45 protein-coding genes (1 of these 45 only partly in view) are annotated in these 54,147 nt (G+C 47.5%); 37 read left to right on the plus strand and 8 right to left on the minus strand.

The features are described from left to right. From ligA to HMPREF0240_RS04375, 4 genes are all read left to right on the plus strand, one after another. Positions 1-1,739, plus strand: partial view of an NAD-dependent DNA ligase LigA gene (gene ligA, locus HMPREF0240_RS04365; RefSeq protein ID WP_009002235.1) — the 3' portion only. 217 nt of this gene lie to the left of the window's left edge; the window shows 1,739 of its 1,956 coding nt (coding positions 218-1,956); its start codon lies off the left edge, out of view; its stop codon occupies positions 1,737-1,739. 140 nt (positions 1,740-1,879) lie between these two features. Further along, entirely contained in the window at positions 1,880-3,340 is a 1,461-nt protein-coding gene (gene clpX / locus HMPREF0240_RS04370) for an ATP-dependent Clp protease ATP-binding subunit ClpX (RefSeq protein ID WP_009002236.1), read from the plus strand. Positions 3,341-3,771: 431 nt separating this feature from the next. Next, positions 3,772-3,900 carry a hypothetical protein gene (locus HMPREF0240_RS25170; RefSeq protein WP_278245575.1) on the plus strand — a complete coding sequence of 43 codons (129 nt, stop codon included), beginning with the start codon at positions 3,772-3,774 and terminating at the stop codon, positions 3,898-3,900. Positions 3,901-3,972: 72 nt separating this feature from the next. Further along, complete coding sequence (locus tag HMPREF0240_RS04375; RefSeq protein ID WP_035312371.1) at positions 3,973-5,244, plus strand: cation:proton antiporter; 1,272 nt, start codon at positions 3,973-3,975, stop codon at positions 5,242-5,244. A gap of 68 nt (positions 5,245-5,312) precedes the next feature. Here HMPREF0240_RS04375 and HMPREF0240_RS04380 read toward each other — a convergent pair whose 3' ends face one another. Beyond that, positions 5,313-7,016, minus strand: coding sequence for a S8 family peptidase (locus HMPREF0240_RS04380; RefSeq protein WP_009002238.1), 1,704 nt, complete (start codon positions 7,014-7,016; stop codon positions 5,313-5,315). Between the two features lie 213 nt (positions 7,017-7,229). Here HMPREF0240_RS04380 and HMPREF0240_RS04385 point away from each other — a divergent pair, with 213 nt between their 5' ends. Together HMPREF0240_RS04385 and HMPREF0240_RS04390 are read left to right on the plus strand one after the other, a co-directional pair. Beyond that, complete coding sequence (locus tag HMPREF0240_RS04385; RefSeq protein WP_009002239.1) at positions 7,230-8,081, plus strand: late embryogenesis abundant protein 76 (LEA 76); 852 nt, start codon at positions 7,230-7,232, stop codon at positions 8,079-8,081. Between the two features lie 10 nt (positions 8,082-8,091). Then, positions 8,092-8,571: a signal peptidase II gene (locus tag HMPREF0240_RS04390; RefSeq protein ID WP_009002240.1), complete on the plus strand. Its 480-nt coding sequence runs from the start codon at positions 8,092-8,094 to the stop codon at positions 8,569-8,571. On the opposite strand, the gene HMPREF0240_RS04395 is transcribed toward HMPREF0240_RS04390, so the two are convergent. Then, a complete protein-coding gene (locus tag HMPREF0240_RS04395) occupies positions 8,552-9,484 on the minus strand; it encodes a D-2-hydroxyacid dehydrogenase (RefSeq protein ID WP_009002241.1) in 933 nt (310 codons plus the stop codon). The two genes, HMPREF0240_RS04390 and HMPREF0240_RS04395, sit on opposite strands and share 20 nt — an antisense overlap. A 270-nt stretch (positions 9,485-9,754) precedes the next feature. Here HMPREF0240_RS04395 and nudC point away from each other — a divergent pair, with 270 nt between their 5' ends. From nudC to HMPREF0240_RS04410, 3 genes are all read left to right on the plus strand, one after another. Beyond that, entirely contained in the window at positions 9,755-10,591 is an 837-nt protein-coding gene (nudC, locus tag HMPREF0240_RS04400; RefSeq protein ID WP_009002242.1) for an NAD(+) diphosphatase, read from the plus strand. 12 nt (positions 10,592-10,603) lie between these two features. Next, positions 10,604-11,026 carry a hemerythrin family protein gene (locus HMPREF0240_RS04405; RefSeq protein ID WP_009002243.1) on the plus strand — a complete coding sequence of 141 codons (423 nt, stop codon included), beginning with the start codon at positions 10,604-10,606 and terminating at the stop codon, positions 11,024-11,026. 242 nt (positions 11,027-11,268) lie between these two features. Continuing rightward, positions 11,269-12,123 carry a YitT family protein gene (locus HMPREF0240_RS04410; protein WP_035312372.1) on the plus strand — a complete coding sequence of 285 codons (855 nt, stop codon included), beginning with the start codon at positions 11,269-11,271 and terminating at the stop codon, positions 12,121-12,123. Here HMPREF0240_RS04410 and HMPREF0240_RS04415 read toward each other — a convergent pair whose 3' ends face one another. The 5 genes from HMPREF0240_RS04415 to HMPREF0240_RS04435 form a co-directional block, all read right to left on the minus strand. Next, positions 12,124-13,803, minus strand: a complete 1,680-nt coding sequence (locus HMPREF0240_RS04415) for a diguanylate cyclase (RefSeq protein ID WP_009002245.1) — start codon at positions 13,801-13,803, stop codon at positions 12,124-12,126. A gap of 182 nt (positions 13,804-13,985) precedes the next feature. Next, on the minus strand, positions 13,986-14,777 hold the full coding sequence (locus HMPREF0240_RS04420; RefSeq protein ID WP_009002246.1) for a response regulator: 792 nt from the start codon (positions 14,775-14,777) through the stop codon (positions 13,986-13,988). Positions 14,778-14,842: 65 nt separating this feature from the next. After that, positions 14,843-16,132, minus strand: coding sequence for a histidine kinase (locus HMPREF0240_RS04425; RefSeq protein WP_009002247.1), 1,290 nt, complete (start codon positions 16,130-16,132; stop codon positions 14,843-14,845). A gap of 141 nt (positions 16,133-16,273) precedes the next feature. Next, positions 16,274-17,494 (minus strand): peptidase T, encoded by a 1,221-nt coding sequence (pepT, locus tag HMPREF0240_RS04430; RefSeq protein WP_009002248.1) that lies wholly within the window; start codon positions 17,492-17,494, stop codon positions 16,274-16,276. A 180-nt stretch (positions 17,495-17,674) separates the two neighbouring features. Next, the gene (locus HMPREF0240_RS04435) at positions 17,675-18,571 is read right to left on the minus strand and encodes an AraC family transcriptional regulator (protein ID WP_009002249.1); all 897 of its coding nucleotides are present in this window, start codon (positions 18,569-18,571) and stop codon (positions 17,675-17,677) included. A gap of 392 nt (positions 18,572-18,963) precedes the next feature. Between HMPREF0240_RS04435 and HMPREF0240_RS04445 the strand changes: the two genes are divergently transcribed. The 3 genes from HMPREF0240_RS04445 to HMPREF0240_RS04455 all read left to right on the plus strand — a co-directional run bounded on the left by HMPREF0240_RS04445 (position 18,964) and on the right by HMPREF0240_RS04455 (position 21,059). After that, positions 18,964-19,209 carry a hypothetical protein gene (locus HMPREF0240_RS04445; protein WP_009002250.1) on the plus strand — a complete coding sequence of 82 codons (246 nt, stop codon included), beginning with the start codon at positions 18,964-18,966 and terminating at the stop codon, positions 19,207-19,209. Positions 19,210-19,431: 222 nt separating this feature from the next. Continuing rightward, positions 19,432-20,043, plus strand: a complete 612-nt coding sequence (locus HMPREF0240_RS04450) for a class I SAM-dependent methyltransferase (RefSeq protein ID WP_009002251.1) — start codon at positions 19,432-19,434, stop codon at positions 20,041-20,043. 35 nt (positions 20,044-20,078) lie between these two features. Then, entirely contained in the window at positions 20,079-21,059 is a 981-nt protein-coding gene (locus HMPREF0240_RS04455; protein WP_009002252.1) for a Gfo/Idh/MocA family oxidoreductase, read from the plus strand. A 116-nt stretch (positions 21,060-21,175) separates the two neighbouring features. Here HMPREF0240_RS04455 and HMPREF0240_RS04460 read toward each other — a convergent pair whose 3' ends face one another. Continuing rightward, on the minus strand, positions 21,176-22,201 hold the full coding sequence (locus HMPREF0240_RS04460; protein ID WP_009002253.1) for a zinc-dependent alcohol dehydrogenase family protein: 1,026 nt from the start codon (positions 22,199-22,201) through the stop codon (positions 21,176-21,178). A 273-nt stretch (positions 22,202-22,474) separates the two neighbouring features. Here HMPREF0240_RS04460 and HMPREF0240_RS04465 point away from each other — a divergent pair, with 273 nt between their 5' ends. The 25 genes from HMPREF0240_RS04465 (at position 22,475) to HMPREF0240_RS04585 (ending at position 53,996) form a co-directional block, all read left to right on the plus strand. Next, positions 22,475-23,611: an ROK family transcriptional regulator gene (locus HMPREF0240_RS04465; protein ID WP_009002254.1), complete on the plus strand. Its 1,137-nt coding sequence runs from the start codon at positions 22,475-22,477 to the stop codon at positions 23,609-23,611. A 208-nt stretch (positions 23,612-23,819) separates the two neighbouring features. After that, positions 23,820-26,417 (plus strand): ATP-dependent chaperone ClpB, encoded by a 2,598-nt coding sequence (clpB, locus tag HMPREF0240_RS04470; RefSeq protein ID WP_009002255.1) that lies wholly within the window; start codon positions 23,820-23,822, stop codon positions 26,415-26,417. Further along, positions 26,414-27,649, plus strand: coding sequence for a DNA polymerase IV (locus tag HMPREF0240_RS04475; protein WP_009002256.1), 1,236 nt, complete (start codon positions 26,414-26,416; stop codon positions 27,647-27,649). The genes clpB and HMPREF0240_RS04475 overlap by 4 nt, the downstream gene beginning before the upstream one ends. A gap of 52 nt (positions 27,650-27,701) precedes the next feature. After that, positions 27,702-28,715, plus strand: a complete 1,014-nt coding sequence (locus HMPREF0240_RS04480; protein ID WP_009002257.1) for an acyltransferase family protein — start codon at positions 27,702-27,704, stop codon at positions 28,713-28,715. A gap of 94 nt (positions 28,716-28,809) precedes the next feature. Continuing rightward, a complete protein-coding gene (locus HMPREF0240_RS04485; protein ID WP_009002258.1) occupies positions 28,810-30,270 on the plus strand; it encodes a UDP-N-acetylmuramoyl-L-alanyl-D-glutamate--2,6-diaminopimelate ligase in 1,461 nt (486 codons plus the stop codon). Between the two features lie 13 nt (positions 30,271-30,283). After that, positions 30,284-32,509, plus strand: coding sequence for a primosomal protein N' (gene priA, locus HMPREF0240_RS04490; protein ID WP_009002259.1), 2,226 nt, complete (start codon positions 30,284-30,286; stop codon positions 32,507-32,509). Between the two features lie 62 nt (positions 32,510-32,571). After that, positions 32,572-33,048, plus strand: a complete 477-nt coding sequence (def, locus tag HMPREF0240_RS04495) for a peptide deformylase (protein ID WP_009002260.1) — start codon at positions 32,572-32,574, stop codon at positions 33,046-33,048. A gap of 1 nt (position 33,049) precedes the next feature. Further along, positions 33,050-33,997: a methionyl-tRNA formyltransferase gene (gene fmt, locus HMPREF0240_RS04500; RefSeq protein WP_035312374.1), complete on the plus strand. Its 948-nt coding sequence runs from the start codon at positions 33,050-33,052 to the stop codon at positions 33,995-33,997. A gap of 94 nt (positions 33,998-34,091) precedes the next feature. Beyond that, positions 34,092-34,787 carry a zinc metallopeptidase gene (locus tag HMPREF0240_RS04505; RefSeq protein ID WP_009002262.1) on the plus strand — a complete coding sequence of 232 codons (696 nt, stop codon included), beginning with the start codon at positions 34,092-34,094 and terminating at the stop codon, positions 34,785-34,787. A 14-nt stretch (positions 34,788-34,801) separates the two neighbouring features. Further along, entirely contained in the window at positions 34,802-36,157 is a 1,356-nt protein-coding gene (gene rsmB / locus HMPREF0240_RS04510) for a 16S rRNA (cytosine(967)-C(5))-methyltransferase RsmB (protein ID WP_009002263.1), read from the plus strand. A 3-nt stretch (positions 36,158-36,160) separates the two neighbouring features. Then, positions 36,161-37,198 carry a 23S rRNA (adenine(2503)-C(2))-methyltransferase RlmN gene (rlmN, locus tag HMPREF0240_RS04515; protein WP_009002264.1) on the plus strand — a complete coding sequence of 346 codons (1,038 nt, stop codon included), beginning with the start codon at positions 36,161-36,163 and terminating at the stop codon, positions 37,196-37,198. 15 nt (positions 37,199-37,213) lie between these two features. Further along, complete coding sequence (locus HMPREF0240_RS04520) at positions 37,214-37,957, plus strand: Stp1/IreP family PP2C-type Ser/Thr phosphatase (protein ID WP_009002265.1); 744 nt, start codon at positions 37,214-37,216, stop codon at positions 37,955-37,957. After that, complete coding sequence (gene pknB, locus HMPREF0240_RS04525) at positions 37,951-40,056, plus strand: Stk1 family PASTA domain-containing Ser/Thr kinase (RefSeq protein ID WP_009002266.1); 2,106 nt, start codon at positions 37,951-37,953, stop codon at positions 40,054-40,056. Before HMPREF0240_RS04520 ends, pknB begins: the two co-directional genes overlap by 7 nt. Before the next feature lie 3 nt (positions 40,057-40,059). Then, positions 40,060-40,938, plus strand: a complete 879-nt coding sequence (gene rsgA / locus HMPREF0240_RS04530) for a ribosome small subunit-dependent GTPase A (protein WP_009002267.1) — start codon at positions 40,060-40,062, stop codon at positions 40,936-40,938. 3 nt (positions 40,939-40,941) lie between these two features. Continuing rightward, positions 40,942-41,604, plus strand: a complete 663-nt coding sequence (gene rpe, locus HMPREF0240_RS04535; RefSeq protein WP_009002268.1) for a ribulose-phosphate 3-epimerase — start codon at positions 40,942-40,944, stop codon at positions 41,602-41,604. Continuing rightward, positions 41,597-42,250 carry a thiamine diphosphokinase gene (locus HMPREF0240_RS04540; RefSeq protein ID WP_009002269.1) on the plus strand — a complete coding sequence of 218 codons (654 nt, stop codon included), beginning with the start codon at positions 41,597-41,599 and terminating at the stop codon, positions 42,248-42,250. Before rpe ends, HMPREF0240_RS04540 begins: the two co-directional genes overlap by 8 nt. 134 nt (positions 42,251-42,384) lie before the next feature. Continuing rightward, positions 42,385-43,482: a redox-regulated ATPase YchF gene (ychF, locus tag HMPREF0240_RS04545; RefSeq protein ID WP_009002270.1), complete on the plus strand. Its 1,098-nt coding sequence runs from the start codon at positions 42,385-42,387 to the stop codon at positions 43,480-43,482. Between the two features lie 71 nt (positions 43,483-43,553). Further along, the gene (gene lgt / locus HMPREF0240_RS04550) at positions 43,554-44,501 is read left to right on the plus strand and encodes a prolipoprotein diacylglyceryl transferase (RefSeq protein WP_009002271.1); all 948 of its coding nucleotides are present in this window, start codon (positions 43,554-43,556) and stop codon (positions 44,499-44,501) included. Positions 44,502-44,702: 201 nt separating this feature from the next. Continuing rightward, on the plus strand, positions 44,703-45,662 hold the full coding sequence (locus HMPREF0240_RS04555) for a substrate-binding domain-containing protein (RefSeq protein WP_035312377.1): 960 nt from the start codon (positions 44,703-44,705) through the stop codon (positions 45,660-45,662). 3 nt (positions 45,663-45,665) lie between these two features. Next, positions 45,666-47,501 (plus strand): histidine kinase, encoded by a 1,836-nt coding sequence (locus HMPREF0240_RS23295; RefSeq protein WP_009002273.1) that lies wholly within the window; start codon positions 45,666-45,668, stop codon positions 47,499-47,501. Beyond that, positions 47,479-49,053 (plus strand): response regulator, encoded by a 1,575-nt coding sequence (locus HMPREF0240_RS04565; protein ID WP_009002274.1) that lies wholly within the window; start codon positions 47,479-47,481, stop codon positions 49,051-49,053. Before HMPREF0240_RS23295 ends, HMPREF0240_RS04565 begins: the two co-directional genes overlap by 23 nt. Before the next feature lie 245 nt (positions 49,054-49,298). Beyond that, positions 49,299-50,330 (plus strand): sugar ABC transporter substrate-binding protein, encoded by a 1,032-nt coding sequence (locus HMPREF0240_RS04570; protein WP_009002275.1) that lies wholly within the window; start codon positions 49,299-49,301, stop codon positions 50,328-50,330. A 17-nt stretch (positions 50,331-50,347) separates the two neighbouring features. Next, complete coding sequence (locus HMPREF0240_RS04575) at positions 50,348-51,850, plus strand: sugar ABC transporter ATP-binding protein (RefSeq protein ID WP_009002276.1); 1,503 nt, start codon at positions 50,348-50,350, stop codon at positions 51,848-51,850. After that, complete coding sequence (locus HMPREF0240_RS04580) at positions 51,847-52,818, plus strand: ABC transporter permease (protein ID WP_009002277.1); 972 nt, start codon at positions 51,847-51,849, stop codon at positions 52,816-52,818. Before HMPREF0240_RS04575 ends, HMPREF0240_RS04580 begins: the two co-directional genes overlap by 4 nt. Positions 52,819-52,835: 17 nt before the next feature. Continuing rightward, positions 52,836-53,996 (plus strand): uroporphyrinogen decarboxylase family protein, encoded by a 1,161-nt coding sequence (locus HMPREF0240_RS04585; RefSeq protein WP_009002278.1) that lies wholly within the window; start codon positions 52,836-52,838, stop codon positions 53,994-53,996. The last annotated feature ends 151 nt before the right edge of the window (positions 53,997-54,147 follow it).

The raw sequence follows: 54,147 nt of genomic DNA on the forward strand, positions 1-54,147 counted from the left end.
GGCATGAGCGGCCAATGCTGTCACTGGATAAGACGAAGGATGTGGAGCAGCTGAAGACATTTCTCGGGGATAAGGAAGCCGTGATCTCCTGGAAGCTGGACGGCCTGACAATCGTGCTGACCTATCGGGATAAAACACTGGTCAAAGCGGTTACAAGAGGCAATGGAGAAGTTGGGGAAGTTATTACAAATAATGCGAAGGTTTTCAAGAATCTCCCCATGCATATTCCTTTTGACGGCGAGCTGATCCTCAGAGGGGAGGCGGTGATCGGATATAAAGACTTTGAGAAGATCAATGCAGAGATCGAGGACGTGGATGCAAAATACAAAAATCCCCGAAATCTCTGCAGCGGTTCTGTGCGCCAGCTGAACAATGAGATTACGGCGAAAAGGAATGTCCGCTTTTTTGCATTCAGCCTGGTGAGTGCGGCGGGGGTGGATTTTAAGAACTCCAGAACCGAACAATTTGACTGGCTGGAGAAGCAGGGATTTGAGGTAGTGGAACATCACCTGGTTACTGCGGACACCATTGAAGAGCAGGTCGAGTGGTTCGCAGGAGAGATTGCGGAAAATGATTTTCCATCGGACGGTCTGGTGCTTGTGTACGATGATATTGCCTACGGGCAGTCTCTGGGTTCAACCGCAAAGTTTCCAAGGGACTCTTATGCATTTAAGTGGGCAGACGAGATTCGTGACACCACGCTTCTGGAGATCGAGTGGAGTCCATCCAGGACGGGACTGATCAATCCGGTTGCCATCTTCGAGCCGGTGGAATTGGAAGGAACCACGGTCAGCCGTGCCAGTGTGCATAATCTCAGTATTATGGAAGAACTGGAGCTGGGGGTTGGGGATGAGATCCAGGTGTACAAAGCCAATATGATTATCCCGCAGATTGCAGAGAATCTGACCCGCAGCGGCGTGAAGGACATACCCTCCGCCTGTCCTGTGTGCGGACATGATACCAGGATATCTATGGAAAACGACACGAAGACACTGTACTGCACCAATCCTCAGTGCCAGGCTAAACAGATCAAATCTTTTGCTCTTTTTGTCAGCAGGGACGCCCTGAATATGGAAGGCCTGTCCGAGGCCACACTGGAAAAGTTCATTGCAAGAGGATTTATAAAAGACTATATAGATATTTTTCATCTGGACAGATACGAGGAAGAAATCAAAACAATGGATGGATTTGGTGAAAAATCCTATGTAAATCTGATCAACAGTGTGGAAAACTCCAGGAATACGACGCTGCCAAAACTGGTGTACAGTCTGGGAATTGCCAATATCGGGCTGGCGAACGCAAAAATGATCTGCCGGGCGCTTGGAAATGATCCGCAAAAACTTACGGAGGCTACTGTAGAGGAACTGAGCGAAATCTCGGGAGTGGGAGGCGTCATAGCAAAGACTTTCGTAGATTATTTTGCAGATCCCGGACACAGAGAACTGTTCGCCAGGCTTCTGGAAGAAGTAGAAATCCCCGTAGAAGAAGTACAGGCGGAGGCTCAGATATTTGAAAATATGAATTTTGTAATAACGGGCAGCGTGGAACATTTTGCCAACCGGAATGAGGTGAAAGAGTTAATCGAATCCCGGGGCGGTAAGGTAACCGGATCCGTCACATCAAAAACTAATTATCTGATTAACAATGATGTGCAGTCAGCTTCTTCTAAAAATAAAAAAGCAAGGGATCTGGAAATCCCGATCATATCGGAGGAAGAATTCCTGAAAATGCTTGGATAATGGGGGATGGTTTAGAAAAAGTTCATTTGTATATCATATAGAACTGCGTTATAATCATTTAGTAGGGATGTGGGAAAGCACAATGCTTAGATAAGCATTCCCTACAACTGAGAAATCCGTATGCGAAAGAAGGGAGAGCTATGTCAGATAAAGATTTTATCATTATAGATGAAGAAGAGCACAGAGAAGATAGAACGGACATTGTGGAAGAAAAGAAGGAAACAGCCGTAGCTGCTCAGGAAGAGGACGGAAGCGATGATGAGGAGTACGAAAAGTACTGTCTGATGTGTCACCGTCCGGAGAGCGCTGCAGGGAAGATGATTGAACTTCCGAACCATATCACAGTATGCAAGGACTGTATGCAGAAAAGTTTTGATGCCATGACCAATGGCGCTATTGACTACAGCAGGCTGATGAATATGCCGGGCGTACAGTTTATGAAGATGTCCGACCTGGAAGATAAGATTCCAAAGAACCAGAAGATAAAAAAGAAAAAAGATAAGCCGAAGGAACCACAAAAGCTTGATATTAAGGACATTCCGGCGCCGCACAAGATCAAAGCTCAGCTGGACGAGTATGTGGTTGGCCAGGAATATGCTAAAAAAGCAATGTCAGTGGCTGTATATAATCATTACAAAAGAGTTGCTACAGACAGCATGGACGAGATCGAGATCGAAAAATCCAATATGCTGATGATCGGGCCAACCGGAAGCGGAAAGACGTATCTGGTAAAGACGCTTGCAAGGCTCCTGGATGTGCCGCTGGCGATCACAGACGCCACCTCTCTTACAGAGGCCGGCTACATAGGCGATGATATTGAAAGCGTTGTATCCAAACTGCTTGCTGCTGCGGACAATGAAGTAGAGAGAGCAGAGCGTGGAATCATCTTTATCGATGAGATAGATAAGATTGCAAAGAAGAGAAATTCCAGCCAGAGAGATGTAAGCGGCGAGTCTGTACAGCAGGGCCTGCTGAAACTCCTTGAAGGCAGTGAGGTTGAAGTGCCGGTAGGGGCTAACAGCAAGAATGCCATGGTGCCCCTTGCCACGGTGAATACAAAGAATATCCTGTTCATCTGCGGAGGAGCCTTCCCGGATCTGGAAGATATCATCAAGGAGAGACTGTCCCATAAGACATCCATGGGATTTAACGCAGAATTAAAAGATAAATACGAGAAGGATAAGGACATTTTATCCAAGGTTACAATGGAGGATCTTAGGACATTCGGTATGATCCCTGAGTTTATCGGCCGTCTTCCGATCATCTTTACACTGAAGGGGCTGGACAAAGAGATGCTTGTCCAAATTCTGAAAGAACCAAGAAACGCAATTTTGAAGCAGTATAAGAAATTGCTGGCCCTGGATGAAGTGAACCTGGAGTTCGATGAAGGGGCACTGGAAGCGATTGCCGAAAAAGCGATGAAAAAGAATACCGGCGCAAGAGCTCTGCGTGCAATTATTGAGGAGTTCATGCTGGATATTATGTATGAGATACCGAAGGATGATAACATCGGACAGGTAACGATTACAAGGCAATATATCGAAGGGACTGGGGGACCGATTATACAGCTTAGAGGACAGGAGACGCTGATGCTGAGTTAGGGGGTGGACGCCTGCCCTTGATGGAGAATACGGCGCCGGCGGGGATGCCTGCAGGTGCTTTTGGATACCGGACACTTAGCCTGGTTCCCGTAAGGATAAAATAGAAAAATCTGATGGAACCGACGACATGCAGCCCCAAATCTGATGATTTGGGGCTTTAGTCGTCTCAGACTTTGCTTGGTAAAGCAAAGTCTGTTCATCAGATTTTTCTATTTTATCCTAACGGAAACACGGCACGCTTTAGGTATCCAAAAGCACCTGCAGGCATCCCCGCCGGCACCGTATTCTCCATCAAGGGCAGGCTGGGTGCATCCTGGCGGGAGACGGCTGGTATGGGGGAAGGCGTTAGGTGCGAGTGGCGTATGGGGATGGCGGTGCGTGAGAGATATATATGGTGACGGTTAAACAGGGAGTGTTTGGCGGAGATGTGTATGGATAAAATGGCAGGTGAGGATTTGGGCTGGGAATTGGAGGAGAGAGTCGGAAATTTGAGAAGGATAAAAAGTAAATATTGCACGTTTTTTATAAAAAAATTGTATGGGGAGAGGGGAAATGCTTGAAAATTTTTTTTGAAAGGTGTATTGTTGTATCTGTTCGGGATTAATAAGTGTGAGAAATGTGAGGAGAAAATTATGAGCAGCTACAGTTTTTTACTAGATTTGGCAATTATCTTGTTATTCACGAAGGTTCTCGGGCTTTTGACGAAGAAGGTCCAGATGCCTCAGGTTGTGGGGGCGCTTCTGGCGGGGCTTTTGCTTGGGCCGGCCGGGATTGGGATTCTTGGGGAGACTTCTTTTATTCATGCGGTGGCCGAGATCGGGGTTATTGTACTGATGTTCTGTGCGGGGATGGAGACGGATATTAAGGAGCTGAAAGCAAGTGGTAAGGCATCTTTTGTTATTGCACTTTGCGGTGTGATTGTTCCGCTTCTGGGCGGTTTTGGAGCGGCTTATTTTTTTAACAGGCCGGGGATGATCACATCGGATGTGGATACGAGTGTGTTTCTTCAGAATATTTTTATCGGAGTGATTCTGACGGCCACATCTGTAAGCATTACAGTTGAAACACTGAAAGAACTGGGGAAATTGAAAACCCGTTCAGGAAATGCCATTTTGGGGGCGGCTATTATAGATGATATTCTGGGTATCATTGCACTTACGATTGTAACAAGTCTGGCAGACTCTTCTGTGAAGCTGGGGACGGTTCTGCTGAAACTTGTCGGTTTCTTTGTTTTTGCGGGCGTGGTTGGATTTCTCTTTTACCGGCTGTACAAGAACTGGGTGGACAAGGCCAGGAAGGAAATGCACCGCCATACGATCGTTGCATTTGTGTTCTGCCTTCTGATGTCTTATATTGCGGAGGAAGTTTTTGGCGTTGCGGATATAACAGGTGCGTTTATAGCGGGACTGATTATCTCGAACGTGGAACGTTCTACATATCTGGAAAGCAAGTTTGATACCATATCTTACATGCTGCTGTCACCTGTATTTTTTGCAAGTATCGGACTGAAAGTTGTACTGCCTGAGATGTCCGCGGCGATTGTTGGATTTGCAGTTGTTCTGACAATTGTAGCGATTCTTACAAAAGTGGTAGGATGCGGACTGGGAGCCAAGATGTGCAGATATCAGAATTACCAGGCGAAACGTATTGGTGTGGGAATGATATCCAGGGGCGAGGTTGCGCTGATTGTGGCCAGCAAGGGATCCAGCCTGGGGCTGCTTGGTTCTGCGTTTCTCGGGCCGGTTATCATTGTTGTAGTGATCACAACAATAATTACGCCTGTGTTGTTAAAGGTTGTATTCAGGCCGGGTACGGCACAGATTCAGGAGCAGCCTGTTCCTGAAAATGAGATGGTTACAAGCTACTATGAAAATGCAAATGAAATACGTGGAGAAGGACGCTGATCAGGCGTCCTTCCTGCGTATAAAAAGGGGGTACCGAAAAAAGAGCCGGGCTATGTACATGTTATTTCTCAGAACTTACGAGCCTGCTCAAATGTGTTATACAGGTTCAGCTGCCCATACCCCCATTCTCTGTTTGGAAATGTCATATTGGGCGGACGCACGGCTCCCAGGATCAGCAGGCTTTTGATCTGGTAAGAATCAATGCGGGGATTTCCAAGCTGGTAAATGATCCACTCCAAAAGCAATGCCGTTGCACCTGCCGTAATACCTGTGGATATACTGGAGCCGGACCTGACAGCGTAACGCCCATTTGGCAGAGCGCCTTTTACATCGATTCCCGGTGCGGTAACATCCGGATTGATCTGTTCATATCGCGTGTATCCTCTGCCGGAACTTAAGGCAATGCTGTTGTTGGCACCATTATAATAGGAAACAACGATTGTGCTGATGGTATTACCCGGATTGGTCAGCGTGTAGTAAGGGTCTGCGTTTAAAAAGTATACTTCACCCCCTATAAATTCTTTGACAGGCAGCCAGATATGAAATTGTCCGTCTATCGTCTGTACCGGTATGACATTTACCTTCCAGATACCGGGGACGGGGGCCCGAAAACTGAAAAAGGCCAGTTCTGAAGTACTTCCTTCCACAATCAGCCGGTAATTAACCGTGACGCGTGTCCTCTCAAAGATAAAATCATACACAGAAGTGGAGCTGGTTTCTACCGCAACCGGCGTTGTTGTCTCACCCGAGGGTGAGGTCAGGGTGAGGGAAAGAATATTGGGGATATCCGTCCATAACTCCATTACGAAGCCGGGCACATTTTCACCAACCCGGATTTCTACCGTATTTGTCGAAGAGCCATTGTGAAGGTCATAGGAATAATGATGCCTCTGGTCTGCTTCATTACCGCCGCCAATAACTGGTATGCGGCTGTTGAGGGTACTGTAATGCTCCAGTATCTGAGAGAGCGGTGTCAGGCTGATGTGTCCGCCCATATTGGTTCCAAGCGCGATGCACAGCACCAGCGGCATATTTTTGGCCGTTGCCAGGTCATTTAAATACCGGAGGCCCAGCAGAATATCGGTATCCTGGTAACAGGGGGTCGAGGCCGGAACAAAATAGTAATCACGAAGATACTGTTTGGCCTGTTTTAACTTGACTACTGCAATGGTACATTCCGGAGCTGCCCCCAGAAACTGTTCCTCAGGGTTGCCGCTGCCCGCCGCCAGGCTGGCCAGGAATGTACCATGTCCTAATTCATCTTCTGAGGGGACTGCTGATTTGGGATTATCAGACTGAAGCGCTTCATCAATCATTTCCTGTGTATATTCAGTTCCGTAGGCGAAGCTATCCGGCGGCGCGCCGGTCTGTATTGTCTGGTCCCAGATCCCTGCAATTCTGGTTGAACCGTCCAGGTTTCGGAAAATCGAATTGGTATAATCAATCCCTGTATCCACGAATCCGATCATGACGTTTTTTCCTTTGAGCTGCAGGGTGGGATAGTTCTGGATTGCCAGGATGCCGGCCTGGTTCAGGGCTTCCATGCTTAGAAGGGAATAGCATTTTGGGATGGCGCGGTAAGGATATCTCCCAAGATTGACGGGATCTGCCTGGATAGCGGATACATAAATACAGTGATAATCGAAATCACCTGTCTGTTCGCACAACTGCTCCATTGGAATGTTGGACAGCGTAGGTGGAAGCGTATCGGTTATGACAAAATCGCGGAAATCTTCAGATATAATACGTTCTCTGCATATATTAGAATCCATTTCAAATATCCATTCTGTTTTTTAATAAGTATATGAATACCCGGTAGCAGAATATGCGGGGATTCTTAACTGTCTGCCATGGGACAGACCAGTGCTAAAATTAATATTAAATAAAGGAAAATCGGTTGAAGTTGGCATATTATGGGGTATAATGTATTATAAATAATGAATCCGTATGTGACAGGATTTAAATACGAAGGGAGATACACAGATATGAAAGCATTTTTTGAGGACTTGGGCAGAAAAATCGGTGAAACAGCGGAAACAGTAACGAATAAGGCGGGGGAGGCAGTTGAGATTCAGAGACTGCGCAATCAGATCAGAGCGCTGGAGCGGGGCAATGAGAGAGATTATGCTGAACTTGGTAAGATGGTTTATGACCATTATAAAGAAGGCGAAGTGGTAGATTCAGAGGCCATCGGCATCTGTGATGCGATTCAGAACAGAGAGGAAAGCATCGAAAAATATGAGCAGCAGATATCGGATGTGAAGGGCGATGTTACATGTGACGGATGCGGTAAGTCCGTAGCAAAAGAGATGGCATATTGTCCGCACTGCGGATCTAAGGTTCCTGAGCAGACCGAATCAAAAGAGAGCGACTACGCAGATGCCGTGAAGGAGAAAGTTGTGGATATGGCCGGGAAGATGAAAGAGAAAGCAGAAGCTGCAGCCGATACAGTACGGGAAAAGGCAGAAACCACCGCGGAGACCGTGAAAGAAAAAGCTGGAACAACAGCGGAATCTGTGCGGGAAAGGACAGAAGAGGCAGCAGATACTGCAATGGAAAAGACAGAAAATACAGCTGACATCGTAAAGGAAAAGGCGGAAAACGCAGCGGATACCGTAAAAGAAAAGGCGGAAAACGCGGCGGATACCGTAAAAGAAAAGACGGAAAACGCAGCGGATACTGTAAAAGAAAAGACTGCGGAAGCGGCAGATGCTCTGAAGGAGAAGACGGCAGAGGCAGTGGAGACCGTAAAGGAAAAGGCAGAGAATGCGGCAGAGGCAGTGAAGGAAAAAGCAAAAGAAGCGGAAGAAAAAATAAAATCCATGACAGAAGAGTAGGGGGAACTCCATGATTATTTTGGTTTTAATGAGTCTGACGCTAAGTCTTGCGCTTGCCGATATTGCGATTAAGTCCTACGTAGAAGGATATATGAAAAAGGGGGAGGAACGCACGGCATGTAAAGGCAGGGTTATGATACGCAAGGTATATAATAAAGGGATGTGCCTGAACCTGTTTGAGGATCATCAGGATTTTGTGAAGATATCATCCGCCATAGTGACGATGCTGCTTACGATCTATCAGTGTATCACCCTGGTCAGAAAAAGGCATTACCTCAAAAAAGCAGGTCTGTCCCTGATGACGGCCGGGGCGTGGAGCAATACCTTTGACAGATGGATACGCGGTTATGTGATTGATTATGTCGGTTTTAAGACAAAATGGGAAAAAATCACAAAGATTACGTATAATCTCGGTGACTTTTTCCTGGCGGCCGGAGCCGTGCTTATGATGTTGTCTTCTATTTTCAATTTTAAGAAAAAAAAGAACTGATCTGTCCGGCAATGATATCCATAAGGCGGGTGCGGGATTCCACGCTCGCCCAGCCGATATGCGGGGTGATGAGCAGTCTCCGGCTGTCCGAAAAGGCGCGCAGAGGGCTGTCTTTGGACATTGGCTCCTGGGAGAGCACGTCCAGTCCGGCAGCTGCGATCAGTTTCTGATCCAATGCGGCAGCAAGCGCATTTTCCTCCACGATCTGGCCGCGGCCGAGATTGAGGAAGATCGCATGCGGCTGCATTTTTTGGAAGGCCGGCCCGTCCATCAGACCTTCGGTGTACTGGTTCAGCGGGGCATGCACGGACACGATATCGGAGGAAGAAAGAAGCGTGTCAAAGTCGACCTGTTGGTAACCAGCCTGCGGCGGCGCACCGGAGGGCGAGCAGTAGATGACATGAGCACCGAAAGCTTCTGCTATGGAAGCCACACGGCGGCCGATGTTCCCCAGTCCGATAATGCCCCAGGTCATCCCTTTCAGTTCATGGAAGGCCTCTGCAAAATGAGAGAATGCAGTATCATTCACATAACGGCCGCTTTTTACGTAATTGTCATAGTAGCTCAGTTTTTCGAGGAGATAGAAAAGCATGGCAAAAGTGTGCTGGGCGACGGATTCTGTGGAATAATCCGCAACGTTGCACCAGGCTATGCCTCTTTTGTCAAGATATTCTTTGTCCAGAACATCCGTCCCGGTAGCTGTTACACAGATGAGCTTCAGATGTCCTGCGGTGTGTATGGTCTGTTCATTGATATCTATTTTGTTTATTACGAGTACATCCGCATCCTTAACACGTTCCGGTACTTCTGCGGAGGTGGAAAAAGGGTATTTGACGACATCCCCTAACTTGTCGAAACAGGACAGGTCAATATCCTCCCCGATCGTCTTTGCATCCAGAAATACAATTTTCATAATGAACTCCTTTCTTTTTCTGTTGGCAATACCAATATTCTTATCTTATAGGAAAGTTCGTTGAACTTGCAAGATAAAAAGCCCTCCGGGCGGGATGCGCACTGCGGTGTACGAGGCAGATGCCGCGATGCGGCCGCCGCAGGCGCGGGTTTCCTAAGCGAAACTCTATTTCATTATTCAATAGTTTTGTGGATAAGTCAATATCCAGGGTGCAGCAAAGGGGAAAATGTGCTATGATAAAGAAGATCACAGAGAAAGCAGGTAAGGAATATGATACAGGATATTGCACCACATCGCTATGATAACGCATATACCCCGGCTCCCCCGGACAGAGACAGCGTTGCCCTATATTATGAGGAACATACCACACTTGTAAAGAATACGCCTGAAGGAATTGAGCTGCCCAGGTTTAAAGATTTGGAACGGCTGAATGAGGATATTTATGAAGAGTATACATATTTATTTTCAATAGATGAGGAACGTTATTATCTGGTAGAGGAGATCAACAGAGAGCGCCTGTCTGTGTTTACCATGGAGAATACAGAGATCTTCCGCAGGTCTGATCCCCAGCACCTTGCATTTGCAGGGATTACGGGGTATCAGCTGTTTAACTGGTATAAGAATCACAGGTATTGCGGACACTGCGGTTCCCTGATGAAAAAAGATAAGAAAGAGCGAATGCTCTATTGTGAAGAGTGCCATAATATGGAGTATCCAAAGATCTGTCCGGCAACGATTATCGGTGTAACCGATGGAAACAGGCTGCTGATGTCCAAATATGCCGGCAGGGCCTATAAAAGATATGCTCTTCTTGCAGGCTTTGTTGAAATCGGGGAGACGCTGGAAGAAACGGTAAAAAGAGAAGTCATGGAAGAAGTAGGGTTGAAGGTGAAGAATGTCAGATATTATAAGAGTCAGCCATGGTCGTTTAGTGAGACGGTGCTGATGGGATTCTACTGTGATCTGGATGGAGACGACACCATTACGCTGGATGAAGAAGAATTGGCACTGGCGGAATGGTTTGAGCGGGAAGATATCCCGGTCGGTCCCTTAAGAGACAGCCTGACAAATGAGATGATTATGAAGTTTAAAAATGGAGAGATTTAGGAGGAAAATAAGATGAGAGCAGAATTTGATGACAGTCTGGTAACTGGAAATGAGATGATTGACACGCAGCACAAGGAACTGATTGATAAGATCAATAAGCTTCTGGACAGCTGTGAGAGCGGCAGGGATAAACTGGTGGCTATAAAGACGCTGGATTATCTTGCTGATTATACGGATTTCCATTTTTCTGAGGAAGAGAAGCTTCAGGAAGAGATTGAGTATCCCGGGATTACAGAACACAAGAAGGAGCATGAGAAGCTCAGAACCGTGGTAAAGGAACTGTATGAGATGCTGGAAGAAGAGGAAGGTCCTTCCGATGCGTTTGTGGAGCAGGTGAATAAGAACGTGATCGAATGGCTTTACCGCCATATTAAGGGATTTGACAGGTCTGTCGCAGAGTACAAGTTTATGACTGCAAACAGTGAACGGCTCTAGGGATAAAGTTAGGGACTGTTTTTGTTATCGCTCCGATGCTGTGCAGTGAATGCACAGCACGGTCTGAACATTAACACCGCCTGTGAACAGCCACAAAAGTTTTAACCGGGGGTGTTGACAAATCAGTTCGGATGGATTAGACTGAAGATTAGAGAAGAGCACGTGCGAATTATATTTTATAATTTGTAGGTGTTCTTTTTTGTGCTTATTTGGGGAATGCTATTTTTAGAGAGGTGACGCTTATGAAAAAAATGAATTTTAAGAAGCTGGCTTATGATATTATGATTGACGTTGTGGGCGGTATTCTGATTGGGGTCGGGATTTACAATTTTGCGGCGAATGCGGCTTTTCCGCTGGCGGGAATTTCGGGTATTGCATTGATTTTCTATCATTTATTCGGGATGCCTATCGGGTGGGTGACTATGCTGCTGAATGTGCCGATTGCGATCGCCTGCTATAGGACGCTGGGGAAGGAGTTTTTTGTGCGGTCGGTGAGGACGGTTATTATAACGTCTCTGATTATCGACTATGTGGCTCCGCTGCTCCCGGTTTATTCGGGCGACCGGATGCTGGCGGCGATTTGTACCGGGATTTTTTCCGGGCTGGGTTATGCACTGATATTTATGAATAACTCTTCTACCGGGGGGATGGATTTTATTACCGTTTCCATTAAAGTGAAACGGCCGCATCTGACACTGGGGAAGATCGTGTTTATCACGGATGCAATTATTGTGGCGGTCGGCGGATACATGTTTAAAGATGTGGACGGGACAATCTACGGATTCATTATTACTTATCTGCTGACGTTTGTGATTGATAAGATTATGTACGGCATCGATGCCGGAAAGATGACCCTGATTGTGACAGACAAGGGGCAGGAGGTTGCGGATAAGATTGATAAGTATTCGGGGAGAGGTTCTACACTGCTGAAAGGCAGGGGAAGCTATTCCGGTATTGAGAAGGAAGTCGTGATGTGCGCGTGCAATAATAAGCAGATGTATACGATAAGGAAAATGGTCAGGGAAGTGGATCCCACCGCATTTACAGTAATTATGGAGTCTAATGAGGTAGTGGGAGAAGGATTCAAGGAAGAGTAGTTAAACTACTCTTCCAGACTCCTCTTTTTCTGTATCTTCCTTTCTCTTCATGGCGATCTTGTTCTGATACATGGCATCATCGGCGCGCTTGAACACTTCGTTTACGGTCAGGTCTACATTCTCTTCGTAAATTGCAATTCCACGTGCGATGGAGACTTTTCCGTCCTTACCGGCGAAGCCATTAAACTCATCCAGGGCGGCCTGGAAACGTTCCAACAACTGTTCATAGTTTTCCAACTCTGAGTTCTCCAGGATTACGACAAATTCATCACCGCCGATTCTGTAAACAGGACTCCGTTTGAATACCTTGCATATGATTTTACAGGCGTTGATAATCAGGATATCACCAAAATCATGGCCGTGTGAATCGTTTACGGTTTTTAGGTTGTTAATATCAAATACCAATAATGCAAATTCAGGTTTGCCGGTTCGGGTCATTGTCTCCAGCCTGTCGGCAGCTTCCTGATAGGCTGTTTTATTCTTGACACCGGTCAATGCGTCCCGGTAGGCGAGACCGTTGATGTAATCTATATATTTCCGCAGATGGTTCACCGTCTGCTGAAAGCTGTCGGCCAGCATGCCGACCTCATCCTTTGTCTGGTTGGAGAGTGAGACAGTCAGATCTCCGTCTGCAATTTTCCTGGCTGCGTCATTTAATTCTTTCAGCGGCCGGATCAGCCGCCGCGTCATATGTATGGTCAGAAAGACAGACAGGAAGGAGATCAGCAGCATTGCGATACAGCTCTGCAGTATCAGGGTGTTTTTAGCCTGGTCGATTTCCGAAGAGGGGGCTGTGATGACCAGCTTCATATCATTTCTGAGCGTGCAGAGAGCCATTTCTTTTTTGACATCGTGCCATTTATAAGAAAAAAGATAATTACCGCTGCTGCCGTTTTGAAGCTCATCCACAATCGGCCGCAGGCTTTTCTCCAGGCTGCCCATGGAAGAACCGGAATCGACTTCTTCGTGGTACATGATATTTGCATCTTCATCGGTGAGAAAGGCATAGCCGGTGTCGTAGATTTTTATGTTTTCCACAATTTCTTTGATCACACTGAAATCAATATCCATCCCAATCACACCGATTGCCGTGTTGTCCGCATAAATTGGAATTACATAGGAAATCATTTCCACATTGATATTTTTGTTCATATAGGGCTTCATCCAGGTAGCTTTTCCGCTATCTATGGGGATATAGTACCAGCCGACATGCTCCATGTCATCCGATGCATAGCGGGAAAAATCAGTGGGAGTCAGCTGCTGGAACCTGCCTTCCAGAGCGGTTCTGCTCCAGAACAGGCCGGAGGTGGGTTCTGTAAAGTCAGGATTATACCTGGCATAGACGGCCAGCGCTCCTTCTGTGTTGTTGGCAGCGTTAACAGCCACGCTTTGCAGACGCTGTGTATATTCCCTGACGACATCGGGGGAAGTTTTAAACTGTTCGACATCCGGGAGTTCCTGATCCGCATAAACGGCCAGTGTGTTGACGGACTGCTCGATGCGTGAGAAGATACCGTTCAGTGCCCGGGCCTTTTCACTGCACATAAGATTCATCAGCTGTGCAGAATCCTTGTCCACAACTTTCTGGGCGCTGAGGATGCCCGCTCCTCCGATGATGACTGAGGAAAGCAGGACGCAGCCTAAAATCAAAGCGATAAACTTTGTCTGTATTGATCTCATAAAAATTCTCCTTACTCTATGGAAACTATCCTTTTACTGTTCATTTAATATAGCAATATAACAGCAAAGAAAGCGCAAAGAGAATAAGCCTGTAAGTGCATACTGGATGCGGACCGATTCATAAGAGCCGGATGCTGTGATGCGGCCAGTGCGGGCATGAGGGTGGCAGACAGAAATTCAACCTACTTCTGCTGCTCAAGTGCTCCCAGGGTCATTTCTGCCCAGGTATACTGTTTCATATATTCACCCATATATTTATTGACTGCGTCTGGCTCTCTGCGGAGGAAGCGGTACAGGTCACAGTCCAGTTTGCTGCAGTCTACGGCAAAGCTGTTGCGGCTCTTAAGCAGAATGTCATCGGCACCGGCAGCGGACAGACTGCGGGACAGGTCGGAGAGAAGTGTGCGGAGATGGCTTTTGACGGAGGCTCCGTAAGGTTTTTGTTCCCATAAAATGTCGCAGAGTTCCGCGGTATTTACGGATGCACCGCGCCGGTCAACAAGGTAGGCCAGCAGCTCTTTAGTTTTAGAAAGCCCAAAATGCATGGGTTTACCGTCCACAAAGATTTCAAAGTTGCCGAATGTCTGTACCCGTACGTGAGAGTCATCCTGGAGAGGCACAGATTTTAATTCTTCCAGTTCTTCCCTGATTTTCTGTGCATTTACAGGTTTCAGCAGATAGCCTCTTACATGCATGGAGTATGCCTGCATTGCATACTGGGAATAAGCAGTGACAAAGATGATCTTAGTACGGCAGGAAAGTTCCCGGATGTTCTTGGCAAGTTCCAGCCCTGTCATGCCGGACATTTCAATATCCAGAAATGCAACGTCCGGACGCAGACCGTCTTTTATGGCACGGTACGCCTCTCTGGTATGGTCAAAACGGTGTACTGTGCAGCCGGGCGCGGCCTCCAGGATCGACTCTGCCAGAACCCCAAGTACAATCGGTTCATCATCTACAGCTATGATTATCATATCGTTTACTCCTTTCGTGTACTTTCTTCTGCAGCTCTGCTGCGTATCCACCTGCAGGGCCTGCATTACGGGGTGCCCTTGGGTATGGTTATTGTAACAGAAGAGCCCAGACCGGGGGTACTTGTAATTGCCAGTCTGCCATTGCATTGTGCGCTCAGGCGCTTTTGCACATTGTTAAGCCCGACATGTTCTGTGTCGGATTCGTGCGGAATATCTACATCAAAGCCAATGCCGTTATCAGCGACGGTAATGGTGTAGGAATCGTCATTTTCTGAGGAGGCAATCGTGATGGTACCCCCCTCTTCCTGCTTCATAATGCCGTGGCGCACTGCGTTTTCTACAAGGGGCTGAAGTGTCAGGGGCGGCAGCAGAAAGTGCACGGCGGGGATCTCATAAGAGATCTGGAGCCGGCTGCCGAAACGCATCTGTTCTAGTTGGAGATAATGTTTTGTATGGGCAAGTTCCTGCTCGAAGGGGATGAGTTCCGTATAAGTCAGTGACTTGAGATTCCCGCGGAGAAAATCTGAAAAGTGGTCCACTGCTTCTTCTGCCAGATTTGGGTTAGTCCGGCACAATCCTTTTATAACTGACAGCGTATTATACAGAAAATGGGGCTGTATCTGTGAAAGCATGACAATGGTGCGTGTTTTCTCCAGCTCCAGTTCTTTCACAGCCATGTTCCGGGAATGTTCTATCTGAATGCTGATATAGATGCACATAGCAGAAACTGTAGTTGCCAGATAGAGCACGGCAACCCCGTATATAAGCATTTGTATAAACATTGCGATTATCGGCATGCCGATATAGGCCGCAAATGCTGCAAGTTCTCTTTTTTCCATTCGCTTCCGGTAAAGAAACAGAACACTGCCGTCGATCAGCATACACAGAATTCCAAACATCTGGGACAGCCAGAACAGATGCTGCCGGTGATAGATATTATAAGCATCAATGATATAATACATATGGTTAAACTGAGAGATAACAACAAGGAGAATGGCGGCAAAAGAAAGCCCCCACATGATACGGGACGGCAGCTTTGATATGATGGACCCCTTCGAGGATACAATGCAGACGAGGTATTCCGTGAACACTGCCAGGAGTATATAGCTAAAACAAAACACACAGAAGTTTGCGATCCGCACAAGATAAAAACTCCAGTCACCGGGCCTGCCTTTAAAGAGCCAGGCGGCAGCATCGCAGAACAGTACGATGGTGTTGATGGAAAGGACACAGATATACAGTTTCTCGGACCGCTCTTTTTTGTGGCCGGTCAGAATCAGACACAGGATGAAAATAAGTGAAAGCATACCACCAAAAGTTTCTAAAGAAATATTAATATATCCTACTGTACTCATTTTTGAGACCTCATTTGTAGAAAATGCCGCTCCAAAGATGAAAAAATCCTCTGTGGAGCGGCATCTCCGTGGTTTTTATGATGCTGGAAGCATGCGGCAGTCCGAAAAAACGGTCATTCGCAAAAGGCAGGGCACACAGGATCAGCTGTCTGCATAGATCCTGACAAGTTCAAAGGCCACATCCGCAGCAAGATCCATACCTTCTGCGGTAATATGCTCATAAGGGCCGTGATAACCATGTCCGCCTGTTCCAAGATTGGGGCAGGGAAGACCCTTAAAGCTGAGCTGGGCACCGTCTGTACCTCCCCGGATGGGCAGAATAAGTGGTGTGACACCGGCTTTCTCACATGCCTTTTTGGCATTGTCGATGAGGTGCCTGCATCCGTCAATGATCTCGGACATGTTGCGGTACTGTTGTGTAATGGTCAGACTAACAGTGCCGCTGCCCCATTTCTCATTCATCAGTTTCTCTATATGACGGAGTATCTGCTGACGCACTTCAAACGCTGCTGCGTCATGGTCGCGGACAATATAATGGAGCTCTGCATGCCCCACCTCGCCGGACATATTAACCAGATGGAAGAAGCCCTCGTAATTTTCTGTATCACGGGGGGTATCACCGGAGGGAAGCATGGCATTGATCTCCATGGCCACCAGGCTGGCATTCACCATTGTATCTTTGCTTGAACCTGGATGCACATTGACGCCTTCTATTATAAAATCGGCTTTGCATGCATTGAAATTTTCAAACTGGATTTCACCCTCGGTGTCGCCGTCCAGTGTGTAGCCGAAGTCTGCGCCGAATTCTTCTACATTAAAATGGGAGGCGCCGGATCCGATCTCCTCATCCGGTGTGAATGCGATGGAAAGCGGTCCATGGGGAATGTTTTCCGTGATCAGGCGCTCAACCACAGTCATGATTTCTGCGATTCCGGCTTTATCGTCCGCTCCCAGCACCGTTGTTCCGTCACTGGTAATCAGAGTGCGCCCCTTCAGGTCCGGCAGATGCCGGAAAGTCTCTGTACGGATTGTCCTTTTGCTTGTCCCCAGTACAAAATCCTTCCCGTCATAATTTTCTGTTATGATCGGGACGATATCGTGGTCACAGAAATCGGAAACCGTATCCATATGGGCAATAAAACCGATCTTTGTCTTGTCTTCATAGCCCGGTGTGGCTGGGAGATGTGCGTAGACATAGCACTGTTCATCTACTTTTGCATCAGATACCCCAAGGTCTTTCAGCTCCTGAACCAGCAGGCGGGCCAGATCGAACTGGCATTCACTGGACGGTACGGTTTCGCTGTTTTCATCGCTCGGTGTGCGGATAACAACGTATTTCAAAAGTCTTTCATAAGCTCTCATAATGACATATCTCCTTTTACTGTTTCATGCGGATTATTATAACACTTTTTGTAAGGAATATAAAACCATTCTATAAAAAATAATAAGGCTCGGGAAAACCTCACCAACTATTTTTCATGCATCGCACGTAAGTGACCAAAGTACGGTCACTAAGTGCTAATAGCTATAAAAAACAGCCATTCATCTTCGTCTGTATTCTTTTGGCGTGCACCCCATTATTTCGTGAAATACCTTTCCAAAGTAGCTGTTAGAGCTGAACCCACAGCTTTCGCTGATCGTGATAATGCTGCTGTCTGTCTGCAGCAGTAACTTTGCTGCCATCCGGATTCTGTAGTCGTTCAGATAATTCATGGGGGACAATCCGAGCCAGCGGCTGAAGCAGCGGGTACATTCACGTCCGCTGACACTGGCTGCATGAGCGATATCTGTCAATGTAATCTTTTCCGCATAATGTTCCCGGATATACTGTATCATGACTTTAATACGGTTTGCATCTGTTTCGCTGGTATTTTTATCGTTGCTTCGTATTTCTTTTGTTTCTTCCAGAAGCATACACCAGAATCTGGATAATTCCGTCCGGATTTCAAATTCATATCCAAAAGTTTCTTTTTCGTTTAGTTCCAGTGCGTTTAGAATCTGCTCGATCATATGGAGCCTTCTGCGGCTATCGGGACGAATTACAGCGGCCTGCAGTGTTTTGCATTTCAGAACAGGCAGAAAATAGTTTTGTTCAAAAATACTGTTATACATACCGGATAAAAAATGCATATCAAACAAATGGGCATAGATCTTACAGCCGGAAACCCCATCTCTGGCCCGCACAGTATGCAGGACATTAGAATTAATAAAAATGGCGTCCCCCTTCTTCAGATGATAAATGTTGTCTGATGTACAGAAATCAACTTCCCCCTCTTTCACATAGTCAATTTCAAATAAAGCATGCCAGTGCCATGGAAAACACTGTCCGATATGGCTGTCCAGATCTGCATACATGCAGACATATGGAAAATCTTCAGAGTGTGTCGGTACGATTTCTTCACTGTTATCTCCCAGATTCACACCAGATTTAATAATCACTAAACACTTCCCCCTTTATGTACCTTATTCTGCAGCTTTGCCACAGATCCGTCCGCAGGGCAGGAGCAGCAGCGTGCCCAGCGATATACTTACTCGAATCATATCGCTTTTCCAGCTTTTTCGCAATCTTATATTTATAGAAAACATCCAGATTTTTATATTTATTGTCCATATTTTAAAATATCTGAGTGGATAAAGCTACATTGTATAAAATTATGTATATGAAATCCCCCGATTTTATTGATATAGAAAAAAATATATTAAAATAGAGACCAAAATAAACCAGTCCATATTATTGCATTTTCATACAGAATCTGGATTTAATCTAAGCAGCTATTTCCGTATAATAAAGAGAATGAAAGTTAAAAAAGTTTGATAAAGGAGAAGATGCAATGAAAAAATATAATATATGTCTGAGAAATCTGACTGATCTGGAAAAATACGCAGACCTGCTGGAACGGTTTAGTTTCGAAGGTTTCATAAAAGGAGACAGAATGTGTCTGGAAGCCGATGACGTCCTCGAACTATTCCGATACTGCCCCCTGGAATCAGCACAGCTGTATGTAGATATAAAACCCCAGGAAGAAAGCCTGACAATAGGAGAGTATCTATTACAGACGGGCCTCTTGGTATCATAAAAAGCAGTGGCTATATCATAACTGCCCGAAGAATTTCATACTGTCAGGATAAAAAAACGCGTAGCCTACAACCATCCGCCTGGCGTCCCCCCTCCTCCAGTTAACCTTCGTTTAACAAGACCATCTTTACATTCATAGAGTATTTGAGTATACTAAAACTAGTTAGTTGATACTAAGTATTTAGTATTCAGGAATTATATTTAGATGACAGGGAGAAGAACGATGGGATATTATCAGAATGCATGTAAACCGGAAGGTTTAGATGGAAAAATGATGCTTAACAGGATGAACAACAGCCATGCTGCAATGGCAGAGTGGGGATTCAATCACATTACAATTCAGGAAGATGATTTGTCGCTGGATATTGGCTGCGGCGGAGGGGCAAATGTCAGAACTCTGCTGGAAAAAAGTATTCATGGAAAGGTAAAAGGCATAGATTATTCGGAAGTCAGTGTTGAAGAATCAACGAAGATGAATGCAGACGCAATCAAGGACGGACGGTGCCAAATCATACAGGGAGATGTAATGGCACTCCCATTTTCAGATGCCTCCTTTGACGTAATAACTGCATTTGAAACGGTTTATTTTTGGCCTGACATTTCCAAAGCGTTTGAGCAGGTGTTCAGAGTTCTGAAAGATGGCGGAATCTTTTTGATTTGTAATGAATCCAACGGTGAAGATCCTGAGGGGGAAAAATGGCTTGATGAGATTGAAGGAATGACGATTTATAATTCGGATCAGTTACGGCTTTTACTACAGCAGGCCGGGTTTTCCAATATTAAGATAGATAAAAAGGAAAACGGCTGGATCTGTGCAGCCGCAGAGAAAATATGAAATGAATGAACAGCAATATGAAGGGGGATTCAAGGATGAAAAATTATAATTGGGCTGCACTGGGATGCGGAGATATTGCCGGTCAGCTGGCTCAGGAAATGAGTCGCCAGGGAAGAAACTTATATGGCGCAGCGAACCGTACATATGCAAAAGCGGTAGAATTTGCAGAAAAATATGGGGTTCACAAGGTATATGATAAGATAGATGATATATTTGAAGACGAAGATGTAGATATTATTTATATTGCCACTCCCCATAATACACACAGTGAATATCTGCGGAAGGCGCTTCGGGCCGGAAAACATGTGCTCTGCGAGAAGTCGATTACTTTAAATGCAGGGGAACTGGAAGAAGCGGTAAAGCTGGCAGAGGATAATCATGTGGTTCTGGCGGAGGCAATGACAATTTATCATATGCCCATTTATAAGCGTCTTAGTGAGATCATAGCCTCCGGCAGACTTGGGGATTTGAAATTAATACAGATGAATTTTGGATGTTACAAAGAATATGATATGAGCAACCGTTTCTTCAATCCCAGCCTGGCGGGGGGAGCGATGCTGGATATTGGAGTCTATGCGCTTTCATTTGTCAGGTGGTTTATGTCATCAAAGCCGGATGAAATTGTATCGCAGGTGAAGTATGCACCTACCAAAGTGGACGAACAGGCCAGTATTCTGTTGAAAAACAGGGAAGAGGAAATGGCGGCCGTCATCTTGTCCCTGCATGCCCAGCAGCCGAAACGGGGGATGGTGTCATTCGACAGGGGGTATATCGAGATTTATGAATATACCCGAGGCGTAGAAGCAGTCATCACTTTTACAGAAGATGGAACCAAAGAAGTTATAAAAGCAGGCAATAAAGAAAATGCACTTGTATATGAAGTGGAAGATATGGAAGCAGCGGTTTCAGGAAAAGATAATGTCATGCATCTGGATTACACGAGAGACGTTATGGATATTATGACCAGCATACGTAATCAATGGGGGATGAAGTATCCTGAGGAGGAGCAGGACTAGAGCGGTAATCAGAAAGGCCAAGAGAATAGGCAAAAGGGTGCTGCAATCAATAATCTGACTGGTTCTGCTGTAAATACTGGCGCTGTCATATCGTTTCATTCCCCTTTTCAGCGCTTTTACTTTTCCGGTGAAATGATATATTTTCCGTTTGTGCGAAGTTCCGGTCTGCTTAATACATCTTCCAGTTTCTCAAGTCCGCATACGTCAAAAACCATGCTGCTGACATCCAATCGTTCGGAATCAATCAGATCCAATGCCCTTTTCTGTGTATAAGGATTAATGAAGGATGCCTTCAGCTCTAATTCCTTCTGGAAGATCTGGAATGGCTTTACAGAGATTGCCTCGTCCGGTTTTGTAAGGCCAAACATCATGACAATTGCTTTGTTTCCAGCAATCTCGATTGCCTGTTCAATCGTAGAAGGACGTCCGACACATTCGATGACTGTGTTAACCCATGTCATACCGGCAGCTTCTAAGCGTGATTTTACACCTTCCCGAAGCGGATTAATGCAGACATCGGCACCCAATTTTCTTCCAACTTCTCTTTTGCTTTCTACAGGTTCGAGTAAGGCTATTTTTGCTGCTCCCGCCAGTTTAGCCAACTGTAACATAAGAAGGCCAATCATTCCTCCGCCAATTACAACGACCTGATGACCCGGCTGAATCTCGCACATATCGATTCCGTGCAGACAGCAGGCAACCGGTTCTGTCATGGCGCCCTGTTCAAAAGTGGTGTTTTCCCCAAGCTTATAAACCTGTCTTTCATTTACCGCACAATATTCTGCAAATCCGCCGTTGACGGTTGTTCCGTATCCAATCATGTGTTCGCAGTAGTGTGCAATCCCATTTCTGCATGGCTCGCAGGAACCGCAGTAGCAGTTGGGATCAATGCATACTCTGTCCCCAGCTTTGTAATCCGTTACTTCTGCGCCTGTCTCTGTGATGACGCCTGAAAATTCATGTCCGAGTATAGTGGGAGGGGTAACTTCTGCGGCGCCTTTGTCACCCTCGTAGATATGTACGTCTGTTCCGCATACGCCGCAGGCCTTTACCTGAATCAGGACATCTTTTGGACCAACTGCCGGCATCTCATGTTCTTCCACCCGTAAATCATGTTTTCCGTAAAATACTGCACTTTTCATTTAAATTCCTCCATGTTGAAAGTTTTGATTGTTACTTAAGTTTATATCTAAGTTGTAAGTAGAGTATAAAACTTAAAGCTTGAAAAAGCTATTGACAAATAAACCAAGATTTATACTTTATTTCTATGCACATTTCACAATGAGTGGGGGATGCCGTGGTTAAGAGTTTCGTAAAGAAGAGCTTTTCTTAATTGCGTTTTTACTTTCACTGTATTAGAATAAAACCAGAACTTACTTTTATGATCTACACATAACTTTTATAAGGAGTTTCATATGAATGAGAAAGGTGTAACCACTATTACATTAAAAAAAATAAATAAGTCAAAGGTCTACCATTATATTTATAAGCAAAGGATTACCGCCAAGCTGCAGATTGTCCGGGATCTGCAGATGGGGCTGTCCACGGTCAGCCAGAATCTGAATGTTTTGGAACAGGAGGGGCTGATTGAAAGAAAAGGATTTTTTGATTCGACCGGGGGAAGGAAGGCACAGGCGATACAGATTGTTGCTGATGCAAAAATTTCCATAGGAGCAGGGATTTTGAAAAATATGTTTCATATTGCTTCTGTAAACTTATATGGAGAAGCAGTAAATATGGAAACTTTTAATGTACCTTACAGCAGTGATCCGGGATATTATGACCAGGTTACAGATAAGATTGAACAGTTTATCTCGGAGAATTATTATACAAAAGATCGGATTCTGGGTATTTCCATTGCAACCCAGGGGATTATATCTACGGATGGCGCTACTGTAACTTATGGCGCAATCATGGATAATTCAGATATGAAACTTACTGATTTTTCTTCCCGCCTGCCATATCCGTGCCGTTTGGAACATGATTCTAAGGCCGCCGCCTTTCTGGAATTATGGAATCATAATGAATTTGATAATGCGATGGTGTTTCTTCTGAACAGGAATCTGGGAGGGGCCGTTATAACGAACCATTGCGTTCAGAAGGGAATGTCTATGCACAGCGGCGCCATCGAACATATGTGTATTGATCCGGATGGACCCCTGTGCTACTGTGGAAACAGAGGATGCCTGGAGACTTATTGCTCGGTAAATGCACTGGAAGCCGCCGCAGGGATGCCTGTGAAAAAGTTTTTTACTTTGTTGAGAGAAGATAATGATGGCGGTATGCAGCAAATTTGGGAAGGCTATCTGCAGTATTTGGCTTTTGCCATAAGAAATTTGAATCTGGTTATCGACGGCCCTATTATTATAAGTGGATATCTGGCGCCTTATTTCACGGAGGAGGATCTCGAATATTTACTGGAGCGCATTAATAGTTCTACTCCCTTTAAACTTGAAAGAAGGCATTTGATCGTAGGAATGCAAGGACAGTATACACCGGCAGTCGGGTCAGCATTGTATTATGTTGAGCAGTTCATGGAATCAATATCCTGACAGGAAATAAACGGTCAGATCATTCTTGGGGGTATTTTAAGTTTTAGTCTGCCCCTGCCCGTGGTCATGATTTCTGCATGTATTTAATACTATTTTAACAGTTTGCTAAAAAAAAATTAGCACTCATCTATTGACAGTGCTAATAACGAGTGGTATTGTTATAGTGTTAATAGAACAATGACATTGAAATGACAAAGGAGGTCTTTCTATGAACATAAATAAATTTACCCAGAATTCTCTCCAGGCAGTCCAGAATTGTGAGAAAGTAGCCTACGACTACGGCAACCAGGAGATTGCACAGGAGCACCTGCTGTATGCACTGGTAACGCAGAATGACAGCCTGATTTTAAAATTACTTGAAAAAATGAATATACAGGGAACCCTGTTTACAAACCGTGTGGAGGAGGCCCTGGCTAAGCGTCCGAAAGTGCAGGGCGGCCAGGTATTCGTGGGGCAGGATCTGAACAACGTTCTGATCCATGCGGAGGATGAGGCAAAGCAGATGGGAGACGAATACGTTTCTGTAGAGCACCTTTTCCTGGCCCTGTTAAAATATGCAAGCCGAGAACTGAAGGCGCTGTATAAGGAATTCGGCATCAGCCGCAACGATTTCCTGCAGGCATTGTCCACTGTGCGCGGAAACCAGAAGGTGACCAGCGACAATCCTGAGGCTACTTATGATACTTTGAATAAGTATGGCCAGGATCTTGTGGAGCGTGCAAGGGATCAGAAGCTGGATCCTGTCATTGGCAGAGACGAGGAGATCCGCAATGTGATACGGATTCTTTCCCGTAAGACCAAGAACAATCCCGTGCTCATCGGTGAGCCGGGCGTCGGAAAGACGGCAGTTGTAGAGGGGCTGGCACAGCGTATCGTCAGAGGTGACGTGCCGGAAGGTCTGAAGAATAAGACAATCTTCTCTCTGGACATGGGAGCTCTGGTTGCGGGCGCAAAATACAGAGGCGAATTCGAGGAACGTCTGAAAGCGGTTCTGGAGGAAGTGAAAAACAGCGACGGACAGATCATTCTCTTTATCGATGAGCTTCACACAATAGTAGGCGCAGGAAAAACGGATGGCGCTATGGATGCCGGCAACATGCTGAAACCGATGCTGGCAAGAGGCGAGCTGCACTGTATCGGTGCTACGACACTGGATGAGTACCGCCAGTATATTGAAAAGGACGCGGCGCTGGAGCGGCGTTTCCAGCCGGTCATGGTAGAAGAGCCTACGGTGGAGGATGCGATTTCTATTCTGAGGGGGCTAAAGGAACGCTATGAAGTATTCCATGGTGTCAAGATCACTGACAGCGCGCTGGTCGCGGCGGCAATGCTATCCAATCGTTATATATCCGACCGGTTCCTGCCCGATAAGGCAATCGACCTGGTGGATGAAGCCTGTGCGCTGATTAAGACGGAACTGGATTCCATGCCTACAGAACTGGATGAACTCCGCCGCCGAATCATGCAGCTGGAGATTGAAGAAGAAGCATTGAAAAAAGAGGAAGACCGGCTGAGCAAGGAGCGCCTCGGACACCTTCAGGAAGAGCTGGCCGGCTTAAATGAAGAGTATGCGGGCAAGAAGGCACAGTGGGACAACGAGAAGGCTTCTGTTGAAAGAGTCCAGAAGATCCGCGAAGAGATAGAACAGGTAAACAAAGATATCCAGAAAGCACAGAGGGAGTATGACCTGAACCTGGCAGCAGAGCTGCAGTACGGACGTCTGCCGCAGCTGCAGAAACAGCTGGAGGAGGAAGAAGACAAGGTCAGGGAGAAAGAACTGGCACTGGTTCATGAAGCCGTTACAGACGAGGAGATCGCCAAGATCATTTCCAGATGGACGGGAATCCCGGTGGCAAAGCTGAACGAGAGCGAGAGAAGCAAGACGCTGCATTTGGGCGATGAGCTGCACAGACGTGTCATTGGACAGGATGAGGGCGTGGAATTGGTGACAGAGGCAATTATCCGTTCTAAGGCGGGTATTAAAGACCCATCAAAACCAATCGGATCATTTCTGTTCCTCGGACCTACCGGTGTCGGCAAGACGGAGCTGGCGAAAGCGCTGGCGGAGAGTCTGTTTGATGATGAGAACAGCATGGTGCGTATCGATATGAGCGAGTATATGGAGAAATTCTCCGTATCCAGGCTGATCGGAGCGCCTCCGGGATATGTGGGATATGATGAAGGCGGCCAGCTGACAGAAGCGGTCAGAAGGAAACCATATTCTGTTGTACTGTTTGACGAGATCGAGAAGGCACATCCAGATGTATTCAACGTGCTTCTTCAGGTGCTGGATGACGGGCGTATCACAGACTCACAGGGGCGTACCGTGGACTTTAAGAATACGATCCTGATTATGACCTCCAACCTTGGGGCCAATTATCTTCTGGAGGGGATTGAGGAAGACGGGACCATAGACGCGGCAAGCCAGGATATGGTGATGAACGAGCTTCGCGCCCGGTTCAGGCCGGAATTTCTGAACCGTCTGGATGAAATCATTATGTTTAAACCGTTGACGAAACACAATATTTATGCAATTATTGATTTATTAGCAGCAGACGTCAACAAGAGGCTTGCAGATAAAGAGCTTTCTATTGAGCTGACAGAAGAGGCCAGAAATTATATCGTAGAAGGTGGATATGACCCGATGTACGGGGCAAGGCCACTGAAGAGATATCTGCAGAAGAATGTAGAAACACTGGCAGCAAAACTGATTCTGGCAGGCAATGTGGGAAGAGGCGATATCATTCTAATCGATGTTGTTGACGGAAAATTAGAAGCAAGGGTGAAAGGACAGCTGGTTTTATGACGCCGATCATTTTCCATATAGATGTCAATTCCGCTTATCTGAGCTGGACAGCGGTAGAACAACTGAAAAACGGAGCAAAGCAGGATATGAGGCTCGTACCGGCCATCATAGGCGGCGACCAGAAGGCGCGCCGGGGCGTGGTGCTTGCCAAGTCCATTCCTGCAAAAAAATACGGCATTCGCACGGGGGAACCTGTTGCGAATGCCTTTCGTAAGTGTCCGAACCTGGTGATGGCTCCCCCTGACCATAAGATGTACCGGGAGAAAAGCGCGCGCCTCATGGAGTACTTGAAGACGTTTACCACGGAGATTGAGCAGGTCAGCGTGGACGAGTGCTATATGGACTTTACCGGGATTGCATGGAAATACCCGTCTCCCGTGGATGCGGCACTGGTCATAAAGGACGGGATAAAAGCGCAGTTCGGGTTTACGGTAAATATCGGGATATCCTCCAACAAGCTGCTGGCTAAGATGGCATCGGATTTTGAAAAGCCGGACAAGGTGCACACGCTGTTTCCCGAGGAGATCCGGGTGAAAATGTGGCCTCTTCCTATCGGGGAGCTGTATATGGCAGGGCGTTCCAGCGTGGAGACATTTAAAAAACTGGAAATATATACGATCGGGGATCTTGCGCAGGCGGATCAGGGGCTGATCAGCCTCCATATGAAAAGCCATGGTCGGATGCTTTGGGAATTTGCCAACGGGATAGATGATTCCCGCGTCCAGTCCGAACAGGCGGAGGCTAAGGGGATCGGCAATTCCACGACGCTGTCGGAGAATGCCGAGACAGCGGAGACAGCAAAAGCAGTATTGCATGAGTTGGCAGAAAGCGTAGGGAGGCGGCTTAGAAAAGCCGGGCAGAAGGCCAATATGGTCAGTATGGAAATCAAATATCATGATTTTCAGCGCGTCTCCCACCAGAAACAGCTGGACAAGCCGTCCAGCGAGGATGAGGTGCTGTATAAAGCGGCCTGTCAGTTGTTTGATGAGACATGGGACGGGGAGCCGATCCGCCTGCTGGGAATCCGCACGGCAAAGCTTGTGGTGGCTTCAGAACCGGTACAGCTTTCTATTTTTGATATAGAGATGCCGAAGCCTCCGGATGAAAAACACCAGAAGCTGAATCTGGCCATGGAGGAGATCCGGGCAAAATACGGGAAAGATGCAGTGGTGAAGGCCAGCCTGATGAAAAAAGGTACCGGACGCACTGAGAAGAACAAAAAAAGACAGTAGCGGCGGAAACAGAGAGAGCGCCGCTGCGCAAAAGAGATATGGGAAGAAAACGATGAAGAAAAAGAATTACAATATGGAGCTGATCAGAACCGTCTCATTTGTGATGGTCATTGTCATACATGTTACTAATTATTTCTGCAGGGCATACACCGATATTGGCAGAGGGGAATATCTGTTTTCTCTGCTGCTGGACACTGCGGCCAGAGTCAGTGTACCCTGCTTTTTCATGCTCAGCGGGGCCCTGCTGCTGGGGCGGACGGAAAGCTTACGTAAAAACGGGGAGCGTCTGCTGCGATTTTTGATTGTTCTGGCATTCTGGAGCATTGTTTATTATTTCTTTAATATATATTATATGGGGACTCCTTATGATCTGCGGGACCTGTTCTATACTCCGACGGAACCGCATCTGTGGTACCTGTATGCCACGATCCCGATCTATCTGGTACTGCCTTTTTTTCAGATCATGTGCAGGGGGATGAATACCCGGATGGATAAAGCATTTTTGCTTATGGGCAGCCTCGCCGCGGTCTTTATGTACTTTTCTTCGCTGATGCATGAGGAGCCTTATTATGACGTGCCGATCATTGGGGACAAAGTTTATACGTTTTATTTCTTTCTCGGATATTTTATCCACAGATACCGGGAAAAACTAAAGGGGAAGGAGCCGCTGCTCTTCGGAATTTTTATAGGGAGCACTGCCCTGAATATAGCTCTTACCGCCTGGAAAACATTCGGCGCGGGAGCGCATTACGAGAGATTCCTGGAATATGGCTGCCCTCTGGTGATCACGGCGGGAGCATCGTTCTTTGCCCTGATGATGCAGGCCGGAGGCGGAAGCATCCGGCTGAAGGAGAGGACGAAAGGCGTCATTGATATCTGCTGCGCCTGCTCGTTTGGTGTGTATCTGATCCATATTCTGTTTCTGGACACTTATAAAAAATATGTGGACCCGGAGCAGATCAGTGCATGGATTGCCGTGCCTGTACTGACGGCAGGGCTTCTGCTGGCTTCCTTTGTGTGCATTTATTTTATACGGAAGCTGCCGTTCGGAAAATATATTTCATAAAGATTTCACGAAGAATTCATAGGAGAATTTTGCAACCGGGGGCCGTTTGTGTTATCCTATGGTAGAAAAGTATTTCCATTCAGGAGGAGCATACATGAAGCTGAATCAGTTATTAGAGCGTTTAGAATATGAAGTAATTCAGGGGAGCGATGAGGCGGAGATTACCACATTCATCAATGATTCCCGGAAGGTAGAGAAAGGATCTGCATTTGTCTGCATCAGCGGAGCAGTTGTGGACGGACATGATTTTGTAGAAGAGGTGGCCCAGAAAGGAGCTGCCGCCGTGATTGTAGAACGTGAGGTGGAAGCGCCGGAAGACATGACAGTTATCCGGGTGGCAGACAGCCGCTATGCGCTGGCGCTCATGTCTGCCGCTTACTTTGGCTATCCGGCGGATAAGATGAAGATTATCGGAATTACCGGTACAAAGGGAAAGACCACGACAACCTACATGATCAAATCCATTCTGGAAGGGGTCGGCCATAAAGTAGGGCTGATCGGAACCATTGAGGCGATTATCGGGGATGAGAAGATCCCGGCAGCGAATACGACGCCGGAATCCTATACGATCCATCAGTATTTCGCAAGGATGGTGGAGGCCGGCTGTGACAGCGTGGTTATGGAAGTCTCCTCTCAGGGGCTGATGCTGCACAGAACAGCGGGAATTCCTTTTGAGATCGGGATTTTTACGAATCTGGGCAGGGATCATATCGGGCCGAATGAGCATAAGGATTTTGAGGACTATAAGCGATGCAAAGGATTGCTGTTTCAGCAGTGCAGGCTTGGAATTGCCAACGTAGACGATGAGTATTTTGAAGATGTTTTCTCCCGGGCAACCTGCAGGGTGGAGACCTTCGGTTTTTCCGAAAAGGCAGATCTGCGTGCAGTAGATACGCATCTTGTGTCCAGACCGGGGTATCTGGGAGTCGCATACCATGTGAGCGGCCTCATGGACTTTGATGTGGAGATCGATATACCGGGCAAGTTCAGTGTTTACAATTCCCTGACGGCCATCGCGGTGTGCAGGCATTTCCAGGTGCCGGTGGAACAGATCAAAAAGGCCCTGAAGGTGGCAAATGTTAAGGGGCGTATCGAGATGATTCCGGTGTCGGATGAATTTACGCTGATGATTGACTATGCACACAATGCCATGAGCCTGGAGAGCCTTCTGACGACTCTGAAGGAATATGAGCCGGCGCGGCTTGTATGTCTGTTCGGATGCGGCGGTAACCGTTCCAGGGAACGCAGGTATGAGATGGGAGAAGTGTCCGGGCGTCTGGCGGACCTGTCGATTATAACCTCTGATAATCCGAGATTTGAAGAACCACAGGCGATCATCGATGATATTAAGACAGGAATCCACAAGACAGATGGAAAGTATGTGGAGATTTGTGACAGAAAAGAAGCAATCAAGTATGCAATAGAGCATGGACAGCGGGGCGATGTGATCGTGCTGGCGGGTAAGGGCCATGAGGACTATCAGGAAATAAAGGGTGTAAAATATCCCATGGATGAGCGCGTGCTGATCCGGGAAATACTGGAAGAATTAAAGTAGGTGAATACATTTCATGTATGCGAACATTATCGTAGACATTACACATGAAAAACTGGATAAGATATTCCAATACAGAGTCCCCTCCCGTCTGGAAGGGGAACTTTCTGTTGGTATGGAAGTACTGGTGCCTTTCGGCAGGGGAAACCGTCAGACAAAAGGGTACGTTGTGGGGCTGACAAAGAGCTGCAATTACGTGGAATCCAAAGTAAAAGAGATCCTGGATATCTCCAGAAGCGGTGTGGCGATAGAAGGAAAGCTTGTTGCCCTGGCCGCCTGGATGAAGGAGCAGTACGGCGGCACGATGATCCAGTCTTTAAAAACTGTGCTTCCCATCAAGCAGAAGGAGAATGCCAGGGTAAAGAAACGGGTCCGTCTTCTTCTAAATGAGGAGGAAGGAAAGGAAAAACTGGAATTTTATCTGGAGAAGAACCAGCGGGCAAGGGCCAGGCTGATGGCGGCGCTTCTGGATGATTCCGTGCTGGATTATGAGCTGGTGTCGAAGAAGCTGAATATTACGCTCACTGTCGTGCGGGCCATGGAAGAACAGGGGGTTCTGGCCCTGGAGACAGAGCAGGTCTACCGCAATCCGGTGAAAGGGAAAAAAGAAGAGTGCAGTATTACATTTACCGGGGATCAGCGGCATGCCGTGGATGCATTCTGGAAAGACTATGAACAGGAGAAGTACGGTACTTATCTGATATACGGGGTGACGGGCAGCGGCAAAACCGAAGTATATATAGAAATGATACGGCGGGTGGCGGCTCAGGGGAAGCAGGCGATTGTACTGATCCCGGAGATTGCCCTGACTTATCAGACGGTGATGCGGTTTTACAGGAATTTTGGCGACAGGGTGTCGATCATGAATTCCAGGCTCTCGGCAGGGGAGCGTTATGACCAGATGATGCGGGCAAAAGAAGGCGGGATCGATGTGATGATCGGTCCGCGGTCTGCACTGTTCACGCCGTTTCCCAACCTGGGGCTAATCGTGATAGACGAAGAACACGAGACTACCTATAAAAGTGAACAGGTGCCCAGGTATCATGCCAGAGAAACTGCGATTGCCAGGGCAGGCATGGAGGGCGCCAGTGTGATTCTGGGTTCGGCAACCCCTTCCATGGAGGCAATGTACCGCGCCAAAAGCGGGGAATACGCTCTGCTGGAGATGCCCAACCGTTCCGGGATGCAGGACATGGCGGAGGTATTCACTGTGGATCTGCGGGAAGAGATCCGGGAGGGCAACCGCTCAATACTGAGCAGAAGACTGCAGGAAATGATAGCGGACCGCCTGGAGAAGCGCGAGCAGATTATGCTGTTTTTGAACCGGCGGGGTTATGCAGGATTTGTCTCCTGCAGAGAATGCGGACATGTAATCAAGTGCCCCCACTGTGATGTGTCGCTTTCGTCCCACCGAAACGGGAAGATGGTATGCCACTACTGCGGGTATGAAGAGGCGAAAGCGCCTGTCTGCCCCGAATGCGGCTCCCGGCATATCGGCGAATTCCGTGCAGGGACGCAGCAGATTGAGGAGATGGTGAAGCAGCAGTTTCCGGATGCAAGGGTGCTTCGGATGGATATGGATACCACCCGGGAGAAGGACGGCCATGAAAAGATTCTGGCTGCATTTGCCAATGAAGAGGCAGACATTCTGGTGGGAACCCAGATGATCGTGAAGGGGCATGATTTTCCGAATGTGACGCTGGTGGGTGTGCTGGCGGCAGATATGTCCCTGTATGCGAACGATTACCGGGCAGGCGAGAGAACCTTTCAGCTGCTGACCCAGGCCGTTGGAAGAGCCGGCCGTGGGAAGAAGAAAGGCGAGGCCGTGATCCAGACTTACAGCCCGGAACATTATGGAATTACGACCGCGGCAGCACAGGATTATGAGGCCTTCTATGCGGAAGAAATCCGCTACCGTGAGCTGATGGGATACCCGCCGGCGGAGAACCTGCTGGCCGTGCTGGTGAGCTGCGGGGATGAGCCGCTTCTGGAAAAGGGCTGCAGGTATCTCAAGGAATATGCGCTGCGCATCAAAAAGGACGGGGACATGGAGATCATCGGCCCGGCAAGCCCGGGGATCGGAAAAGTCAACGATGTGTATCGTAAAGTCCTCTACCTGAAATCAGAAAGATATGATACACTGGTAAAGATGAAAAATTATCTGGAACAGTACATCGAGGTGAATACGGGATTTCAGAAAATGCGGATCCAGTTTGATTTCAATCCTATGAATGTATTTTGAGTTTCGGAAATCGGAGAATAGAGAAAAGAAAAAAGAAGCAGAATAGAAACAGGGAGGATATTATGGCAATCAGAGAAGTAAGAATGATTGGGGACGAAATTTTGACGAAGCAGTGCAAAGAAGTGACAAAGGTGACTCTGCGGACGAAGATGCTTATTGAAGACATGTTAGACACGATGTACGAGAAGATGGGAGTAGGCCTTGCTGCCCCTCAGGTTGGCGTACTCAAGAATATAGTGACGATTGATGTGGGAGAGGGGCCGATTGTATTGATCAACCCGGTGATTATAGAGGCTTCCGGGGAGCAGACAGGGGAAGAAGGCTGCCTGAGCGTTCCTGGTAAATGGGGGATAGTGACCAGACCGGACCATGTGAAGGTACGGGCATTGAATGAAGATATGGAAGAGTTTGAGATGGAGGGCGAGGGCCTTCTGGCAAGGGCTTTCTGCCATGAAATTGCACATTTATCAGGGGAGTTATATGTAGACAGAGTATTAGACGGACTTCATGATGTAACGTATGAGGAGGAAGAAGAGTAAGATGAGAGTAATATTTATGGGGACTCCTGATTTTGCTGTCGGAACTCTGGAAGCACTGATTCAGGCCGGTCATGACGTCTGCCTGGCTGTGACACAGCCTGACAAGCCAAAGGGCAGGGGCAAAGAAATGCAGTTTACGCCTGTAAAAGAAGCGGCAGAAAAGCATGGGATTCCGGTGTATCAGCCTGTGAAGGTCAGACAGCCGGAATGCGTTGCAGAACTTAGGGGATACAAGGCAGATGTGATTGTTGTTGTGGCATTCGGTCAGATCCTTCCAAAAGAAATCCTGGATATGACACCATACGGCTGTATCAATGTCCATGCGTCACTCCTTCCGAAGTACAGAGGCGCAGCGCCGATTCAGTGGTCTATACTCTGCGGGGAAGAGGTGACGGGTGTCACGACAATGCAGATGGATGAGGGCCTGGATACGGGAGACATGATACTGAAGAGCGAAGTTTTGATTACAGAAGAGGAGACAGGGGAAAGCCTGCACGATAAGCTGGCGGCGGCCGGAGCGGCACTCTGCGTGGAGACGCTGGAGGCGCTGGAGGACGGAACTGCGGTTTTCGAACATCAGGGTGAGAGTCCGACTCCATATGCAAAGATGCTGCATAAAAAGATGGGTAATATTGACTGGAGCCAGCCGGCTGTTCAGATCGAGAGGCTGGTGCGGGGACTGAATTCCTGGCCCAGCGCTTATACGCACTGGGGGGATAAAGTGCTGAAGATCTGGAGGGCAAAAGCAGTGCCGCAGGAAGAAAAGGCCTGTACGGCTGCGCCGGGAACCGTTCTGGAAGTGGGGAAAGACTGCTTCACAGTACAGACCGGAGAAGGGATTCTGCGCATCAGCGAGCTGCAGATTCCAGGGAAAAAACGAATGGAGACGAGTGCATTTCTGAGGGGTTATACACTGGAAACCGGCACACTATTTACCTGCGGCTCATAAAAAGAGCAGTTTTATATTACGGGCTCCCGGGAGAATCGGATCAGAGAGCCTGTACAGGCAATGCGCGTGCATCATTCGAAATGGAGGGAGTATCATGTATTTTTTCTATGATCCAACTTATATACTGGTAATCATCGGCGCTGTTATCTGTATAGTGGCATCCAGCCGTGTGAACCGGGTGTTCAATAAATATGCCCAGGTGCGCAGCCATTCCGGGATAACGGGGAAAGAGGCGGCGGAAAAGATCCTGCGGGCAAATGGAATAAACGATGTGACCGTACAGCATGTATCGGGCAATCTGACGGATCATTACGATCCGCGGAATAAGGTGCTCAGACTGTCGGATGCAACGTATCAGTCGGCTTCGGTCGCGGCCATCGGTGTCGCGGCACATGAGTGCGGCCACGCAGTACAGCACAATGTGGGATACGCACCGCTGAAGATCAGAGGGGCGCTGGTGCCGATCGCGAATTTTGGTTCCATGGCGGCATGGCCGCTGATCATCATCGGGCTGTTTATCAGCGGAGATACCTCATTGTTACTGATCAATCTGGGAATTCTACTGTTTTCCGCGGCAGTTCTGTTCCAGCTTGTGACGCTGCCGGTGGAGTTTAATGCATCCAGGAGGGCAGTGAAGGTCCTGGAGAATACCGGTATGTTATATCCGGAAGAAGTGAGCGCGACAAAAGAAGTGCTTGGGGCGGCTGCCCTGACGTACGTGGCCAGTGCGGCATCCATGATACTGCAGCTTCTCAGGCTGCTAATGATCAGCGGGCGCAGACGCGACTAACAGGAGGAAATAAGATGACAAAGCCGCTTAGCGACAGAGAAATTGTGCTGGGACTTCTGCTGGATATCACGGAGCATGATGTATACAGCCACATTGCCCTGGGGAATGTGCTGAGTAAATATCAGTATCTGGATAAGAAAGAACGTGCATTTATAACAAGGGTGACGGAGGGGACTCTGGAGCATCTGATGGAGCTGGATTATATTCTCGGCCAGTTCTCAAAAGTAAAGGTAAAAAAAATGAAGCCGGTGATCCGCAATATTCTAAGGAGTGCGGTATACCAGCTGAAATATATGGACAGTGTGCCGGATTCTGCCGTCTGCAATGAGGCGGTAAAGCTGGCTGTGAAAAAAGGCTTTGGTTCACTCCGTGGATTTGTAAATGGAGTGCTTCGAAATGTTGCACGGGGGCTGGACACCGTAGAATATCCAAAGGATGCACTGGCAGCATTATCCGTCCGGTATTCCATGCCGGAGTGGATTCTGAAGAAGTGGCTTACGGAGTACGACCGGGAAACCGTGGAGACGATGCTGGCGGATTTCCAGAAGGAAAAACCGGTGACGATCCGCTGTAATATAAACAGGTGTCTGCCAGAGGAACTGGAGGCGAGGCTGGAGAGCGAAGGGGTGAAGGCAGTACGTCACCTTTATCTGCCCTATGCTTACCGCATAACCGGATACGATTATCTGGGCGATATGGAAAGTTTCCGGGAGGGACTGTTTGCAGTGCAGGATGTCAGCTCCATGCTGGTCGGGGAGATTGCGGACCCGAAGCAGGGGGATTATATCATAGACGTGTGTGCCGCTCCGGGCGGCAAGTCCATACATCTTGCAGACCGCCTGTCAGGGACCGGGCATGTGGATGCGAGGGACCTGACGGAATACAAGACTTCACTGATCAGGGACAACATTGACCGTATGCAGATGAAGAATATTTCCGCTGTACAGATGGACGCATCCGTGCTGGACGCCGCATCTGTGGAGAAAGCGGATATTGTGATTGCGGACCTTCCCTGTTCAGGACTTGGAGTGCTGGGAAGAAAGACGGATTTGAAATACAGAACAACAGAAAAACAGACGGAAGAACTTGTACTCCTTCAGCGTAAGATTTTAGACGTGGTGTGCAGTTATGTAAAGCCGGGCGGCGTACTCCTTTACAGCACATGCACGATCAACCGGGCGGAAAACCAGGAAAATGTAAAGTGGTTTCTGGAGACGCATCCGGACTTTGCCCCGGAGCAGCTGGAGGACAGACTGTGTACTGAACTTCAGGATGATGTCCGGGACAGCGGCTGTCTGCAGCTCCTGCCGGGAGTACATGACAGCGATGGATTTTTTATTGCCAGATTTAGAAAGAAAGGTTCAGCGTAGATAATGAAGAAGGATATCCGAGCATATACATATGAACAATTGCAGGCGGAGATGGCTGCAATTGGGGAAAAGAAGTTCCGGGCAAAGCAGCTGTATGAATGGCTTCATGTCAAACTGGCGGGCAGCTTTGACGAGATGACGAATCTCTCCAGGGAACTCCGGGAAAAGCTGGACAGGGAGTACGAGATTCTTCCAGTCCGGATGTTGGAGCGCCAGGAGTCGCAGATGGATGGAACAAACAAGTTCCTTTTTATGCTTCATGACCAGAATGTGGTGGAGAGCGTGCTTATGAGATACAAACACGGGAATTCCGTCTGCATTTCTTCGCAGGTGGGCTGCCGCATGGGCTGCAGGTTCTGTGCATCCACCATAGGGGGGCTGGTGAGGAACCTTTCCCCCTCGGAGATGCTGGGCCAGATCTATGAGATTCAGAAGGTCACAGGGGAGAGAGTGTCCAACGTGGTGATCATGGGAACCGGAGAGCCGCTGGATAATTATGAGAACTTTCTTTGCTTTATCAGGCTGCTCACTGATGAACACGGGCTCCATATCAGCCAGCGGAACGTAACGGTCTCCACATGCGGGATTGTGCCGAAGATGCTGGAACTGGCAGAGGAGAATCTGCAGATTACACTTGCGCTCTCCCTGCACGGAACTACCCAGGAGAAGCGAAAAGAGCTCATGCCGGTTGCAAACAAATATGAGCTTTCGGATGTGCTGCATGCCTGCGATGAATATTTCCGGAAAACGGGCAGGAGAATTACCTTTGAGTACAGCCTGGTGCACGGTGTGAACGACACGGACGAAGATGCAGGGGAACTGATCCGGATCCTTAAGCCGAGAAACTGCCATCTGAATCTGATACCGGTGAATCCGGTCAAGGAACGGTCATTTGTGAGACCAAGCAGGAAAAATGCGCTTAATTTCAAAAATAAACTTGAAAAAAGTGGAATAAATGTTACTATAAGAAGGGAAATGGGTGCAGATATCGATGGTGCCTGCGGGCAGCTCAGACGACGTTATGTGCAGACAAACAACTAATAAAGGAGATATGCTATGAAGACATTTTCCATTACCGACGTTGGTATGGTACGACAAGTGAATCAAGATTATGTCTATACTACAGATAATCCGTTAGGACCTCTCCCAAACCTGTTTGTAGTAGCTGACGGTATGGGCGGACATCAGGCCGGCGATTATGCTTCAAAATATACGGTGGAGGTTCTGCAGAGAGAACTGAAGCAGAGTGACGAGGAAGATGTGGAAAAAGCGCTTATTTCCGCGATCAAGACCGCGAACCGGGAGATCATTAAAAAGGCTTCCCAGGATTCTCACCTGAAGGGGATGGGAACCACAGTGGTCGTTGCAACGATTGTAAATCAGATGATGTTTTTTGCGAATGTAGGGGACAGCAGGCTTTATCTGATCAATCAGGGAATTATACAGCTGACCAAGGACCATTCACTGGTGGAAGAGATGGTACGTCTCGGCGGCATCAAGCCGGAGGAGGCAAAGCACCATCCGGATAAGAATATTATTACAAGGGCTATTGGAGCCAAGGACAGCGTGGAGGTAGACTTTTATGAGCACCGCCTGAAAAAGGGAGACATCATTCTGATGTGTACAGACGGTCTCAGCAATATGGTAGAAGATGAGGAATTATTCCACATCGTACAGGGGGGCAGAGACATTGTGGAAGCAGCAGAGTCTCTGGTAGAAACAGCAAAAGAAAACGGCGGTACGGACAATATAGGGATTGTCCTGGTAGAACCGTTTGCGGATGAGGTGAGTATATGTTAAAAGAAGGAGTATTTTTAGGGAAACGTTATGAAATACTGAGCCGTATTGGTTCGGGCGGAATGGCGGATGTGTATAAGGGGAAAGACCATAAACTGAATCGTTATGTGGCGATTAAGGTATTAAAAAGTGATTTTCGTACAGATGAGATTTTTATCCAGAAGTTTTTAAGCGAGGCCCAGGCAGCAGCAGGCCTGATGCACCCCAATGTGGTAAATGTCTACGATGTGGGGCAGGACCGGGGTCTGTACTATATGGTCATGGAACTGGTTGAGGGAATCACTTTAAAGGAATATATTGAAAAAAAGGGTAAACTTACCGCGAAAGAGACTATCAGCATTTCTATACAGATGGTGACAGGTATTCAGGCTGCGCATAATCAGCATATCGTTCACCGTGATATCAAACCTCAGAACATCATTATTTCCAAAGAAGGAAAAGTCAAAGTGACGGACTTTGGGATTGCGCGGGCAACGACAGCCACCAATACCATCAGCACCAATGTCATGGGTTCCGTACATTACACCTCGCCTGAACAGGCCAGAGGTGGCATTGTAGATGAAAAAAGTGATATTTATTCGGCCGGCATCACCATGTATGAGATGATCACCGGCCATGTACCGTTTGATGGGGACTCTACCGTATCCGTAGCAATCAAGCATCTGCAGGAGGAGATTATATCTCCCGCGGAGGAAGTGCCGGATATTCCGTACAGCCTGGAATGCATTATCATGAAATGTACGCAGAAGAATCCGGAACGCAGATATCTGAACTGTCAGGCGCTGATCCTGGATCTGAAGCGTTCTCTTGTCAGTCCGGAGGGCAATTTTGTTAACATGTCTCCGTATGGTGCCGGCTCGGATACGACGGTTGTGATGTCGACGGAAGAGATGGAACGGATACAGGACCGCGATTACGGCGCTGATTATGATGATGACGATTATGATAACGATGACTATGATAATGATGATTACGATGATGATTACGATTATGACAGCGATGAGTACGACAGCGATGAAGACGATGATTACAGGCGGGACAGCAGGAAGAAAAACGATGTAGATCCGAATACGAAGAAGATCATGAAGATATTGATGATCGTGGCGGCTGTTATAATTGCTTTTATCCTGCTTTTTATGATAGGAAAGGCTGCGGGGCTGTTTAAGGGCGGCACCGGAACGAAGACTACACAGACGGACACGCAGGTGTCGGTTCCTGATCTGGTTGGCATGACTGAAGATGAAGCAAAGGCGGCACTTTCGAAGAAGAATCTGGGCTATCACGTGTCCGGGCGGGAGGCGTCCGACAAGTACGACAAGGGTGTTATTATCCGACAGGAGACGGATGCCAAGACAAAGGTGGATAAGAATACACAGATTAACGTAGTGGTCAGCAGCGGAAAAGAAGAAAAGATGGTTATGGTTCCGAGCGTAGTCGGACTGGATGAGGCCGAGGCACAGAAAATGCTGGATGACGCTAATCTCGTGGTGGATTCCAAAGCGTCATATGACAGCAGCGTGGAGGAAGGAAAGGTTATATCAACAGATCCGTCTTCCGGCACAGAAGTGAAAGAAGGCAGCAAGGTGACAATGATCGTCAGCATGGGCGCCGAAAAGGTAGCGGTACCGAATCTGGTTGATTTGAGCCAGGAGGATGCAGAAGCGGCACTGACGGCAGTGGGACTTGTTGGAAGCGCTACCGAAGATTATAGTGATAAGTATGAAGCGGGTATTGTTATGTCGCAGAAAACCAAGGCCGATAAGAAAGTGGATGCGGGGACAACGGTTGAGTATGTTGTCAGCAAGGGGCCGAAGGTGGAGATGGTGACGGTGCCACAGCTGATTGGATACAGTGAGGAAGATGCAGTGCAGAGACTGACAGCGAAGGGCTTACAGGCAGGGGCAGTTACATCAGAGTCGAGCAATACTGTAATGGCTGGTTATGTCATTTATCAGTCTGCACCATCCGGAAGTCAGATGGAAAAAGGTTCAAGCGTTGATTTTGTTGTGAGTTCAGGTCCTGAAGCAACTCCGGATCCGGAGAATCCGAGTGACGGAGGCGGAACAGGAAATGGTACTGGCGGCACCACAGAAGGTTATTAATTTATGCAGGGAAAGATTATAAAGGGAATTGCCGGATTCTACTACGTACACGTAGTAGAATCCGGTATTTATGAGTGTAAAGCAAAAGGTGTATTCAGAAAAGAAAAGATCAAACCTCTGGTGGGAGACGATGTGGACATCGAGATTCTGGATGCGGCAGAAAAGACAGGAAATATTGTTCAGATACTGTCCAGAAAGAACGAACTGATCCGTCCCGCAGTGGCAAACGTTGACCAGGCGCTGGTAGTGTTTGCGGTGACTGAGCCGAAGCCTCATTTTAACCTGCTGGACAGGTTTCTTGTTATGATGGAGAGCAAGGAGATTCCGGTGGTTCTGTGCTTTAATAAGAAGGACATAGCCACACAGCCGGAACTGAAAGAACTGCAGGAGATTTACAGGGCCTGCGGATATCAGGTGATATTTACCAGCGCCCTGAATGAAGAGAATATCGGGATTGTAAAAGACGTGCTTTTAGGAAAGACAACAGTAATTGCCGGGCCTTCCGGTGTGGGAAAATCTTCCCTGATCAATCTGCTCCAGACGGAGATCCAGATGGAGACGGGCAGTATCAGCAGGAAGATTGCAAGAGGAAAGCATACGACCAGGCATTCGGAGCTGATAACGATAGACGGGAATTCCTACATTATGGATACGCCTGGTTTTAGTTCCCTGTATGTCAATGATTTTGAAAAGGGGGATCTCAAGTACTATATCAGAGAGTTTGCCCCATATGAAGGCAAGTGCCGGTTTAACGGGTGTGATCATGTGCACGAGCCTGGCTGTGCCGTAAAAGCAGCGGTAGAAAATGGAGAGATCCATACCATACGGTATGAGGATTATCTGGAAATGTATCAGGAATTACAGGAAAAGAAGAGGTATTAGCTTATGAAAAACATTTTGGCACCATCTATTTTATCGGCGGATTTTAAAATTTTAGGGGAACAGATACGGATCACTTCAGATCATGGGGCAGAGTATCTGCATTTTGATGTTATGGACGGGATGTTCGTTCCCAGTATTTCTTTTGGAATGCCCGTGCTGAAATCAATCCAGGGAGTGAGTTCTCAGGTGATGGATGTGCATCTGATGGTAACAGATCCGGGGCGCTATGTGGAGGATTTTCAGGAAGCCGGAGCAGATATTCTGACGGTTCATCTGGAGGCATGTGAGGATGTGCAGGCCGTGCTGGACAAAATCCATGCATGCGGCATAAAGGCGGGGGTTTCGATCAAGCCCGCTACACCGGTGGAAGAGCTGCTTCCTGTTCTGGATCAGGCGGAAATGTTTCTGATCATGAGTGTGGAGCCGGGATTTGGCGGACAGGCATTTATCCCGGAATCACTGGAGAAGATTAAAAACCTGCGTTCTATGCTGGATGAGCGTGGACTGAATGCAGACATCGAGGTTGACGGCGGGATTTACCAGAGCAATGTAAAAGAAGTTCTGGATGCCGGTGCGAATATAATTGTTGCAGGTTCTGCGGTATTTAAAGGCGGGATTGCAGAAAATGTTACAGGATTAATGGAGATTTTAAAAGAAAATGAATAAACGAACAGTGATCGTCAGCGGCGGGGTTCTGGAGGAAGAGTTTGCCGCTGCTATCTTAAAGGATGAGAAGACGGAATTTATTATCGGCGTGGACAGAGGACTCATCTTCCTTTACGAGCATAATATCCTCCCCGACTATATTGTAGGCGACTTTGACAGTGCGCCTGCGGAAGTCATTGCTTACTATAAAGAAGAGACAAAGGTACCGATCCGGGAATTTAATCCCGTGAAGGATGCATCTGATACAGAAATTGCGTTGAGGCTGTGCCTGGATCTGCGCAGGCAGAACATTCTGATACTGGGCGGAACCGGCACCAGGCTGGATCATGTATGGGCGAATGTACAGACCCTGAAAGTGGCGCTGGATGCCGGTGCGGATGCCAGGATTGTGGACGGGCATAATCGGATACGGCTTCTGAAAGAGGGGCTGGTTCTAAAAAAAGAGGAAGCCTATGGTCCGTATTTTTCCGTATTTCCTCTGGGCGGCGAGGTGGAGGACTTTAACATAACAGGAGCCAAATATCCGCTGAGCCATCATATACTGACGCCCTTTGACAGCCTGTGTGTCAGCAATGAGATAGAGGACGATGAAGTGAAGATCTCATTTCCGTATGGGATTGTTGTATTGATGGAGACACGGGACTGATGCTGGCGGAGCTGATCATGTAATCTGGTTAATAGAAAAATATATCCGAAGGGTGGTCTGTAAGACGTGTCCTTCGGACAGATCTGGAGCAAAGCTGCAGGAAAAAAGATTAAGATACAGAGAGGATTTGACTTATGAAATTAGGAATTGTTGGATTACCCAATGTTGGGAAAAGTACGTTGTTTAACTCTTTAACAAAGGCGGGAGCTGAATCAGCGAACTATCCGTTCTGCACGATAGACCCGAATGTGGGCGTTGTGACAGTGCCGGACAAGCGACTGGATGTGCTGGGGGAAATGTACCACACGAAGAAGATTGTTCCTGCGGCCATTGAATTTGTAGATATAGCGGGCCTTGTAAAAGGTGCATCCAAAGGGGAAGGTCTGGGCAACCAGTTTCTGGCAAACATTCGTGAAGTAGACGCGATCGTACATGTTGTAAGATGTTTCGAGGACAGCAACATCGTACATGTGGACGGCAGCATCGACCCGCTGCGGGATATAGAAACAATCAACCTGGAGCTGATTTTCTCAGATCTGGAAATCCTGGAGAGAAGAATTGCAAAGACTGTGAAGGTGGCAAGAAACGATAAGTCAGCCGCAAAAGAACTGGGACTTCTGGAGCGGATCAAAGCGCATCTGGAAGAGAACAAAATGGGGAAAAGCTTCAGCACAGATGATGATGACGAACAGGAATGGCTGGAGAGCTATAACCTGCTGACCCGCAAGCCGGTGATCTTTGCGGCAAACGTAACCGAGGATGTTCTGGCAGACGATGGCGCGTCCAACACCGGTGTAAAGGCGGTACGCGAATATGCCGAACAGGAAGAATGTGAAGTATTTGTAGTTTGTGCCCAGATAGAGCAGGAAATCGCAGAGCTGGATGATGAAGAGAAAAAAATGTTTTTGGAAGATTTAGGATTAGAAGAGTCAGGACTGGAGAAACTGATAAAAGCCAGTTACCATCTCCTTGGCCTGATCAGCTACCTGACGGCAGGAGAGCCGGAGGTCCGTGCATGGACAATCAAGCGCGGTACAAAAGCACCCCAGGCTGCCGGGAAGATACATTCCGACTTTGAACGCGGGTTCATCCGGGCGGAAATCGTAAGCTACGATGATCTGATGGCATGTGGAACACATGCAGCAGCCAAAGAAAAAGGACTTGTCAGACTGGAAGGAAAAGAATACGTAGTACAGGACGGAGACATTATTTTGTTTCGCTTTAACGTATAGATTGCGTAGGGGTCTGACCCCTTTGCCAAAGGGGTCAGACCCCTAAAGGGAGCACAAAAGGAGTATAGGATATGCATTATAATATAAACTTCCCGCATTTGGGGATTCATCTGGAACATGTGGGTAAATCGATTACTGTTTTTGGATTTGACATTGCTTATTACGGGATTATTATTGGATGTGCGATTCTGATCGGTTTTTTGATTGCCACATCCGAGGCGAAGCGGACGAGGCAAAATCCGGAAGACTATCTGGATATGGGAATCATCGGCGTTGTCTGTGGTATTGTGGGTGCAAGACTATACTATGTAGCATTCTCCTGGGATATGTATAAGGACAACCTCCTTGATATTCTGAACCTTCGTGAGGGTGGACTGGGGATATACGGCGGTGTGATAGCAGCGGTAATTACAGTGCTGGTTTTTGCAAGGGTGAAAAAATTAAGTGCGCCCCAGATCTTTGATACGGTCGCGATGGCTCTTGTGAACGGACAGATGCTGGGACGCTGGGGAAATTTCTTCAACCGTGAAGCTTTCGGAGGATATACGGACAGTCTGTTCGCCATGCAGCTGCCCTTAGATGCAGTACGGACCAGCGATGTAACAGAGACCATGAGAGCAAATATACAGGTGATAGACGGGGTGAACTATATTCAGGTCCACCCAACCTTTTTATATGAGTCTCTCTGGTGCCTGGCAATATTTATTCTCCTGTTCATTTACAGAAAACATAAGAAATATGAGGGAGAACTGTTTCTGCTGTATCTCTTCGGATATGGTCTTGGCAGAGCATGGATTGAAGGCCTGAGAACAGATCAGCTCCTAATACCGGGGATTGGTTTCCCTGTTTCTCAGCTGCTTGCAGGAATTATCGTTGTAGTGACCGGAGCAATGCTGATTTACTTCCGCAAAAATCATAAAAGGGCCCCCTTTATGAAAAGCGGCAAAACATACGAACCAAAGCCGGACAAACCGGTAGGCAAAAAAAGACCCCGGGCAAAAGACAGGCTGTTTAAATAAAGGCTCAAACCGGCCTGACCGTACAGCACAAAACAATTCAGGCGCTCTAATCCTGTAAACAACAAAATAAACTGGGAATATAAACTGCCATTTAAATTAAACAAAACAAGCGAAAGGGCTGTTGCAATAAATGATGAATAATCATTATCTGCAACAGCCCTTTCACATATGTTATAATTGATTTTAACTAAGGAGGTGTCTATGGGCAAAAAAAGTATATGGGCAGCGGTCCTCATAGCCGTATGTGCCCTTGCAGGTATTTTTTTATTATATCAGAACGAAAACGAACCGGAAAAAAAGGAACCTGTCCAGATTGCCGTGTCTTTCTGTGATACTGCCAATTCCCGGACGACAGCGATCTGGCAGGACGTGCTGGACAGCATCCAGAGAGCAGAAATGTCGGTTGAGTGGCGAAGTGCCGATGCCGATGCGGACAAGCAGAAGAAAGATGTCCGGGAGCTGCTGGAATACAGCCCCGAGTACCTGGTCGTTATGCCGGTCCAGACACGGGGGCTGGAGGAGGAACTGCTTCAGGCAGAAGCGGCAAAGACAAAGATCATATTACTGGACCGGACCATCGATAATTTTAAAAATATTTCGGTACTGGCTGAGGTGCGGACAGATGCCGTGTGGGAGGGCGAGGAGTGCGCCCGGCTGCTGGCCGATTTTTTTGACGGCAGGGAAGGGGCCGTTCTGGAGATCAGCGGGGAGAAGGGATCCTCTATTAATAAGATGCACAGTACCGGTTTCAGGAACCGGCTGAGAGATTATGAAAACCTGGAGATCGCTGGAATTACAGAGGGCGGCGGTGACAGAGGGACTGCGCGCAATAATGTGCTCAGTTACTTTCTAAGCAGCCCTGGTACTGTCAATGCCGTTTTTGCCAATACAGATGAAGAAGGAATCGGCGCTATAGATGCACTGGAGGAGCTGGGACTTCGGGGAGAGGTGCCTGTTGTTTCAATCAACGGAGTGAAGGACGTGAAGAATGCAATCGGCGCCGGAGGTTATCTTGGATGTGTGGAGGCTGTTCCCTATCTTGGCGAAACGCTGATGGAAGTGATTCAAAAAGATCAGGCAAAGACACGGCAGGACGATGAAAACATACTGAGAGGTACCGTCTATACGGCGGAAAACCTGAGTCAGATGCAGGGGTATTAGCTTATGAAGAAAAAATCAATAAGGGATAAACTGCTGAAAAATTTTTCGCTGTTCTCTTTGATTCCTGTCATCATTTTCTGTATTGTCATGCTGATCTATATCGCCTCCAATGTTCAGGGGAAGAGAAAAGATTCTGTCTGCTCGGATCTGGAACATCAGGCCACCCAGCTTGACAAGGTCCTGCTGCAGGCCTACCAGATCGGGCAGACGGTTGCAGAAGACGAGATGGTGAACCAGGAACTGGCGGGCAGCTTCAAAAGCGAAAGACAACGCTATGAAAGTGAAATCAGACTGAACAGCCAATTACTGGGTATTTCCAGATATTTTGACGAGAATATCAAGGTCTATATAGTGGGGGAAAACGGGGGAGTATATAAAAACAGCCCTTATTCCCTCGAAGAAAAAGAGTATGAGAGAGAAGCATGGTATGAACAGATCAAGGAGTCCGGGGAGCCCAGCTGGTTTGAACTACATAGTAAGTCGTATTTTGTGAAAACGGAAGAAAAAGAATTTATTTCACTGGGGATACCGGTGAGTGAAGAAAAAACGGGACGTATTCTGGGCTGTGTCATGGTGGAAATCGGAGTCTTTGACATACTCCACACCGCGGAAACTCAGGAGGAACAGGGAAATCTTTATCTGTTCTATCCCGACACGAATATCAAAATCATTGACGGTCAGGTGGAACTGTATGACAATGACAGGGTTACCCTGATACAGAAAGATGGTATAGCAGGACACGAACAGGTGGAGGCGGAACAGCCGGAAATCCTGGAGACGGCAAAGTTTCTGACATACTGGAAGAAGGATTTCCAGGAAAAGGGGTTTGGCCAGGTTGCCAGATTTGTCACGGCATATCAGCAGCTCAATGCAAATGACTGGATTCTGGCATATAGTATGCCTAAGGTAGAGTATTACCGGCTTCTGATTAGTGTGCTAATTGTATCTGTGCTAGTAACGGTCATTCTGATTCTCATCGCATATTCGGTATCATGCCGCGTATCGGGCAGTATCACAAGGCCTATACTTTCGCTGAAAGAAGATGTAGAGAAAGTGCAGGAGGGTAATTTTGAGATTGTGGTGTCCTGTGAATCGGAGGATGAAATTGGAGAGCTGGCCCAGCAGTTTAACGAGATGGTCACGGAAATCCGGAATCTGATGGACCGCATACAGACAGAGCATGAGCGTCAGCGCCACTATGAACTGCTTCTGCTTCAGGCCCAGATCAATCCCCATTTCCTGTATAATACGCTGGATTCCCTCATGTGGCTGATACGTATGGAAAATCATGCAGATGCGGAAAAGATGCTGGAAGCGCTGACGCGGTTCTTTAAAACCGGCCTGAATAAGGGCAGGGAGATTGTTTCAGTAAAACAGGAGATCTCCAACGTGGAAAGTTATCTGACGATACAGCTTATGCGGTATAAGAAAAAGTTGTCGTTTTCGATTGCTATGGATGAAGAGATCCGGGACTTTAAGGTACCAAAGCTGATCCTTCAGCCACTGGTGGAAAATGCTGTATACCATGGACTCAAAGGAAAAGAGCAGGGCGGCAGTATTGCAGTGGACTGCAGAAAGAGAGACGGTGTGATCGTGCTGTGCGTATCAGATGACGGGCTGGGGATGGATGAAGAGCAAAGAAAACAGATCCAGAAGCAATTGTCGGAAGGGATTGTGGAGGAATCTGAGAGCTACGGCCTTACAAATGTGAATGAGCGTCTGAAGTTTTTCTTTGGGGACAGTTGTACGATGTCCGTGGAGAGCGCACAAAATGAAGGCACTAAAGTCTGGATTGAGATAAGAGAGGAAGAGGTATATGTACAAAATCGTGATAGCTGATGATGATGAGATCCAGCTCCAGGGAATGTGCTGCGCGTTTCCCTGGGCGGAACTGGATATAGAGGTCGCGGCGGGAGTGGATGACGGAGATAAGGCACTGGAAGCAGTGGTGGAAATGCGCGCAGATATCCTTCTGACTGATATAAAAATGTCGAATATGGACGGGCTGCACCTGACGGAGCAGATACGCCGCCTCAGTCCCGATACGCGGGTTGTAATTATGAGCGCATACGATGATTTTCAGTTTGCCCAGAAAGCATTGAGGCTTGGCGTGGACGATTATCTGCTGAAGCCGGTGGATCTGCATCAGATGAGAGAGACCATGCATCAGATTGTATTTCAGAAAGAAGAAGAGAAGAGACGGGCAGAAGCAGAAAAGCGCAGCAAAAGACTGGGGGAGATGGTGCCAGCGGATGAGGAGATACTGGAAGAGACCTTTTTCCAGAATGTTCTGAACAGGACGTATTCCAGGGAGGCATGCAAAAGGCTGGAGACTCCATACCTGCATTGCCCGCGGCAGAAATGGATGGTGCTGGAAGCGGTGTTCGAGGGTCTGGAGGAAAGCACCGGAAAGCATAAGGTACTCACAGAGGTCAGCAGTCAGTGGGATTACCGATATGTCCGGAGCCTTGGATATCATCTGATCTGCTGTTATGGGACGGAGCACGAACTTCCAGAGAAGGTGGAACGCTTTAAAGAGGAGTGCAGAGAACAGTTGAGAATAGTGGAACCCTCGGCATCAGTCACGTTTATCAAGGGCTCTGTTGTATCAGAACTTTACTATCTGAGCCTCTCCTACGAGAAAATCCTGCAGATCAGGAGCTATGAGTTTGACGGCAAAAATAACGGGGACTTATCGGAAAAGGATCTGGACAGGTATTTTAATGAAAATCATACCGTAAATAAAACGCTGGCGGAGTATCTTGCAAAGCTGGTCTCCATGGGGAATACGGACATGCTTCCCGAGTACGTGGACAAGCTGAAAAACAACCTGAAATATGCGGGAAATGATTCGATTCTGATGCTTTCATTTTCCCTCAGCGCCATATTGGGGGAGCTGAAAGGAACGGCCGGACTTGCGGATAAGGGAGAAAATGGCCTGGATGAGCTGTACTATAGAATTATCAGGCAGAATTCACTGGATGAGGCAATGGAACTTTTGGAATCGGAGCTGCAAAGGCTGGCCGAAACGGCAAGAGGGCAGGAGAGTATTACGGTCCGGCAGAGTGTGCAGAGAGCATGTAATTACATTGAAGAACATTTTTCTGACCCGGCGCTGCGAATCGGGGAGGTGGCTGTGGAGGTGGGGCTGAGCCAGAGCTATTTCAGCGCTGTTTTCACGGAAGTGACAGGGGAGAGTTTTACGGATTATCTGATTGAACGGAGAATGAAGGAGGCGCAGCTGCTTCTGATGAATTCGGACTATAAGATTCAGGAGATTGGCTATAAGGCCGGTTATGATAATCCTGCCTATTTCAGTGCGGCCTTTAAGAAGTTTACGGGTGTCAGTGTGTCAAGGTATAAGGATATGATAAAACGGGAATTCGACTGAGGAAAAACGCGGTATGAAGGCTTCACAGCCGGATTGGTACCGGATGAAAAGACAGGTGGGGCGTATAACCTGTGATTTCATCCGGTTTTTATTTCCGTGGGATGTGAGCTGCAGTTTAAGGTTTAGAAATAATATGAATGATTAAAAGACCGTATGATTTCTAAAGGTTATCGTATGATATTGGATTATCAAAAAGGAAGACAAAATTTATAATAAGAGTATCTTAAGTGGAAGGAGAAAAAAGTATGAAAAAGAAGATTTTAAGTGTGTTGGTAGCAGCGGTAATGGTATTCTCACTGGGGGCCTGCGGGCTTGTGAAAACATCGGATGATTCCCAGAGCAGCGGGGATGCGGGCAAGAAAGACGGGGAGAACAAAACCCTGAAGGTAGGTTATACCGTACAGAGTATGGAGAATGCGTATTTTGTTTCCATCGTGGAGGGAATGAAAGCGGCAGCAAAGGAAAAGGGAATTGACCTGGTGGTTGCGGATGCAGCGGCAGATGCGTCCAAACATATCAGCCAGATCGAGGATTTTGTTTCCCAGGGTGTGGACGCAATCATTATAAGCCCTGTTGACCAGGAAGCTCCTGCAGATGCGGTGAAGAAAGCACAGGATGCAGGGATTCCGGTGATCAGCCTGGATCAGGAAGTAAAGGGCTCGGATGCATTTTTCGGAATCGATGAGTCAGAATACGGAAGACTCGGCGGTGAACTGGCAGGACAGTGGCTGAATGAAAAAGAAAGCGACGGAACAATCGATGAGATTGTGAATGATAAGGACGAAATCGAAGTGGTTGTTGTACGTTACGACCAGATACCATCGGTCATCAAGCGTGCAGACGGTCTGAAAAAGGGCCTGGAGGATACATATACCGGAGATAAAAAAATCAACTATGTATATGAGCAGAATGCTGCGGATGCGGATACAGGATACAATCTGTCTGAGACGGCGCTCACTTCCAATCCGAAAGTATCCATGTTTATCTGCATTAACGATTCCTCTGCGCTCGGTGTGTACGAATCCTGTCTGACGCATAAGGAACATACACCGGACAATACATGTATCATCGGCCTGGACGCGCTTCCGGAGGCACTGAAGCTGATCTCACAGGATACGATGTACAAGGGAACGGTAGATATCAAACCGGCAGAGAAAGGCGCGGATGTGCTGGATCTGGTACAGGATGTTATTAAGAACGGGCCGAAATCCGAAATGATCGTGTATGATATGAGCCAGGTTACAAAGGAAAATATTGGAGATTACGATATTAAATAGTATAAGGTGAGGGCAGAATGATGGAGCAGAACATACTGGAGTTAAAACATATTACAAAGCTTTATCCCGGAGTAGTGGCCCTCGATGATGTCTCCCTGGGTTTTGCCCGGGGAGAAGTGCATGCCATTGTCGGTGAAAACGGTGCAGGAAAATCTACTTTCATAAAGGTGATCACAGGTGCCATCCAGCCGACTTCCGGGGAAGTAGTGTTTGAAGGCAGGGCAATCGAAGACAATTCGCCGCAGAAATCGATGGGGCTGGGAATCACGGCAATCTATCAGGAACTGAATCTTCTGAAACACCTGTCTGTTGCTGAGAATATTTATTATAACCGTTACAGGAAAAAGCATGGAATGATCGACTTCAGAGGTATGGAGTCTGATGCTTCGAAGGTGATAGCAAGGCTTGGTGTCAAGATAGACCCCAAAGTGCTTGTGAAGGAGCTTTCCGTAGGGTATCAGCAGCTGGTGGAAATTGCAAAGGCGCTGTCCCAGGATGTGAAAGTTATGATCATGGATGAGCCGTCGGCGGCGCTGACAAATAACGAACTGGAGTATCTGTTCGAGATCGTCAGAACACTGAAAAAAGAAGGGATGGCAATCCTTTATATTTCCCACCGCATGGAGGAGATCTTTGAACTGTGTGACAAAGTATCTGTATTCAGGGACGGACACTATATCCAGACTATGGATGTAAAGGACACGAATCAGGAGGAGCTGATCCGGCTGATGGTTAACAGGGAACTTAAAGACACTTTTCCGGAGTTTATTTCACACAGAGGCGAAAAAGTGCTGGAAGTAAAGCATCTGTCCACAGAGCTTTTAAGAGATGTTTCCTTTTCGGCGTACCGCGGGGAACGCCTGGGATTTGCAGGTCTTGTGGGAGCGGGAAGAACCGAGACTGCGAGGGCGGTTTATGGGGCCGACCGGACATTGGAAGGGGAGATATGGATTCAGGGCCAGCGCGTCAAAATACAGACGCCCGAGGATGCGATCCGCCACAAAATTGCACTGATTCCGGAGGACAGAAAACAGCAGGGATTATTTTTGAACATGTCGGTCAAGGATAACATCAGTTTTGCTTATGCACCTCATCTGACGAACGCGCTAGGAATTATTAAAGGAAAAAAGGAAGAGGAAATCTGCAGGCAGCAGATCACAAAGCTGACAGTCAAGACTCCGTCTGACAGACAGCTGGTGAAAAATTTAAGCGGAGGCAACCAGCAGAAGGTAATTCTTGGAAAATGGCTTTTGATGAACTGCGATATCCTCATTTTTGATGAGCCGACCCGCGGAATTGATGTGGGGGCAAAACAGGAGATATACGAACTGATCAACCAGCTTGCCAGCCAGGGGAAAGTGGTGATCCTCATTTCCTCGGAGCTGCCGGAGCTGATCGGCATGTCGGACAGAGTAATCGTCATGGCAGAGGGACGAATATCCGGTGAATTAGAGAAAGAGGAAATTAATCAGGAAAAAATATTAGAATTAGCTTCAAAAGCACAGGAGGTTTCGAGATGACAGAATGGATACGCGAAAAAGGAAAGAAGATAGAATGGAATAATATGGGCATCATTATAGCGCTGGCGGCTATGATCCTGTTTTTTTCCATCTCTACGACCTCATTTTTAACACCAAATAATCTGGCAAATATTGCAAGGCAGATCTCGATCGTAGGTATCTGTGCGGTGGGGATGACCTGTGTGATCCTGACAGGGGGAATCGACCTGTCAATTGGTTCACTGATCGGGATTGTCGTTGTTACCTGTGCGACGCTGATGAGCAGCGGGGTAAATCCGATTCTGGTTGTTCTCGTTGGATTTATCATCGGAGCAGTGATCGGACTAATCAACGCTACCTGCATTACATATCTGAAAATCCCCCCGATTATAACCACTCTTGGTATGATGATAAGCCTGCGGGGAGCAACATATTTAATTTCCGGCGGCATGCCTATTTACGGGATTCCGGAGGGCTTTAAAATACTGGGGCAGGGAAGCATCGGACTGGTGCCCATTTCCATGCTTATTATGGTCATTGTCTTTATATTCGGTTATATCATGCTCAATAAGACTGTCTTTGGCCGGCGGATCTATGGCATAGGCGGAAACGAGGAGACGACAAGGCTTTCAGGCGTGAATGTGAAAAAAGAGATTTATAAAATCTATATAATGGTTGGTATGCTCGGCGCACTTGCCTCCCTGATCCTGATGTCCCGTGTAAACAGCGGACAGCCCAGTGCAGGAGACGGTTACGAGATGGACATCATCACCGCGGTAGTGCTGGGAGGCGTCAGCGTAAGCGGAGGTGAGGGAAAGCTTTCAAAGGTTATTGTGGGAGTCATCTTCATGGGAGTCCTGGCAAACGGTATGATGATGCTGAATATTAACGAATACTGGCAGAGGGTTGTGAAGGGAATCGTACTGATCGTGGCGGTTGCCGTGGATATCCGGTCAAGAGAAAAGAAAGCAAAGCTGAAGGCAGCATAAATTTGGAGGTCGATTTTATGGAAAATACAAATTTTGATACCCAAAGGGCATGCCGCAATTCATGCCCTGCGGGCGGGTCCGCAGTAAACTGCGGAACAATGTATGATCTGGGTCTGGAAACGAAACCGGATTTTGTAGAATGTATGAAGCGCATATATGCATGGTATGACGGCGAAATTCTGGACCGTGTGCCCATAAGGTTTTCAGCCCACAATGAGGAATATGATACAGACGATTCAACAGGCAGCTGGAGCAGCCTGAAACAAAGGTGGTTCGATACAGAGTATCAGGTGTCAGCCTTTGAAAAGAAAGTATATGCAAACCAGTGGCTGGGCGAAACATTCCCCATATACTTTCCGAATTTGGGGCCCAACTTTTTCGCCGCAGTACTTGCCGGCTGCGAACTGGAATTCGGGGAAGTAACTTCCTGGTGCGAGCCGCAGATTTTCTGTGAGGAAGATCTTGAAAAGATCCGTTTCCATCCGGAGAGTGAATACTATCAGAAAATGCTGGAGATGATGGATTATGCTCTGGAGCGGTGTGAGGGCCGGTTTATGGTGGGCTATACGGATATGCATCCGAGCCTGGACTGTGCCGCAGCCCTGCGGGGGACCCAGGAGTTGTGCATGGATATGTACGATGACATGGACTTTATAAAAAAAATGGTACAAAAATGTTTTGAACCTTTTTTCCCCATGATGGAAGTATTCCACGAAAAATTAAAAGCAAAAAGGCAGCTGTCCGTCTCCTGGATGGATATCCCCTCCTACGGGACAATGCATATCCCGAGCTGTGACACCGGGGCCATGATCTCCAAAGATTTTTTTAATGAGATCTCACTGCCTTACATCAAAAAAGAGAGTGAACACTTTGAACACAATATCTTTCATCTGGACGGAAAAGGCGTTGCAAACCATATCGACGAAATCCTGAAAATCGATCAGATCCAGGCTATCCAGTGGGTACAGGGCGTAGGTGCAGATAAGCCCATCATGCAGTGGGTACCGTTTATCAAAAAGATTCAGGCAGCAGGCAAAAGCATAGTCGTTGACCTGGAACTGCAGGAACTGGAAGGGTTTATAGATGCAGTATCCCCGAAGGGAATCTATCTGTGTATGAATGAAAAAAATCCGGAACAGCAGAAACGCGTCATAAACCGGCTACTAAGGTGGGTTTAGCGGATGAGCTTTAGTCTCATTTGCGGATGGGGGGACGCTGATGACAAGGCGAGTCTGGCGCGCGGCGGGGCAATGTCTGCTGGTGAAATGTCCTGACACTTCGCGAAGAAGCTGTAGAAGAAAATGGGAGAAAAATGGAGGTACATGCCGC

This window comes from Clostridium sp. D5 (assembly GCF_000190355.1).
Taxonomy (GTDB): domain Bacteria; phylum Bacillota; class Clostridia; order Lachnospirales; family Lachnospiraceae; genus Faecalicatena; species Faecalicatena fissicatena_A.

What these genes read in the sequence shown, in the direction of transcription:
- HMPREF0240_RS04565 (WP_009002274.1), top strand. Translation starts at nt 47,479, where the DNA reads ATGTACAAAATCGTGATAGCTGATGATGATGAGATCCAGCTCCAGGGA.
- HMPREF0240_RS04575 (WP_009002276.1), top strand. Translation starts at nt 50,348, where the DNA reads ATGATGGAGCAGAACATACTGGAGTTAAAACATATTACAAAGCTTTAT.
- HMPREF0240_RS04570 (WP_009002275.1), top strand. Translation starts at nt 49,299, where the DNA reads ATGAAAAAGAAGATTTTAAGTGTGTTGGTAGCAGCGGTAATGGTATTC.
- HMPREF0240_RS04475 (WP_009002256.1), top strand. Translation starts at nt 26,414, where the DNA reads ATGACGCCGATCATTTTCCATATAGATGTCAATTCCGCTTATCTGAGC.
- HMPREF0240_RS04405 (WP_009002243.1), top strand. Translation starts at nt 10,604, where the DNA reads ATGAGAGCAGAATTTGATGACAGTCTGGTAACTGGAAATGAGATGATT.
- lgt (WP_009002271.1), top strand. Translation starts at nt 43,554, where the DNA reads ATGCATTATAATATAAACTTCCCGCATTTGGGGATTCATCTGGAACAT.
- HMPREF0240_RS04465 (WP_009002254.1), top strand. Translation starts at nt 22,475, where the DNA reads ATGAATGAGAAAGGTGTAACCACTATTACATTAAAAAAAATAAATAAG.
- HMPREF0240_RS04460 (WP_009002253.1), bottom strand. Translation starts at nt 22,201, where the DNA reads ATGAAAAGTGCAGTATTTTACGGAAAACATGATTTACGGGTGGAAGAA.
- HMPREF0240_RS04445 (WP_009002250.1), top strand. Translation starts at nt 18,964, where the DNA reads ATGAAAAAATATAATATATGTCTGAGAAATCTGACTGATCTGGAAAAA.
- def (WP_009002260.1), top strand. Translation starts at nt 32,572, where the DNA reads ATGGCAATCAGAGAAGTAAGAATGATTGGGGACGAAATTTTGACGAAG.
- pepT (WP_009002248.1), bottom strand. Translation starts at nt 17,494, where the DNA reads ATGAGAGCTTATGAAAGACTTTTGAAATACGTTGTTATCCGCACACCG.
- HMPREF0240_RS04540 (WP_009002269.1), top strand. Translation starts at nt 41,597, where the DNA reads ATGAATAAACGAACAGTGATCGTCAGCGGCGGGGTTCTGGAGGAAGAG.
- HMPREF0240_RS23295 (WP_009002273.1), top strand. Translation starts at nt 45,666, where the DNA reads ATGAAGAAAAAATCAATAAGGGATAAACTGCTGAAAAATTTTTCGCTG.
- HMPREF0240_RS04585 (WP_009002278.1), top strand. Translation starts at nt 52,836, where the DNA reads ATGGAAAATACAAATTTTGATACCCAAAGGGCATGCCGCAATTCATGC.
- HMPREF0240_RS04390 (WP_009002240.1), top strand. Translation starts at nt 8,092, where the DNA reads ATGATTATTTTGGTTTTAATGAGTCTGACGCTAAGTCTTGCGCTTGCC.
- HMPREF0240_RS04375 (WP_035312371.1), top strand. Translation starts at nt 3,973, where the DNA reads ATGAGCAGCTACAGTTTTTTACTAGATTTGGCAATTATCTTGTTATTC.
- nudC (WP_009002242.1), top strand. Translation starts at nt 9,755, where the DNA reads ATGATACAGGATATTGCACCACATCGCTATGATAACGCATATACCCCG.
- rpe (WP_009002268.1), top strand. Translation starts at nt 40,942, where the DNA reads ATGAAAAACATTTTGGCACCATCTATTTTATCGGCGGATTTTAAAATT.
- HMPREF0240_RS04420 (WP_009002246.1), bottom strand. Translation starts at nt 14,777, where the DNA reads ATGATAATCATAGCTGTAGATGATGAACCGATTGTACTTGGGGTTCTG.
- pknB (WP_009002266.1), top strand. Translation starts at nt 37,951, where the DNA reads ATGTTAAAAGAAGGAGTATTTTTAGGGAAACGTTATGAAATACTGAGC.
- HMPREF0240_RS04450 (WP_009002251.1), top strand. Translation starts at nt 19,432, where the DNA reads ATGGGATATTATCAGAATGCATGTAAACCGGAAGGTTTAGATGGAAAA.
- HMPREF0240_RS04455 (WP_009002252.1), top strand. Translation starts at nt 20,079, where the DNA reads ATGAAAAATTATAATTGGGCTGCACTGGGATGCGGAGATATTGCCGGT.
- rlmN (WP_009002264.1), top strand. Translation starts at nt 36,161, where the DNA reads ATGAAGAAGGATATCCGAGCATATACATATGAACAATTGCAGGCGGAG.
- rsgA (WP_009002267.1), top strand. Translation starts at nt 40,060, where the DNA reads ATGCAGGGAAAGATTATAAAGGGAATTGCCGGATTCTACTACGTACAC.
- rsmB (WP_009002263.1), top strand. Translation starts at nt 34,802, where the DNA reads ATGACAAAGCCGCTTAGCGACAGAGAAATTGTGCTGGGACTTCTGCTG.
- HMPREF0240_RS04555 (WP_035312377.1), top strand. Translation starts at nt 44,703, where the DNA reads ATGGGCAAAAAAAGTATATGGGCAGCGGTCCTCATAGCCGTATGTGCC.
- HMPREF0240_RS04485 (WP_009002258.1), top strand. Translation starts at nt 28,810, where the DNA reads ATGAAGCTGAATCAGTTATTAGAGCGTTTAGAATATGAAGTAATTCAG.
- HMPREF0240_RS04380 (WP_009002238.1), bottom strand. Translation starts at nt 7,016, where the DNA reads ATGGATTCTAATATATGCAGAGAACGTATTATATCTGAAGATTTCCGC.
- fmt (WP_035312374.1), top strand. Translation starts at nt 33,050, where the DNA reads ATGAGAGTAATATTTATGGGGACTCCTGATTTTGCTGTCGGAACTCTG.
- HMPREF0240_RS04410 (WP_035312372.1), top strand. Translation starts at nt 11,269, where the DNA reads ATGAAAAAAATGAATTTTAAGAAGCTGGCTTATGATATTATGATTGAC.
- HMPREF0240_RS04385 (WP_009002239.1), top strand. Translation starts at nt 7,230, where the DNA reads ATGAAAGCATTTTTTGAGGACTTGGGCAGAAAAATCGGTGAAACAGCG.
- HMPREF0240_RS04480 (WP_009002257.1), top strand. Translation starts at nt 27,702, where the DNA reads ATGAAGAAAAAGAATTACAATATGGAGCTGATCAGAACCGTCTCATTT.
- HMPREF0240_RS04520 (WP_009002265.1), top strand. Translation starts at nt 37,214, where the DNA reads ATGAAGACATTTTCCATTACCGACGTTGGTATGGTACGACAAGTGAAT.
- ychF (WP_009002270.1), top strand. Translation starts at nt 42,385, where the DNA reads ATGAAATTAGGAATTGTTGGATTACCCAATGTTGGGAAAAGTACGTTG.
- HMPREF0240_RS04580 (WP_009002277.1), top strand. Translation starts at nt 51,847, where the DNA reads ATGACAGAATGGATACGCGAAAAAGGAAAGAAGATAGAATGGAATAAT.
- HMPREF0240_RS04505 (WP_009002262.1), top strand. Translation starts at nt 34,092, where the DNA reads ATGTATTTTTTCTATGATCCAACTTATATACTGGTAATCATCGGCGCT.
- clpX (WP_009002236.1), top strand. Translation starts at nt 1,880, where the DNA reads ATGTCAGATAAAGATTTTATCATTATAGATGAAGAAGAGCACAGAGAA.
- HMPREF0240_RS04395 (WP_009002241.1), bottom strand. Translation starts at nt 9,484, where the DNA reads ATGAAAATTGTATTTCTGGATGCAAAGACGATCGGGGAGGATATTGAC.
- HMPREF0240_RS04415 (WP_009002245.1), bottom strand. Translation starts at nt 13,803, where the DNA reads ATGAGATCAATACAGACAAAGTTTATCGCTTTGATTTTAGGCTGCGTC.
- HMPREF0240_RS25170 (WP_278245575.1), top strand. Translation starts at nt 3,772, where the DNA reads ATGGATAAAATGGCAGGTGAGGATTTGGGCTGGGAATTGGAGGAGAGA.
- clpB (WP_009002255.1), top strand. Translation starts at nt 23,820, where the DNA reads ATGAACATAAATAAATTTACCCAGAATTCTCTCCAGGCAGTCCAGAAT.
- priA (WP_009002259.1), top strand. Translation starts at nt 30,284, where the DNA reads ATGTATGCGAACATTATCGTAGACATTACACATGAAAAACTGGATAAG.
- HMPREF0240_RS04425 (WP_009002247.1), bottom strand. Translation starts at nt 16,132, where the DNA reads ATGAGTACAGTAGGATATATTAATATTTCTTTAGAAACTTTTGGTGGT.